This is a genomic window from Gammaproteobacteria bacterium, assembly GCA_017999615.1.
Classification (GTDB): domain Bacteria; phylum Pseudomonadota; class Gammaproteobacteria; order JAABTG01; family JAABTG01; genus JAGNLM01.
On record JAGNLM010000015.1, the window covers coordinates 1 to 42,103 of the forward strand.

Below are 42,103 nucleotides of genomic sequence, written 5' to 3' on the forward strand. Positions count from 1 at the left end.
CGCGAACAAGTGTCCGTTGCGGACAGTCGCCGAATTGGTTATTTTTTGACCAGCGGCCCGCTCGGGTCGCGTTCCCCCCCCCTCGCTGTTCCCGGCCGGGCGCCCCCCGCCCGGCCGGCCCATTGCGCGCGCGGTCACAGGGCCTCCGTCGTGCTCGCGCGCATGCTCTCGGCGGCGAACCGCTCAAGCTCCGTCAGGGGGTAGCGGACGGCTCCGCCTAGCTTCGCGAACCGCGGCCCCCGGCCTTCCTGCCGCCAGCGTTGGAGCGTGCGCGGGGACACGCTCAACACTTCGGCCGCGGCGTGCGTGTCCAGGTTTGCGGTGAGGGTCGAGCGGGCGATCGTTACCGCGGGCGATCGATTACGGGTCGTATTGCTCACTGGGACTTGCCTCTGTCGCTGAATGAGTCGACTGAGGCAAGTTGTAGCGCAGAAAAGTCGGGGTAGCTACCCCTAAAGCATTGAATTAAATAGGGAAAACCGGTTGCCCCTATTTTCTCGGGCGTCCGCGGCCCCGGCGCAGGGCCGGCGGCTCGATCGGCCGGAGCCAGTCGGCGACGGTCGCGAGCGGCGGAAGGATCGGTTGCAGCCGCAGGTTGCGCCGGAGCCCGAAGCGCTCGGGGGCGGCGCGCATGAACGGCTCCAGCAAGCGCGCGAAGTCCGGCGCGGGCAGGTGCGGCACGTCGCCTGCCAGGTGGGTGAGGTAGAGCCGGCGGGCAAGCTCCCGGGCGTTCGCGTACCCGTGCCGTCGGCCGAGCTCGCCTTGCCGCTCGCGCTCCCGATCCGCGGCGCCGAACACCTCCTCATTGAGTCGCCCGAGCTCCTCGCGCATGGCGCGCTCGCGCGGGTCCTGGAGCCCCCCGGCCCGCCGCTGGGCCTCACGGGCGACCGCCAGGGCGGCGCCGGCCAGCATGCAGAGGGCCCGCTGACGCGCGGTGAGGGCCTCGTACTCGGCCAGCGGCACAAGCCACTCCGCGTGTGCGCTCCAGAGCTCGGGCTCGAAGCACAAGCCAAAGCAGGCGGCGACCCGCGGCGACACCCCGCCGGCCCGGAGCTCCCGAAGCGCGCGCCGGGCGAGCCCGGCCTCGAACCATACGCGCGCCATGTCAGCGACGCCCGGGGCGCAGATCGGCGGCCGCTTCGGCGAGGGCTGGCGGTGCCGCCAGCCGGCGCACGGCCTCGCGCTTCGCATCGGGTCGCAAGTGGGCGTACACGAGGGTTTGTGCGAAGTCGCCGTGCCCCAGGAGCTCGCGCACGACTTCGAGCCCTACGCCCGACTGCACGAGCTTCGAGGCGAACGAGTGCCTCAAATCATGCCAGCGAAACGCCCGGAGCTTCGCCCGCTGGCGGAGCCGTTCCCAGGCCGTGTCATGGTTCGTGAGCGGCTCGCCTTCCTTGCCCGGGAACACGAGCCCCGCACTCGCCCCGGTCGCCCGTTGCCACTCCTTCAGGACCGCGACCGCTTCGGGGTTCAACGGTATGTCGCGGGGCTTCTCGCCCTTCGCGGCGGCGGCCCGGACATGCAAGCTCGGGGTCCGCCCCCCGAGCTCCAGGTCGGTCCACTCCAGGGCGTAGAGCTCGCCGCGCCGGAGCCCGCTGTTCAACGTCAGGAGCACCATAGTCCGCAGCGGATCGGGGACCTCCGCCGGCTTACCTTCCCGGCCCCGCTCCGCTCGCCAGCGGTTCGCACTCGCGCGCCGGGCGGCCTTCTCCGCGGCCCGATCAGTCAGGGCGGCGCGCAGGGCCGTTTCCTCGGCCTCGCTCAAGTAGCGCACACGGTGCCCGCCGGTCTCCTTCACCTTCTTCACGCCCGCCAACGGGTGAGCCTTCAGCACGCCCCACTCGACGGCTTTCGCGAGGGCGGCCCGCAGCGGCGCCAAGTCGCGGTTCACCGTCTCGGCGGCGACGGGGCGGCCGGTGCGCGCCGACGGCTTGCGCATGCGCTCGCTCCGCCACTTCTCGGCAAGCCAGGGCGTCCACACGTCGAGGGGCTTGTCGAGGTACGCGCCGAAGACGGCCCGCAGATCGCTCGCCGTCTTCGCCCCGCTCTTGCGGTGAGTCGAGAGCCACTCCCCGTAGGCGAGCCCGGCCTTGCCTCCGGGGAGCTTGTAGTCGCCTTCGAGGAACTCGCGCAGGGTCGAGGCGGCGACCTCGGCCCGCTTCTCCTTCTTCGCGGCTTGCGGGTCTTCCCCGAGCCGCACGCGGGCAAGCTCGACCTCCGCGGCCTTGCGGGCGCGGTCGACCGTGATCGCCCCGAGCTTGCCGAGGGTCAGCCGCTTCCTGTGTCCGGCCGGATCGCGGTAGACGACGGCAAAGGTCCGGGTCCCCTCCGGGGTGACTCGGCACACGAACCCCGAGAGCTCGGAGTCCCACGCGTCGTAGCGCGTCGCCCCCGGTGCCAGTGCCTTGACCGACTCGATCGTGAGCTTCGCCCGCATGTCTGCCCCTCCGCTGACAGGCTCGGCTCCTGAAACGGGAGCCGAACCGAACTGCTGACCGTCTCCCCTGCCCTTCCCCCTACCGCTCCGGGGATCCACCGGGGATCCACTACCAAGGGTAGAACAGGGCAAAGGTGACGTCTAGTGAGTAGGCGAGACAGTAGCCTAAGCTACTGAACAGGCGACTGTTTCACGCTGGATCCCCGGCGCGGCGCGGGTTCGGGCAAAACCCGTTCTGGGGCGCTCCTAAGGGGAAGGTCACAGGTTCGACTCCTGTCCGGGGCGCCAACACCAGGCCTCATCGCTGCGCGAAAAGTGGAGTCCCACCTCATGCACGCGCACGTCCTCCAGCACGTCCCCTTCGAAGGCCTCGGCAGCATCTCCCGGTGGCTCTCGCAGCGAAACGCGGGGGTCACCTACACGCGATTCTTCGAATCACCGGAGCTGCCCACCCCCGGCGCCAGTGACCTGGTGATCGCCCTCGGGGGCCCGATGAGCGTCAACGACGAGGAGGTGCTCCCGTGGCTCGCCCCGGAGAAGGCCTTCCTGCGGGAGTCCATACGGCAGGGAGCGGCCGTCCTGGGGATCTGCCTCGGCGCCCAGCTCATCGCCAGTGCGCTCGGCGCCCGGGTCTACCGGGCACCCCAGAAGGAAATCGGGTGGTTCCCCATCGAGTCCACTTCAAGCTCGCCGGACACGTTCGTCTTCCCGCGCTCGGCCACGGTCTTCCACTGGCACGGAGAGACCTTCGACATCCCCGAGGGCGCGGTGCGCCTTGCCCGCAGCGCCGGCTGCGACAACCAGGCCTTCCAGCTCGGGCCACGCGTCATCGGGCTGCAATTCCACATGGAGACGACTCCGGCGGCCGCGGAGTCGATCGTGCTCCACAGCCGTGACGAGCTGGTCGACGGAGCGTTCGTCCAGACCGAGGCGGAGATCCTTGCCACGGAACCTTCCGCCTACGCGGCGGTCAACGCGCTCATGGAGGACGTCCTCACACACCTGGCCCGCGGCTGTTGACGCTGGCGTTCCAGGGGACACAAACTGCAGACTGCCCTCGAACGACAGGAGGAATTTTGCGATGCACCGATTCTTCAAGGCAGCCGTCCTGGCCGTCGGTATCCCGCTGGTGACCACGGGGTGTCCCGCTGGTCTCGGGAGCGGTGATTACTCCAGGACCCAGGCCCGCCAGGTGATGGACGTGCAGATGGGCAAGGTCGAGAGCGTGCGCCAGGTCCAGCTCGAGGGGACCAAGAGCGTCGTGGGCGCCGGCACGGGCGCGGTGATCGGCGGCGTCGCGGGGAGCAGCATCGGTGGGGGCAAAGGCAGTGTGATTGCCGCGACGGCCGGTGCCGTCATCGGTGGCCTGCTCGGTGCCGCGGCCGAAGAGGGCGTGATGCGCAAGAAGGGAGTGGAGATCACCGTGCGCATGGACAACGGCCAGACCATTGCCGTCACCCAGGAAGACACGGGTGAAGTGTTCCCCGTCGGTGAGCGCGTGCGCGTCCTGAGCGGCGGAGGCGCCACTCGGGTCACGCCGTAACAGTTCGATCGGGTGGGGAGCTCGGTGCCGTCAGGACGGCGAGCTCCCTGCCCTCTCCCTTTGCACCACCTTCGCGGCGCGCTCCAGCAAGACCGCCGGGGCCTCGGGACGTTTCGATCCCAGTAGCCCGAGCGCCACGTCCACGCAGGCCTGGTACGGGCCGTCCGGATTCGAGCTCAAAGGGGTCCCCGCGGCCTCCAGTGCCTTACCGACACTGGCGGCCAGGCGCAGGTGCAGGCGGTCGAGTCCGATCTGCGGCTCGCGCTCCGCGGTCTCCGCCGCACGACCCACGGCAGTCGCGAGCCGGCGAACGCAGGCCAACGTGCCCGCCGCGTCCAGCGCGCCCAGGGGGTCCTCTTCGCCGCCGGCCTCCTGGCGGAGCTTGCGCCCCACGAGGCCCCAGCCGAGGCCGTCGAGGGCCTCCAGCGCGCCCACCAGTGCGCGGCCCGCCGAGGCGGCGTCGAGCAACCGGTCGGCCACCTCCCGCGAGCGCGTGCCCCGGGCCACCCCCCGGTCCGCCAGGTAGGCGTTGCAGGCGCTTGCCACGGCCACCAGGAACCCCTCCACACGGGGCCGCGGAAGCCCTGCGACCCCGGGCACGGACTCGAGCTCCGAACGCAATCGTGCAAGCGCGTCCTTCGTCAGTTCGGGTGCCCGACTGGGGGCGTCGTCCATCTCCGGGGTCCCTTTCAGACTGCCCAGACTGCGGTCGCGCAGCCGGGAGCTGCGCACAAAAGAAACGGGCGGCACGCTTCCCGTTGGAGAACCGTGCCGCCCGCCTGGACTGCGGCGGGGAGGGCCCGCAGGCCCTCCCCCATCAGGAAACTACTTCTTCTCGGCGGGCGCAGCCGGGGCAACCGGCGCCGCGACCACGGGCGGGGCATAGTACGGAACGCCATAGCCCGGATAGCCGTACGGGCCGTAGTAGCCGCCGTAGTACGGATAGCCGTAGCCGGAGCCACGACCCCAGCCGCGGGACGAGAAGTTGGCGTCGACGTCGCCAAACATGTCACCAAGGCCGCTCCAGGGGCCACCGCCGTAGCCGCTGTTGCCCCAAGGGCCCCAGCCGCCCCACGGTCCACCCCAAGCCTGAGACTGCAGGGGCAGCGCTGCCGCGCCGACCACCGCCGCAATCGCAGCAGCCATCGCAAGCTTCTTCATAGCGATTTCCTCCCGATTGAAGGTGACGGTCAAGGTACCAGCCCCTGTCCTATGGACAGGTGCCGGGCCGATATTGTGAGACCCGGACGGCCCGTGCCCATCTAGTAAAAGATCCCCGACGAAAAAAGTCAAACCACCCCATCCGCCGGGGATCCCGCCGGCCCGCCCCCCTGCGGGGTGGCCGTGCTCCGGTATAATCCGCCGCCGATGCGCGCCCGCGGTGGGGCGGCTCTGCACCCTCCCCGCGCGCCGCATGCGCGCTCCCGCCAGAGGAACCCGTCGATGCAGACGCCGAGCTGGAAAGATCGCCTGGCGGTTGCCACGCAATACCTCCTGCCCCAGCACGGCCTGACCCGGCTGATGCACGGCTTCGCGCGGGTGCGCGCCCGCCCGGTCAAGGACCTGCAGATCCATTGGTTCCTGCGCCGCTACGGCATCGACCTCAGCGAGGCGCTGGAGACGGACCCCAGGGCCTATCCCGATCTCAACGCCTTCTTCACCCGGGCGCTACGCCCGGGGGCACGTCCCGCCAGCGGCGATGAGACGGACATCCTGGCCCCGGCGGACGGCCTCGTGAGCGCTGCCGGCATGGTGCTGGACGGCACCCTGGTCCAGGCCAAGGGGCATCGTTTCACCGCCGGCGAGCTGCTGGGGGACCTGGGCCTCGGCCCGCGCTACCGGGACGGGAGCTACCTGACCGTCTACCTCTCGCCCCGCGACTACCACCGGGTTCACATGCCCGTCACGGGCCAACTCGTGGAGATGCGCCACGTCCCGGGGAGTCTCTTCAGCGTCAACGAGCGCACCAGCCGGGTGGTGCCAGGCCTCTTCACCCGCAACGAGAGGGTCGTGGCCCGGTTCGACACGAGCGTCGGGGAGATGGCCCTCGTCCTCGTGGGCGCCCTGATTGTCGGCGGCATCGAGACCGTCTGGTCGGGGCCGGTGAGCTCCGGGCCGGGCCGGGCACCCGTGCGCACCTATCCGAGCGCGGGCCCCGGGGCCGTTCGCCTGGAGCGGGCCCAGGAGATGGGCCGCTTCAACCTCGGTTCCACCGTGATCGTCCTCTTCCCGCGGGGGCGGGTGCAGTGGGACCCCGGCATCGGGCCGGGCAGCGCGGTGCGCGTGGGCGCGCGGGTCGGGCGCCCGCTTCAGGCCCCGACGGCGGCCGCGCAGAGCGACATCAGCGCCCCCGGGTAGAGGCCGAGGCCGAGCACCAGCAGGGAATTGGCGGTCAGCGTGACCGCCATGGGCCGTCCCGCCGCCACCGGCGCCTTCTCGCGCGGCTCCTCGAAGTACACGTACCAGACCACCCGCAGGTAATAGAAGGCCCCGACGACGGCGAAGAGCACGGCGGCCAGCGCGAGCCACACGTCGCCCACGGCCACCACCTGGGCCAGCACGGACCACTTGGCCCAGAAGCCCACGAAGGGCGGAACCCCGGCCATCGAGAGCATCAGGACGAGCGCGAGGAAGGCAAACCACGGGCTGCGCTCGGCGAGGCCCTTGAAGTCCTCCAGTTGGTCGCCCTCGAAACCGGCCCGCCCGAGGAGCACCACCAGGCCGAAAGCCCCCGTGGCGGTCACGGCGTAGACGATGGCGTAGAACATCGCCGCCGAGTAGCCGGCTGGCGTCGCCGCGACGAACCCGAGCAACTGGAAGCCGGCGTGGGCGATGGTCGAATAGGCGAGCATGCGCTTGAAGTTCGTCTGGGCGATCGCGACGACGTTTCCCACGCCCATCGACAGGACTGCGAGCACCGTCAGCAGCTGCCGCCAGTCCGCCGAAAGCTCCGGCAATGCCCCCACCAGGAGCCGATAGGTCATCGCGAAGGCGGCCACCTTCGGGGCACTGCCGATGAAGAGGGTCACGGCAGTGGGTGCGCCCTGGTAGACGTCCGGGATCCACATGTGGAAGGGAACGGCGCCGAGCTTGAAGGCCACCCCCACCACCACGAAGACGAGCCCGAAGAGCAGGACTACGCGGGGTGTGGTGGGTTGCGAGGCCGCAGACGAGATGCCCGGCAGGTCGAGCGTGCCGGTCGCCCCGTAGAGCATCGACATTCCGTAGAGCAGCATCCCCGAGGCGAGCGCCCCGAGCACGAAGTACTTGACGGCCGCCTCGGCCGCCTCCTGAGAGTCCCGTTGCAGGGCCACCATCGCGTAGAGCGAGAACGCCAGGAGCTCGAGCCCCAGATAGACGGTCAGCAGGCTGCCGGCCGACACCAGCACCATCATCCCCAGGATGGCGAAGAGGCCGAGCACGAAGAACTCGCCGCGCGCAGTGGAGCGCCGGTCGAAATACTCCCGGGCGTACACGAAGACGAAGACGCCCACACCGAGCAGGACGAGCTTGAGCACACCGGCCAGGGGGTCCGTCACGTACATCCCCGAGAATGCCCGCACCTCCGCGCCCGGGAAGCCCACCGCCACGCTCAAGGCCGTCGCGGTGAGCGAGGCCTGAGCGAGGACGTAGCCGAGGCCGCGCTGTCCCGGGGCCGCGAAGGCCTCCGCCAGCAGCACGACGCAGGCCGCCGCGAGCAGGATGATCTCCGGAAGGGCGGTCACGAGGTCGGGCATGCGCTCGCTCCTAGAGCTTGGACTGCAGGACCTGCTGGACGAGGTGCTCCACGCTCGGGTGCATCACCTCGAGCAGCGGGTTCGGCCAGACCCCGAAGAGCAGCACGAGCACGGCGAGCGAGGCGAGGATCCCGAGCTCCCGCCGGTCGAGGTCCTGCAGACCGGCAACGCCTTCGTTCGCCACTCGACCGTAGATCACGCGCTTGTACATCCAGAGGTTGTAGGCGGCCCCGAGCAGAAGGACCGTGGCCGCGAGGAACGCGTACCAGAAATTCGCCTGGAAGCTCGCCAGCACCACCAGGAATTCGCCGACGAAGCCCGAGGTGCCCGGCAGGCCCGAATTGGCCATGACGAAGAGCATCATCAGAGCGGCGAACGTGGGCATGGTGTTCACCACGCCCCCGTAGGCGGCGATCTCCCGCGTGTGGAGGCGGTCATAGAGCACGCCGACCGAGAGGAACAGGGCCCCCGAGATGAAACCGTGGGAGATCATCTGGACCATCCCCCCCTCGATCCCGAGGGCGGCCCCCCCAGTGCTCCCCGTCCTCGCGACGACCTCGAACAACAGGAAGAAGCCGAGGGTGACGAAGCCCATGTGCGAGATGCTCGAGTAGGCGATGAGCTTCTTCAAATCCGTCTGAATGATCGCCACGAAGCCGACGTAGACGATGGCGACGAGCGAGAGCCCGATCACCAGCCAGTCGAGCTCCCGACTCGCGTCGGGGGTGATGGGCAGGCTGAAGCGCAGGAAGCCGTAGCCCCCCATCTTCAGCATGATCGCCGCGAGGATGACGGAGCCCCCCGTCGGCGCCTCCACGTGCGCGTCCGGCAGCCAGGTGTGGAACGGCCACATGGGCACCTTCACGCCGAAGGCCACCAGGAAGGCGAGGAAGACCAGGGTCTGCGCCGTCAGGTCCAGGGGCAGGGCGTGGAGGTCTGCAATGGCGAAGCTGCCGCCGCGTGAGTACAGGTAGAGCAGCGCGACCAGCATCAGGACCGACCCGAGGAACGTGCAGAGGAAGAACTTCACCGTCGCGTAGACCCGGCGCGCGCCCCCCCAGACCCCGATGATGAGGAACATCGGGACGAGCATCGCCTCCCACAACACGTAGAAGAGGACGGCGTCGAGCGCCGAGAAGACCCCGACCATCAGCCCTTCCATGACCAGGAAGGACGCCAGGTACTGGGCAACGCGGTGCTGGATCACCCTCCATGCCGACAGCAGCACGAGCACCGTGCTGAACGTCGTGAGGAGAATGAGCGGCATCGAGATGCCGTCCACCCCCAGGTGGTAATCGATGCCGAACCGCTCGATCCAGGGGGCCCGCTCCACGAACTGCATGGCGTGGGTGCCCGTGTCGAAACCGGTGTAGAGCGGGATCGAGAGCAGCAGGGTGACGACTGCCACGGCCAGGGCCAGGGCGCGCGCCCGGGCCGGGTGCTCACCCCGCCCCGCCGCGACCACCCCCAGTCCGCCCAGGATCGGGGTCCAGAGGAGCAGACTGAGCAGCGGCAGCGATTCCAGGACCATGGGTGAGCCCCCTGCGAGCCTAGGCGCGTACGAGCCAGCCGAGCAGCGCCACCAGCCCCGCGATCATCGCGAACGCGTACTGGTAGAGGTAGCCGGTCTGAATCCGGCGCACGAGGCCCGCGAGCAGGCCTGCCGTTCGCGCCGAGCCGTTGACGAGCCAGCCGTCGATCACCCGCTGATCCCCCAGGCGCCAGAGCAAGCCCCCCAGGGCCCGGGCCCCGCCGGCCACGACCCAGCGGTAGAACGCGTCGAATCCGTAGCCCTTCGCCAGCAGGGCGTGCAGCGGACGAAGCGCACCACGAAGACGCTCTGGGAGCTCGGGGCGCGCGAGATAGAGGTACCAGGCCGTCGCGACGCCGGCCACGGCGAGCCACACGGGCGGCGCGCTCAGCCCGTGCGCCACGAAACCGAGGACTCCCGAGTAGTGGCGTCCCCATTCGGCCAGGACGTCGTTCCCGGGCAGGACCCGGATGGCGTCGTGGAAGTAATCCCCGAAGAGCATCGGTCCCACGAGGGCCGCGCCTGCGAGCACCGAAGGGATCGCCAGCCCGATGAGCGGAACCGTGATCACCGCCGGGCTCTCGTGCAGATGCTCGAGGGCGTGCGCGTCCATGCGGGGGCGGCCGTGGAACACCAGGAAGAACATGCGGAAGGTGTAGAGCGCGGTGACGTAGACGCCCACCAAGAGCGCCAGGTAGGCGAAGCCCGCCCCCGGCCGCTGGGAGTGGTGCACGGCCTCGAGGATGGCGTCCTTGGAGAAGAAACCGGAGAACCCGGGGAAACCGATGAGCGCGAGCGACCCCACGAGCGAGGTCCAGTACGTCACGGGCATGTGGCGCCGGATGCCTCCCATCCTGCGGATGTCCTGCTCGTGGTGCATCGCGATGATGACCGAGCCCGCGGCGAGGAAGAGCAGCGCCTTGAAGAAGGCGTGCGTCACCAAGTGAAAGACCGCGGCGGCGTAGGCCGAGGCTCCGAGCGCGACCGTCATGTAGCCGAGCTGCGAGAGCGTGGAGTATGCGACCACCCGCTTGATGTCGTTCTGCACGAGGCCGACGAGCCCCATGAGGAACGCGGTAACGGCCCCGATCACCAGCACGAACGAGAGCGCCGTATCGGAGAGCTCGTAGATGGGCGACATGCGGGCGACCATGAAGATGCCCGCCGTGACCATGGTCGCCGCGTGGATCAGGGCGGAGATCGGCGTGGGGCCCTCCATGGAATCCGGCAGCCAGACGTGCAAGGGCACCTGCGCCGATTTCCCCATGGCGCCCACGAAGAGCAGGATGCCGACGAGGGTCATCAGCGACCATTCCACACCGGGCAGGACCTGCACCGTCACGTCCTTCAGCTGCGGCGCCGCCGCGAAGACCTCGCCGTAGTCGAGGCTGCCGAAGTACGCCAGCACGGCGGCGATCCCCAACAGAAAGCCGAAATCACCCGCCCGGTTCACCAGGAAGGCCTTCAGGTTGGCGGCGACGGCGGTCTCGCGCTCGTACCAGAAACCGATCAGCAGGTAGGATGCCAGCCCAACCGCCTCCCAGCCGAAGAACAGCTGCAGGAAGTTGTTCGACATCACCAGCATCAGCATCGCGAAGGTGAAGAACGAGATGTAGCTGAAGAAACGCTGGTAGCCGGGGTCCTCCCGCATGTAGCCGATGGTGTAGACGTGCACCATCAGGGAAACGAAGCTGACCACCAGCATCATCGAGGCCGAGAGGGAATCCACGAGGAATCCGACCTCGAAACGCAGCCCTCCGCTGAGCGCCCAGGTGTAGACGCTGCCGTTGAACGGCTCCGCACCGAGCACCACGGTGTGCCAGAACACGACGCCCGAGAGCACGGTCGCGAGGGCGACGCCCACGATCGCGGCCCACTGGGCCCCCGCCCGCCCCACCGCCCTGCGGAACAGGCCCGAGACGATCGAGCCCACGAGCGGTGCCAGCGGGATGGCCAGGTACAGGCTGAGCATGGGATTCGCCAAGGCCTACCCCTTCAGACGGTCCAGGCGCTGCACGTCGATCGTGTGCCGGGCGCGGAAGAGCACCACCAGGATGGCGAGCCCGATCGCCGACTCGGCCGCGGCGACGGTCAGGACGAAGAACACGAACACCTGCCCGGCCGTGTCGCCGAGGAAGTGGGAGAAGGCGACGAAGTTCGTGTTCACGGCGAGCAGCATCAACTCGATCGACATCAGCACGATCAACACGTTCTTCCGGTTCAGGAAGATGCCAGCCAGCCCGAGCACGAAGAGCACCGCGCCGAGAACCAGATAGTGGGTCAGGGGAACCACGCCTCGCCCCCTCCCTACTCGCCCTTTTCCGCCGGCATCGCCACCAGCCGCACCCGGTCCTCGCGCCTCACCCGCACCTGGTCCCCGGTCCGCTGGGAGCGCGCGTCGCCGCGCCGGCGCAGAGAGAGGGCGATCGCGGCCACGATGGCGACCAGCAGGATCACGGCGGCGATCTCGAAGGGGTACACGTACTTCGTGTACAGCACCGCCCCGATCTCCTGGGTGTTGCTGTAGGCCGCCCCGGCCCCCTGCGGCGGGGGGAAGGCCTGCGTTCCGAAGAGCCGATCGGACCCCACCACCAGAAAGAGCTCCAGGGCGGCGACCCCCGCCACCAGCGCCCCCACGGGCAGGTAACGCACGAAGCCCTCGCGCAGCGGGGCACCCTGGACGTCCAGCATCATGACCACGAAGAGGAACAGCACCATGACCGCCCCCACGTACACGAGCACCAGGGCGAGGGACAGGAACTCCGCCTCGAGCAGCATCCAGAGGGCGGCGCTGCTGAAGAAGGCCAACACCAGGAAGAGCGCCGCGTACACCGGATTGCGCACGGTCACCACCATCAGCCCCGCGAAGACGAGGATGCCGGCGAAGAGGGAGAAGAGCGCGAGGGAGGTCATGGGCGGCTCACCGATAACGTGCGTCGGCCGCACGGTCCGCGGCGATCTGGGCCTCCATCCGCTCCCCCACCGCCAGCAGCTTTTCCTTGGTCATCACGAGGTCCCCGTGGCGGTCCCCGAAGTACTCGAAGACGCGCGTCTGCACGATGGAATCCACCGGACAGGACTCCTCGCAGAATCCGCAGAAGATGCACTTGGTCAGGTCGATCTCGTAGTGGGTGGTACGGCGCGTGCCGTCGGCCCGCACACCCGACTCGATGGTGATGGCGAGCGCCGGGCAGACGGCCTCGCAGAGCCTGCAGGCGATGCAGCGCTCCTCCCCGTTGGGGTAGCGGCGCAGGGCGTGCAGGCCGCGAAAGCGCGGCGACTGAGGGGTCTTCTCCTCCGGGTACTGGAGCGTGTCCTTGCGCCGGAACAGATAGCGGCCGGTGAGCTGCAGCCCGCCGAGGAGCTCCCAGAGCAGGAAGCTCTTGAAGAAATGCTGCAGGGCACGCACTCCTCGAGCCTCCCGTCAGTCGAGCCAGGGGGCCGCGCGAGTCGTGATCGCGAGGCCCAGAACCACGATCCAGAGGAGGCTGACCGGGATGAAGACCTTCCAGCCGAGCCGCATGATCTGGTCGTAACGGTAGCGCGGGAAGGTCGCCCGCAGCCACAGGAAGAGGAGCAGAAAGAGCGAGGTCTTCGCCGCGAGCCAGTGCAGGCCCGGACCGAGCAAGGTCCCGAGGACGGGGACTCGCAGCACCTCGGCGGGCAACCCCTCGAACGGCGACAGCCAGCCGCCGAGGAACATCACCGCCGTCAGGGCCGCGATCAGCACCATGTTCGCGTACTCCGCGAGGAAGAACACGGCGAAACCCATCCCGGAGTACTCGACGTGAAAGCCCGCGACGAGCTCCGACTCACCCTCCGCCACGTCGAAGGGGGCCCGGTTGGTCTCGGCCACCCCCGCCACGAAGTACACCACGAAGAGCGGCGCCAGCGGCAGCCAGAACCAGCTCAGCACCCCGCCCTGCTGGGCCAGCACGATCTTCTCCAGATTCAGGCTGCCCGCGGCCATCAACACCCCGACGAGCGCGAAACCCATCGCGATCTCGTAGGAGATCATCTGCGCCGCCGAGCGCATGGCGCCGAGGAACGCGTAGCGCGAGTTCGCCGCCCAGCCCGCCAGGATCACCCCGTAGACCCCGACCGAGCTCATCGCGAGCACGTAGAGAATCCCCGCATCCACGCTGGCCAGCACCATCCCGTCGTCGAAGGGGACGACCGCCCAGGCCGCGAGCGCCGGCGCGATCGCGAGCGTCGGGGCCAGCAGGAAGAGAAAGCGGTTGGACGCCCTCGGCAGGATGATCTCCTTGGTCAGGAGCTTCAGCGCGTCGGCGATGGGCTGCAGCCAGCCGCGGGGACCCACCCGGTTCGGGCCGATGCGGACCTGCATGTAGCCGATGATCTTGCGCTCGGCGAAGGTCAGGTAGGCCACCACGCCCAGGAGCGGCAGCGTGATCGCGAAGACCTTGGCCAGGATGACCAGGACCTCCGGCAGACCCTCCAGCATCCCCTGTGCTCCCACGCTCGTGCCTCTCCCCCGCCCGCCCGCCGGTCCTCAGGCCCTGACCACCCGCACGGGCCCGAACAACGGCCCCAGCCCCACCGTCACCCCGACCCCGGAGGGGACCACCGCACAGCCGGCGGCCACGCGCTCGTCCACGACGACCTGCACGGTCGCCTCCCCGGCGCCCTGGGAGACTCGCGCGAAGGCCCCCGTCGCCAGGCCCTCGCGGGAGGCGACGTCCGGGGCGAGGCGCACCACCGGGGCGGCGTCCCGGGTCTGTTGCAGGGCCACCGCTCGGCGCACCAGTGGGTCCACGGCGTAGATGGGCAACTCCCCGACCCGCACGACACCGCCCTCCTCCGCGGGCACGGGCGGCGCCTCCCAGCGCCCGCCCCCCTCGGGGGCCCACCCCTCGGCGAGGGTGGCACGGACCGCCTCCCGCACCTCGCCCGGACTCTCGTAGTCGAAGCCGGGCAGCCCCAGGAGATTGGCGAGCACCCGGAGGACCTTCCACGCCGGGCGGGCGTCCCCGGGCGGAGCCACGGCCGCCTCCGCGCTCTGCCAGCGACCCTCCGCGTTCACGAGAGTCCCGGCGCTCTCCACGAAGACACCCACCGGGAGCATCACGTCTGCCAACTCCTCCCACTCGGGGCTCGCAAACGCCGTGAGGGCCACAGTGAGGGGCGCCGCCCCCAGCGCCTGCCGGGCGCGATGGCCGTCCCAGCAGTCGAGGCCCGGCTCGAAGCCGAGGCAGAGGAAGGCGTCCAGCCCCTGGTCGAACATCTGGCCGGCCGACAAGCCAGGGCGTGCCAGCGCCACGCCCCCCGCCCGGCGGTGCGGCACCGCACCGGCCAACCACGCCCCGGCGGCGTTCGAGCCCGCCGGCAGCGTCCCGAGCACGGCCCCGGAGGCCCGGGCGATGGCCTGAGCGAGCGCCCGCAGGAGCGAGGCCTGGGGGTGCGCCAGGGCGAGGTCGCCGAGGAGGACGACCGACGGCGAACCCTCCGCGAGGGAACGGGCGATCGAGCGCAAACCGTCGTCCACGGACGCCCGCGCGACGAGCCCGCTCACCGGCCCCTCGGCCTCGGCGCCCAGCGCCTTGGCCAAGCCCGCGAGGGCCTCCAGCATCCCCACCGGCCCTGTCACCACCCGTCCCGCGAGAGGGAAGGTGAAAGGGTAGTCCACCGGCCCCACCGCCGACACGCGGGCCCCGGCGAGCGCCGCCTTGCGCAGGCGGTGGCCGAGAAGCGGTTGGTCCTTGCGCAGATTCGAGCCCACCAGCAGAGCGGCGCCCACACGCTCGAGCCCGGCGATGGGCATGCCAAGCCCGGGGGCGAGGGGCGCCAACGCCTGATCGCTCGTGTCCCTCTCCCGCAGGCGGTGGTCCACGTGGTCGCCGCCGAGCCCCCGCACGAGCCCCTGGAGCAGGAACGCCTCCTCCAGGGTCGCACCCGGGGATGCGAGCGCCCCCACCCGCCCGGCCCCCCCTGCGGCGAGGATCGACTCGAGGCCCCGCGCGACGGTCGCGAGCGCGCTCTCCCAATCCACCACCTCCCAGCGCCCGGCGCGCCGGACCCTGGGAGCGGTGAGCCGGTCGGCCGCCGAGAGACCCAGGTAGCCGAAGCGGTCCCGGTCCGAGATCCAGGTCTCGTTGACCTCCTCGTTCTCCCGCGCGACGACGCGCATCACCGTCCCCCGGCGCACGTGCACGGAGAGGTTCGAGCCCACCGCGTCGTGGGGCGAGACGGCCGCGTGCGCCGTCATCTCCCAGGACCGGGCCGTGAAGCGGAACGGCTTCGAGGTGAGCGCCCCCACGGGGCAGAGGTCGATGGCGTTGCCGGAGAGCTCGGAGTCGAGGGTCCGCCCGAGGAAGGCGCTGATCTTGGAGCGCTCCCCCCGTCCGATGGCACCGAGCTCCCGCACACCCGCGACCTCTTCGCCGAAACGCACGCAGCGCGTGCACAGGATGCAGCGCGTCAGGTCGGTCGCCACCAGGGCGCCGATGTCCTCGTCCTGGACGACCCGCTTGCCCTCCCGGTACCGCGAGGCGTCCCGGCCGAAGCCCACGGCCACGTCCTGCAGCTCGCACTCCCCGCCCTGGTCACAGATGGGGCAGTCGAGCGGGTGGTTCACGAGCAGGAACTCCATCACCGCCCGCTGCGCCTCGCGCACAAAGGGCGTGCGGGTGTGCACCTTCATCCCCTCGGCGACGGGGGTGGCACAGGCCGGCACGGGCTTCCCGACCTTCTCGACCTGCACCAGGCACATCCGGCAGCTCGCCGCGACGGAGAGCTTCTTGTGGTAGCAGAAACGCGGGATGTGGATCCCGTTCGCGTCGGCCACCTCGATGATGGTGCTGCCGCGGCGCGCCTCCAGGGCGCGGCCGTCGATCTCGATGTGGAGCAGGTCCTCGCTCATCCCGTCAGGCCACCCGCTCCGGCGCCCCCGCGACGGGGCTGCGGCCGTAGCGCACGTAGTGCTCGAACTCCCCCCGGAAGTGCTTGAGGAAGCTCATCACCGGCATCGAGGCCGCGTCACCGAGGGCGCAGATGGTGTGTCCCATCACCCGGGAGGCAACCTGCTCGAGCCGGTCCAGGTCTTCGAGCTGCCCCTGCCCCGCGAGGACCCGGGTCAGGATGCGGTGCATCCAGCCAGTGCCCTCGCGGCAGGGTGTGCACTGACCGCACGACTCCGCACAGTAGAACCGCGAGATGCGGTGCAGGACCTTCACCATGTCCGTCGTCTCGTCCATGACGATGACCGCGCCGGAGCCCAGCATGGACCCCGCGCGCGAAATGGACTCGTGGTCCATGCGCAGGTCCAGCATCACCTCGCCGGGCACCACTGGCACGGAAGATCCGCCCGGAATCACCGCCTTCAGGCGCCGCCCCCCCAGCACACCGCCCGCCACCGCGAGCAGCTCCCGGAAGGGGATGCCGAGCGGGACCTCGAAGTTCCCCGGACGCTCCACGTGTCCGGAGATCGAGAAGACCTTCTCGCCACCGGCGCTCGCCGTTCCGAGGGACGCGAACCACTCGCCCCCCTTGCGCAGGATCACCGGGACCGAGGCGAGCGACTCGGTGTTGTTGATGGTCGTCGGCCGGCCGTAGAGACCCACGTTCGCGGGGAACGGCGGCTTGAAGCGCGGCTGGCCCTTCTTCCCCTCCAGGGACTCGAGCAGCGCCGTCTCCTCGCCGCAGACGTACGCGCCCGCACCGAGCGTGGCGTAGAGGTCGAAGTCCACCGCCGTGCCCAGGATCCCCTTGCCCAGGTAGCCCGCCGCGTAGGCCTCCTGCACGGCCCCCTCGAAGCGCCGGAAGGGCTCGTCGAGGAATTCCCCGCGCAGGTAGTTGTAACCCACCGTGGCACCGATGGCATAGGCGGCGATCGCCATACCCTCGACCACCGCGTGCGGGTTGAAGCGCAGGATGTCCCGGTCCTTGCAGGTGCCGGGCTCGGACTCATCGGAGTTGCAGACGAGGTACTTCTGGCCCGGGGACTGACGAGGCATGAAGCTCCACTTCAGCCCCGTCGGGAAGCCCGCGCCACCCCGCCCCCGCAGGCCCGACTTCTTGACCTCTTCGATGATCAATTCCGGGGGCAGGCGCCCCTTCAGCACCTGCTCCCAGGCCTGGTACCCGCCCAGGCTGCGGTAGGTGTCGATCGACCAGGGCCGCTCGTGGCCCAGGGTGAGGAAGCAGACCTGATTCGCCATGCGCCCCTCACTCGATGCCGTCGAGGATCTCGTCCACCTTCTCGGGGGTGAGATGCTCGTAGTAGACGTGGTCGACCTGCATCATCGGCGCGCCGCAACACGCGGCCAGGCACTCCTCCTCGCGCTTCAGGTGGAACTTGCCGTCCGGGGTGCTCTCCCCGAGCCGGATCCCGAGACGCCTTTCGATGTGCGCAAGGATGGCGTCGGCGCCGCGCAGCATGCAGGAGACGTTGGTGCACACGGAGATGCTGTGGCGGCCAACCGGCTTCAACTCGAACATGGAGTAGAACGTGGCGACCTCGTAGACCTCGATCGGCGCGAGACCGAGATAATCGGCCACGGCCTCGATCAGGTCCGTCGTGAGGTGCCCACCGTTACCGTGCTGCACCTCGCGCAGCGCGGCGAGGACCCCCGACTGGCGCCGATCGGCCGGGTACTTGGCGAGCCAGTGGTCGATCAGCGCCCGCGCGTGCGCCGGCAGCAACTCGCTCTTCCTCGCCGGCACCGGGCTCATCAGCGGTCGATCTCCCCGAATACGATGTCGAGCGTTCCGATGATCGCGACCACATCGGCCAGCATGTGGCCCCGGACCATCTCGTCGAGGGCCGCCAGGTGCGCGAACCCCGGCGCCCGCACCTTCACCCGGTAGGGCTTGTTGGCCCCGTCCGAGACCAGGTAGACCCCGAACTCGCCCTTCGGGGCCTCGACCGCGGCGTAGACCTCGCCGGCGGGCACGCCGTAGCCTTCGGAAAAGAGCTTGAAGTGGTGGATGAGTGCCTCCATCTCGCCCTTCATGCGCTCACGCTGCGGGGGCACCACCTTTCCGTCGCCCGCCATCACGGGCCCGGGATTCTCCCGCAGCCAGTCGACGCACTGGCGGATGATCCGGTTCGACTGGCGCATCTCCTCCACGCGCACGAGGTAGCGGTCGTAGCAGTCCCCGTTCACCCCGACCGGTATGTCGAAGTCCAGGCGGTCGTAGACCTCGTAGGACTGCTTCTTGCGGAGGTCCCAGGCGATTCCCGAGCCCCGGATCATCGGCCCCGAGAATCCCAGCTGCAGGGCCCGCTCCGGCGGGACCACGCCGATCCCGACGGTCCGCTGCTTCCAGATGCGGTTGTCGGTCAGGAGCGTCTCGTACTCGTCGACCAGACCGGGAAAGCGCTCGGTGAATGCCGCGACGAAGTCGAGGAGGCTCCCCTGACGGTCCTCGTTGAGCCGGCGCAGCTCCTTCTCGCTGCGCCGCCCCGAGGCCTGGTGCTGGGGCATGCTGTCCGGCAGGTCGCGGTACACCCCTCCGGGCCGGTAGTAGGTCGCGTGCATGCGCGTGCCCGAGACCGCCTCGTAGCAGTCCATCAGGTCCTCGCGCTCCCGGAACGCGTAGAGGAACACGCTCATCGCGCCGATGTCGAGCGCGTGCGCGCCGAGCCACATCAGGTGATTCAGGATCCGCGTGATCTCGTCGAACATCACCCGGATGTACTGCGCCCGCAGCGGCGCCTCGATCCCCAGCAGCCTCTCGATGGCGAGGACGTAGCCGTGCTCGTTGCACATCATGGACACGTAGTCGAGACGGTCCATGTAGCCGATGCTCTGGTTGTAGGGCTTCGACTCGGCCAGCTTCTCCGTGCCCCGGTGCAGCAGCCCGATGTGCGGATCGGCGCGCTCGACGACCTCGCCGTCCAGCTCCAGCACGAGCCGCAGCACACCGTGCGCCGCCGGGTGCTGGGGGCCGAAGTTCAGGGAGTAGTTGCGGATCTCAGCCACTGCCACCCGGCTCCCCGTCACCGCCCCGCGCCTGCGCACCCGGACCGCGAACGACCCGGGGCACCAGGACCCGCGGCTCGACCGTCACCGGCTCGTAGACCACACGGCCCCGCTCGGGGTCGTAGCGCATCTCCACGTGGCCGCCGAGGGGGAAGTCCTTGCGCAGCGGGTGGCCGACGAAGCCGTAGTCCGTGAGGATCCGGCGCAGATCGGGGTGCCCCTCGAACAGGATCCCGAACAGATCGAAGGCCTCGCGCTCGAACCAGTTTGCGGAGCTCCACACCGGGACGAGCGAGTCCACCTGTGGCGGTTCTCCCGGCGCATACACGCGCAGGCGCAGGCGCCGGTTCCAGCGCTGGGAGAGCAGGTGGGAGACCACCGCGAACCGGCGCTCCGGAGGACACGCGGGCTCGGCGGACGCGGGGCGCAGAGCCGCGCGCGAGAAGCCGGTGCGCGTCGCCCGCTCGCTCGTGCTCCACTCACCGACACCGTAGGTCAGGTAGTCCACGCCACAGAGATCGACGAGTTGCTCGAAGGCGAGGTCCGCCTCGTCGCGCAGCGTCCGCGCCACCGCGAGCAGCGTTCCTGGGGGAACCTCGAGCGTCACCTGGCCGCAGCAGACCGAGACCCCTCCCCCGAGCGCACCGAAACGCTCCCCGAGGAGGAGCGCCAAGGCCTGGGAGCGGGACGGTGGTGACTCGCTCATCGGCGGGCGATGGTGCTCGTGCGCCGGATCTTGTTCTGCAACTGCAGGATGCCGTAGATCAGCGCCTCCGCGGTCGGCGGGCAGCCGGGCACGTAGATGTCCACGGGCACGATGCGGTCACAGCCCCGTACCACCGAATAGGAATAGTGGTAGTAACCGCCGCCGTTGGCGCAGGACCCCATGGAGATCACCCAGCGAGGCTCCGCCATCTGGTCGTAGACCTTGCGTAGCGCGGGAGCCATCTTGTTCACCAGAGTCCCGGCCACGATCATCACATCGGACTGCCGCGGGCTCGGTCGAAACAGGATCCCGAAACGGTCCAGGTCATAGCGCGACGCGCCCGCGTGCATCATCTCCACGGCACAACAGGCCAGGCCGAACGTCATCGGCCAGAGCGAGCCCGTGCGCGCCCAGTTGATGAGCTGGTCGGCGGTGGTGGTGAAAACCCCTTCGCGCAGAACGCCCTCTATTCCCACTCGAGCGCTCCCTTCTTCCACTCGTACACGAATCCCACGACCAGGATGCCGAGGAACAGCATCATCGCGACGAAGCCCGCGAGGCCGATCTGGTCCAGGACCACCGCCCAGGGGAAGAGGAAGGCGATCTCCAGATCGAAGAGGATGAACAGGATGGCGACCAGGTAGTAGCGCACGTCGAAGGGCGCGCGCGCGTCCCCGAAGGGCTCGAAGCCGCACTCGTAGGGGGAGATCTTCTCGTCGTAGGGGCGCCGCGGGCCGATCACGAATCCCGCGACGAGGGGGCCGACTCCGAACACGATGCCGACGAGGATGAACACGAGGACCGGGAGGTAGTTCTCCAGCATGTCAGCGTCCGGCCTCCCCCTGCCCCTGCCCCTGGCGCCTGCTCAGTTCCTGCCGGGTCACGAGCCCGCTGCGGACCGTACGCCGCTGCCGGCGCGTTAGCCCGAGCGGCGCGGTATCCGAAGCGAGATGCCTGTATGGTGCCGACGGTCGGACTCGAACCGACACGGCTTGCGCCACTGCCCCCTCAAGACAGCGTGTCTACCAATTCCACCACGTCGGCGTGGCTTGCAGCTGTGAGACTGATCGAGCGGCCGCCTCCTGTCAACCGGCCTTCGTCAACCTCCGCTCAGCGGGACCTGGGGTACGTCCGCCGGTTGCGCGGGCTCTGCCGGCGCCGGGGCCGGCAGAGCCGGCTCGACGGCCCCCGCCGGGGCCGGTGCGCCCACCCGCTCGACTACGCTCGCAGGCTCCACCGTGTGGCTCGCGAGGTAGGCGAGCAACATGCTGTTCAGGAAGAAGGCAAGGGCCAGCCCCGCCGTCGCCCGCGACAGGAAGGACGCAGAGCCCCGGGCGCCGAAGAGGGTACCCGACGCCCCCGCGCCGAAGGCCGCCCCCACGTCCGCCCCCTTGCCGTGCTGAAGCAAGATGAGGCCCGTCACGGCGAGGCCGAAGAGAAGTTGCAGGACCAGCAACGCCGCGTACATGGCGCTCAGCCCGCGGCCCGGCAGATCGCCAGGAATTCATCGGCGATGAGGGACGCCCCCCCGATCAGGCCACCGTCGATATCGGCCATTGCGAACAACCCTCCGGCGTTGCTGCCTTTGACGCTCCCGCCGTAGAGGATCCGCAGCCCCGCGGCCACCTCGGCGCCGCGGGACGCCACCCGCCCGCGGATGAATGCGTGCACCTGCTGCGCCTGCTCCGGCGTGGCGGTGCGCCCCGTACCGATCGCCCACACCGGCTCGTAGGCGATCACTCCCCTCCCGAGCTCGGTCACCCCGACCCGCTCGATGACAGCGTCGAGCTGCCGCGCGACCACCGCCTCCGTGCGTCCTGCGTCACGCTCCTCGAGCGACTCGCCCACGCAGAGGATCGGCACCAGCCTCTCACGGAGCACGCGCGCGAACTTGTCCGCGACCATCGCGTCGCTCTCCGCGTAGAGGGCCCGGCGCTCCGAATGCCCGACGATCACGTACCTGCAGTCGAGCTCCCGAAGCATGGGCGCCGCGACCTCGCCCGTGAAGGCACCCGGGTCCTCACGCGAGACGTTCTGCGCGCCCAGCGCGACCGGCGAGCCCCTCAGGAGCTCGCGGACCCGCGGCAGGTAGACGAACGGCGGGCAGATGGCCACCTCGCCGGTGAGGCCCTTCACGCCCGCGACGACCGCACCGACGAGCGCGTCCGCCCCCGTCAGGCTGCCGTTCATCTTCCAGTTGCCCGCAACCAACCGCCGGCGCGTCACCCCGATATGCCTCCCAGGCCCCGCGAGGGATGAGGAGATTACCGGGCGCGGGCAGCGAAATCAATTCGGGCGGGCGAGCTCGACTGGGTGGCCACGGGCGCGTGGACTCGTTCGGGCGCTCGTTCGGGCGGACTCCGCAGCCCCCAGCGGCTATACTGCGCTGACAATCCGCAAGAGTCCCGCCCCCGGGCATGGGACCAGTCTCGATGGAGAGAGTCCGATGGCCCAGATCACCGAAATCCTGCCCTACCTGCTTGCCGGGGTCCTCCTCGCCTTCGTCGTGATGCACGTCGGCATCTGGCTCACCACCCGGCAGATGATCGGACACTCGGCGCCCGAGGTCGCAGATCTCCTCGGCGACCGGCTGCTCCCGGACGGGAAGACGGTGCTCTATTTCTACAACACCGACTGTTCGGCCTGCCTCCTGATGACGCCCCGGGTGGACCGCCTGGCCAAGCAGCACCCGGGCGTCGTCAAGGTCAACACCCGTGAGGAGCGTGAGCTCTCCAAGCGCCTGGGGGTCACCGCGACGCCCACGACCATCGTCCTGCAGAACGGCAAGATCGTCGCCGCCCTGGTGGGCGCCCAGTCGGAGCGCCGGCTGCGCAAGCTGTTCCGTTAGTCCGGGTTCTTGCCCCCGGGCTGCCCCGTCAGCCCGAATCCATCACTGCACTCACGACGGCCAGCGCCTCGACGGTGGCCCGCACGTCGTGGGTGCGCACCACGCGGGCCCCGCGCATCACCGCCACCACGGCCGCGGCTAGCCCACCGTAGAGCCTGCGGTGCACCGGCGCGTCGAGGAGCGCCCCGATCATGGACTTGCGGGACATCCCCACCAGCACCGGCAGGCCCACGGCGGCGAGCCGGTCCAGCCGGGCGAGCAGTCGAAGGTTGTGCTCGAGGGCCTTGCCGAACCCGAAACCGGGGTCGAGCAGGATCCGCGAGCGTGGGATCCCCTGAGCCTCGCAGGCGGCCACCCGCTCCTCGAGGAAGCGCACGACCTCGCCGACCACGTCGTCGTATCGGGGGCTCGCCTGCATCGTGCCCGGCTCCCCCTGCATGTGCATCAGGCAGACGGACACACCGGCGGCGGCTGCCGCCTCCAGGGCCCCGGGGACCCGCAGCGCCCGCACGTCGTTGACGAGCCCCGCGCCGGCCGCGCCCGCCGCGCGGATGACCTCGGGCGTGCCGGTGTCGACGGAGATGGGCACCGGCAGCTCGGCAGCGAGGGCCTCGACGACGGGCAGCACCCGGCGCAGCTCCTCCTCGACGCCCACGGGCGGGGCCCCGGGCCGCGTGGACTCCCCGCCCACGTCGATCACCGCCGCCCCCTCGGCAACCATCTCCCGGGCGCGCTCCAGCGCGAGCGGGAGGCGCGCGTAGCGCCCCCCGTCCGAGAAGGAGTCGGGCGTGACGTTCAGCACCCCCATGACCCGGGGGGCCGAGAGGTCGAGCAGCTTGCCGGCGCAGTCCAGCCGGGGCCCCACCGGAGGCACCCTCCCCGGCAAGCCGCCGTCAGTGGGAACTGGCCGGGCCGCCGATGGTACCGCCCTCGTTCACCGGGCCGCCGGCCGGCGCCTCGGAGGACTTTCCCGCGCCCCGCGTGGGGCCCGAGTCCGTCCACTCCGCCGGCGGGCGCGGCTCGCGCCCTGCCATGATGTCCTGGATCTGCTCGGAATCGATGGTCTCGTAGTGCATCAGCGCCGCCGCCATCGCGTCGAGCGTCGCCCGGTGCTCGGTCAGGATGCGCTTCGAGCGCTGGTAGTTGCGGTCGATGATCGACCGGATCTCCTCGTCAATGATGTGGGCGGTCTCGTCCGAGACGGTCTTGTGCTGCGTCACGCTGTGCCCGAGGAAGACCTCGGCCTGTTCCTCCCCGTAGGAGAGCGGGCCGAGACGGTCCGACAGCCCCCACTTGGTGACCATGTTGCGCGCGAGCTCCGTCGCCCGCTGGATGTCGTTGGAGGCGCCAGTGGTGACCCGCTCCGGCCCGAAGACCAACTCCTCCGCGATCCGGCCGCCGAACAGGCTCGAGATCTGGCTCTCCAGCCGCTCCTTGCTGTAGCTGTAGCGGTCCGCCTCCGGCAGGAACATGGTGACGCCGAGGGCCCGCCCGCGGGGAATGATGCTCACCTTGTAGACAGGGTCGTGCGAGGGCACCGAGAGGCCGATCACGGCGTGTCCCGCCTCGTGGTAGGCGGTGAGCTGCTTCTCCTCCTCGCTCATCACCATGCTCTTGCGCTCGACCCCCATCATGATCTTGTCCTTCGCGCGCTCCATCTCCTCCATGCCCACCAGCTTCTTGTTCGCGCGCGCGGCGAAGAGCGCGGCCTCGTTCACCAGATTGGCGAGGTCCGCCCCCGAGAATCCGGGCGTGCCGCGGGCAATCAGGGAGGCATTCACGCCTTCGGCCACCGGCACCTTGCGCAGGTGGACCTTGAGGATCTGCTCGCGTCCCCGGATGTCGGGGAGCGGCACCACCACCTGGCGATCGAAACGGCCCGGGCGCAGCAGCGCCGGGTCGAGGACGTCGGGGCGGTTGGTCGCCGCGATGACGATGACGCCCTCGTTGCCCTCGAACCCGTCCATCTCCACCAGCAACTGGTTCAGGGTCTGCTCGCGCTCGTCGTGGCCACCGCCGAGGCCCGCGCCCCGGTGACGACCGACCGCGTCGATCTCGTCGATGAAGACGATGCAGGGCGCGTGCTTCTTCGCCTGGTCGAACATGTCGCGCACGCGCGAGGCGCCGACGCCCACGAACATCTCCACGAAGTCCGACCCGGAGATGGTGAAGAACGGCACCTTCGCCTCGCCGGCGATGGCCTTCGCCAGCAACGTCTTGCCGGTGCCCGGCGGGCCGACCATCAGCACACCGCGGGGGATCTTCCCGCCCAGGCGCTGGAACTTGCCGGGATCGCGCAGGAAGTCCACGAGCTCGGCGACTTCGGTCTTCGCCTCCTCCACGCCCGCCACGTCGGCGAAGGTCACCTTCACCTGGTCTTCCCCGAGCAGCCGCGCACGGCTCTTGCCGAAGGACAGCGCGCCGCGGCCGCCGCCCGCACCCTGCATCTGGCGCATGAAGAAGACCCAGACTCCGATGAGCAGCAGCATCGGGAACCAAGAGATGAAGATCTGCATCAGCAGGGACTGCTGCTCCGGAGGCTTGGCGTCGATGGCCACTCCGTGCTCCAGCAGCTCCCCGACGAGCGAGCGATTGTCCGTCTCGGGGCTGTAGACGGTGAAGCGCTCTCCGCTCTGGCCCGTGACCTGCAGCGATTTGCCTTCGATGACGACCTTCTGCACCCGCCCCTGCTTGACGTCCTGCAGGAACTGCGAGTACTCGACCTGCTGCGTGGCCACCCTGCGCGGTCCGAAGTTGTTGAAAACCGACATCAGGACCAGGGCGATCACCACCCACAGGACCAGATTTTTCGCCATGTCGTTCAAATCGCTATCTCCTGAGGACGAGACCCAGCGTGACAGGCCTCCCCCCTTCTGCCCACGTCGATTCGACTATACACCAGCGTAACCCCGGGCGAGCACGTAGAGCTCCCGGGACCGCGCCCGGGACGCCTCGGGCTTGCGCCGCTCCAGGGCCGCGAAATCCGTGCGGATCGAGCGCAACAACTCCTCCAGCCCCTCGCCCTGGAACACCTTCGCGAGGAACGCCCCGCCGGGGGTCAGCGTGGCCCGTGCGAGCTCCAGGGCGAGCTCCACCAGCTCGATGGAACGGGCCTGGTCGACCGCCCGGATCCCGCTCAGGTTCGGGGCCATGTCCGAGAGCACCAGGTCCGCGGCGACCCCGCCGAGTGCCTCCCGCACGGCCTCCCGGACCGACTCCTCGCGGAAGTCTCCCTGGATGAAGCTCACGCCCGCCACGGCGCTCATGGGCAAGATATCCACCGCCACCACGCGCCCCCTCGGGCCCACGCGCTGCGCTGCCCACTGCGACCACCCTCCGGGCGCCGCCCCCAGGTCCACCACCCTGGAACCGGCCCGGAGGAGCCCGTACCGGCGGTCCAGGTCCATGAGTTTGAAGGCGGCGCGGGAACGCAGCCCTTCAGCCCTGGCCTTTTGGACAAAGGGGTCGGCGTGGTGTTCCTGGAGCCAGCGGCGGCTGCTGGGCGTTCTAGGCATGCCGCGGGGGTGACGGCCTCGTCACGGTCTTCCTAGACGTACAGCACCCCCGCGATCTCGTAGTCGCGCCGCCCGCTCGGGGTCTGCACGGACACGACGTCGCCCTCGATCTTGCCGATGAGGGCGCGCGCGAGGGGCGAGGTGTTGGAGATGAGACCCACTTTGATGTCCGCCTCATCCTCGCCCACGATCTGATAGCGGACCTCCTCCTCCGTCTCCACGTTCAGGAGCTCGACCGTCGCGCCGAACACCACGCGCCCGCCGGCGTTCACCTGGGTCACGTCGATGACCTGGGCGTTGCCGAGCTTCCCCTCGATCTCGGCGATCCGACCCTCGATGAAGCCCTGCTCCTCCCGTGCGGCGTGGTACTCGGCGTTCTCGCGCAGGTCCCCGTGGGCCCGCGCCTCCGCGATGGCCTGGATGACCTTCGGGCGGCGCACGGACTTCAGGTGCTGCAGTTCCCCCTTCAGCCGCTCGGCCCCGCGCACGGTCATGGGTGAGCGGCTCACGAGAAGAGCCCCCGGTGCAGATCCTGCAGGCGGTGGACCTCCCCGCTCCCCGGACCCCGCAGGGCCATGACCACAGCGCGCGCGCCGGCCAGCGTGGTCGTGTAGGCGACCTTGTTCTTGAGCGCGGTCCGCCGAATGGCGTAGGAGTCCGCGATGGCCTGCTCGCCCTCGGTGGTGTTCACGATCAGGGAAACCTCGCCGTTCTTCAGCATGTCCACGATATGGGGCCGCCCTTCTTTCACCTTGTTCACCCGGCGGCAGGGCACGCCTGCGGCGCTGATGACCTCGGCCGTGCCCCGGGTCGCCACCACCTCGAAGCCGAGCTCCACCAGGTCGCGCGCGACCCTCACCACCCGCGCCTTGTCCGCGTCGCGCACGCTGAGGAAAGCCACCCCCCCGGCCGGGAGCACCATACCCGCGCCCAGCTGCGATTTCCCGAAGGCCTCGCCGAAGCTGCGGCCCACCCCCATCACCTCGCCGGTCGACTTCATCTCCGGCCCGAGCAGGGGGTCGACCCCCTGGAACTTCACGAAGGGGAAGACCGACTCCTTCACCGAATAGTAGCGCGGGACCCGTTCCTCGGTGACCCCTTGCCGGTGCAGGCTCTGCCCCACCATGCACCGGGCCGCGACGCGTGCGAGCGAGACGCCCGTCGCCTTGGAGACGAACGGCACCGTGCGCGAGGCGCGCGGATTGACCTCCAGAACGTAGACCACCCCGCCCTGGACGGCGTACTGCACGTTCATCAGCCCCACCACGCCGAGCGCCTTCGCCATGCGCTCGGTCTGGGAGCGCAGCTCGTCCTGCAACGCCGAGCTGAGGCCGTACGGGGGCAGCGAGCACGCCGAGTCTCCGGAGTGCACGCCGGCCTGCTCGATGTGCTCCATGATCCCGCCGATCAGCACGCTCTCCCCGTCGCAAATGGCGTCCACGTCCACCTCGATCGCGTCGTCGAGGAACCGGTCGAGCAGCACCGGGGAGTCGTTGGACACCGCCACCGCGGCGCGCATGTACCGGCGCAGCTCGCCCTCATTGTGGACGATCTCCATCGCCCGCCCACCGAGCACGTAGGAGGGGCGCACGACGAGCGGATAACCCACCTGCGCCGCGCCCAGAAGCGCCTCGTCCAGCGCCCGCGCCGTGCGGTTGGGGGGCTGGTGCAGACCGAGCCCCTCGATGAGCCCCTGGAAGCGCTCGCGGTCCTCGGCGAGGTCGATCGAGTCCGGTGTGGTGCCGATGATCGGGGCCCCGGCGGCGGCCAGCGCCCGGGCGAGCTTCAGGGGCGTCTGCCCCCCGTACTGCACGATGACCCCGTAGGGCCGCTCGAGGGCGATGATCTCGAGCACGTCCTCGAGCGTCACCGGCTCGAAGTAGAGCCGGTCGGAGGTGTCGTAGTCGGTCGAGACCGTCTCCGGGTTGCAGTTGACCATGATGGTCTCGAACCCGTCCTCGCGCAGCGCGAGCGCGGCCTGCACGCAGCAGTAGTCGAACTCGATGCCCTGGCCGATGCGGTTCGGCCCCCCGCCGAGCACCATGACCTTGCGCCGGTCGCTCGGCGCGGCCTCGCACTCCTCCTCGTAGGTGGAGTACAGGTAGGCGGTCGTGCTCGCGAACTCCGCCGCACAGGTGTCCACCCGGCGGTAGACCGGCCGGACCCCGTGCCGATGCCGGAGCTCGCGTACCGCCTGCTCCTCTGCGCCCAGGAGGGCCGCGAGGCGGCGGTCCGAGAAGCCCTTGCGCTTCAGGGCGAACAGCCGGGCGGCGGAGAGTCCTTCGAGGCCAAGGCCCCGCAGGGCGCCCTCCTCGGCGATCAGGTCCTCGATCTGGGCGAGGAACCAGGGGTCGATCCGGGAGAGCGCGTGCACCTCCGGCACCGAGTAGCCCATGCGGAAGGCGTCCCCCACGTACCAGATCCGCTCCGGGCCCGGCTGACGGAGCTCGCGCTCGAGACGCACGCGCGAGTCCTCCGCGCCCGGGTCCAGGCGCTCGTTGAAGCCGTCCGCGCCCGTCTCGAGCCCGCGAAGGGCCTTCTGCAGCGACTCCTGGAAGGTGCGGCCGATCGCCATCACCTCGCCCACCGACTTCATCTGGGTGGTCAGGCGCGGGTCAGCCTGCGGGAACTTCTCGAACGTGAAGCGCGGAACCTTGGTCACCACGTAGTCGAGGGTCGGCTCGAAGGAGGCCGGAGTCGCCCCGCCGGTGATCTCGTTCGCCAGCTCGTCCAGCGTGTAGCCCACCGCCAGCTTGGCTGCGACCCGCGCGATGGGGAAACCGGTCGCCTTGGAGGCCAGTGCGGAGGACCTGGAGACCCGCGGGTTCATCTCGATGACCACCATCCGCCCGTCGGCCGGGTTGATGGCGAACTGGACGTTCGAGCCGCCCGTCTCGACCCCGATCTCGCGCAGCACCGCGATCGAGGCGTCGCGCAGGATCTGGTACTCCTTGTCCGTGAGGGTGAGCGCCGGCGCGACGGTGATCGAGTCGCCCGTGTGCACCCCCATGGGGTCCAGATTCTCGATCGAGCAGATGATGATGCAGTTGTCCTTGCGGTCCCGCACCACCTCCATCTCGAATTCCTTCCAACCGAGGACCGACTCCTCGATCAGGAGCTCGTGGGTCGGCGAGAGCTCGAGTCCGCGCTCGCAGATCTCGATGAGCTCCTCCCGGTTGTAGGCGATCCCCCCGCCGCTGCCGCCCAGCGTGAACGAAGGGCGGATGACGGTGGGGAAGCCGATGGCGGCCTGAACCTGCTGCGCCTCCTCCAGGCTGTGGGCGGGCGCCGCGCGCGGGGTCGCGAGCCCGATGGAGCGCATCGCCTCGCGAAACCGCTCCCGGTCCTCCGCCTTGTCGATGGCGTCGCGGCTCGCCCCGATGAGCTCCACCCCGAAGCGATCGAGCACGCCCTCGCGCGCGAGGTCGAGGGCCGTGTTGAGCGCCGTCTGCCCGCCCATGGTGGGCAGCAGCGCGTCCGGGCGCTCCTTCTCGATGATGCGGGCCACCACCTCCCAGTGCACCGGCTCGATGTAGGTCGCATCGGCCATCCCCGGGTCGGTCATGATCGTGGCGGGGTTCGAGTTGACCAGGATGACCCGGTAGCCCTCCTCCTTCAGCGCCTTGCAGGCCTGCGCCCCCGAATAGTCGAACTCGCACGCCTGGCCGATGACGATCGGTCCGGCCCCGATGATGAGGATGCTGCGCAGGTCAGTTCTCTTGCCCATGGAACGAGTGCCCTCCGCGCGGCCCCCTCAGACGCCCTGCCGCGACCGGGCGCGCTCCTCGATGAGCTCGAGGAAGTGGTCGAAGAGCGCGCCGGCGTCGTGAGGGCCGGGGCTCGCCTCCGGGTGGCCCTGGAAACTGAAGGCGGGCCGGTCGGTGCGGTGGATCCCCTGGAGCGAGCCGTCGAAGAGCGAGCGGTGCGTCGCCCGCACGCTCGCCGGGAGCGTCGATTCGTCGACGGCGAAGCCGTGGTTCTGGCTGGTGATCATCACCCGGCCGCTCTCCAGATCCTGAACCGGGTGGTTCGCCCCATGGTGCCCGAATTTCATCTTCACCGTGCGCGCCCCGCTCGCCAGTCCGAGGAGCTGGTGCCCGAGGCAGATCCCGAAGAGCGGGATGCCGGTCTCGAGCAGCTCGCGGATGGCCTCGATGGCGTAGCCGCAGGGCTCCGGGTCCCCCGGCCCGTTGGAGAGGAAGACCCCGTCCGGGCTCCGGGCCAGCACGTCGCGCGCCGGGGTCTCGGCCGGGACCACGGTCACGCGGCACCCGCGGCGCACGAGATTGCGCAGGATGTTCCGCTTGACGCCGTAGTCGTAGGCCACCACGTGCCAGCGCGCCCCCCGCCCCTCGCCGACCGCGTGACCCCGCCCGAGCGACCAGGTGCCGTCCTCCCAGGCATAGGGCGAGGGGGTGGTGACCACCCGGGCCAGGTCCATGCCCTTCAGCCCCGGGAACTCCCGCGCCGCCGCGAGCGCCCGCGCCTCGTCGATGCGGGGTCCGGCGACGATACAGCCGTTCTGCGCGCCTTTCTCGCGCAGCGTGCGCGTCAGTCGCCGCGTGTCCACCCCGGCGATGGCGACCACCCGGTGCCGGCGCAGATACGCGTCGAGCCCCTCTTCGGCGCGCCAGTTGCTCACCGCAACCGGCAGATCCCGGATGACGAGCCCCGCGCCGTAGACCCGCGGGGACTCCTCGTCCTCGCGGTTCGTCCCCACGTTTCCGATGTGCGGGAAGGTGAGGGTGACGATCTGCCGCTCGTAGGACGGGTCGGTCAGGACCTCCTGGTAGCCCGTGATGGCGGTGTTGAAGACGACCTCGCCCACGGTCTCGCCCGCCGCGCCGATGGACTCGCCGCGGAAGAGGCTACCGTCTGCGAGCGCCAGCAGTGCCGGGTCGCGCATCGTTGCACCTCGCGTCGCAGGCACCCGGTCTCAGCCCCTCAGCCCGAGCACGTCCTGCATGTCATAGAGCCCTGGCCCACGACCTGCCACCCAGTGCGCCGCGCGCACCGCCCCGCGCGCGAAGGTCGCACGGCTCGAGGCCCGGTGGCTCACCTCGACCCGCTCCCCCTCGCCCGCGAACAGCACGGTGTGCTCGCCGACGATGTCACCCGCACGCACGGTCGCGAAACCGATGGTGCTGGGGGAGCGCTGGCCGATCCGGCCTTCGCGCCCGTACACCGCGCACTCCTTCAGGTCGCGGCCGAGCGCGGCGGCCACCACCTCTCCCATGCGCAGGGCGGTGCCCGAGGGCGCGTCGACCTTGTGCCGGTGGTGCGCCTCGACGATCTCCACGTCGAAGTCCTCCCCGAGAACGCGGGCCGCGGTCTCGATGAGCTTGAAGCAGAGGTTCACCCCGACGCTCATGTTGGGCGAGAAGACCACCCCCACCTCCCGCGCGACGGTCTCCAGCGCCACGCGCTGGTCCGGCGACAGGCCGGTCGTTCCCACCACCATGCGCCGGCCGGCCGAGCGGCACCACGCGGCATGCTCCAGCGTCGCCTCGGGCTGGGTGAAGTCCACCAGCACGTCGAAGGGCTCCCCGATGTCCTCGAGGCTCCCCACGACGGGCACCCCGAGCCGCCCGAGGCCCGCCAGCTCACCCGCGTCCGCGCCCGTCTGGGGGCTGCCGGAGCGTTCCAGCGCACCGACCAGGGCCCCCTCCGGGTCCCGCGCGACCGCCTCCACCAGCATCCGGCCCATGCGCCCCGCGGCGCCTGCCACCACGATTCGCGTCACCGCCCCTCCTCTACAGCTTCATGCCCTCGAAGAATTTCTTGGCCCGCTCGAGCCAGGACTGCTCCCGCGGCCGATGGGCCTCGCAGTCCTCCCCGAGCGTGCACTCGAGCTCGCGCAGGAGCTCCTTCTGCTTCGCCGTCAGGTTGACCGGGGTCTCCACCACCACGTGGCAGAGCAGGTCTCCCACGTCACCCCCGCGCACCGGCCGCACCCCTTTCCCGCGCAGGCGGAACACCCGCCCGGTCTGGGTCTCCGGAAGCACCTTCAGCGTGGTGCGCCCATTGAGCGTCGGGACGTCGAGCTCGCCACCGAGCGCCGCCATCACGAAGCTGATCGGGACCTCGCAGTGCAGGTCGTCGTCCTCGCGCACGAAGATCTCGTGCTGCTTCACGGCCACCTGGACGTAGAGGTCTCCCGGCGGGCCACCGTTCTCCCCCGCCTCACCCTCGCCGCCGAGGCGAATGCGGTCGCCCGTATCCACCCCGGGTGGGACCTTCACCGACAGCGTCTTGTGGCGTTGCACGCGCCCCGCGCCGTGGCACTCGTCGCAGGGGTCGCGGACCACGCGGCCCGTGCCCCGGCAATGGGGACAGGTCTGCTGGATGGCGAAGAATCCCTGCTGCATCCGCACCTGCCCCGTGCCGCCGCAGGTGGAACAGTTCGTGGGCGAGGTCCCGGGACGTGCCCCGCTGCCCCCGCAGCGCGAACAGGCGACGAGGCTCGGGACCTGGATCTTGCGGGTGATGCCGAAGACCGCTTCTTCCAGGCTCAGCTCGAGGTCGTGGCGCAGGTCGCCGCCACGGTAGGCGCGGGTGCGCCCGCCCCGCCCGCCCGCCCCGAAGATATCCCCGAACATGTCCTCGAAGATGTCCCGGAAGCTGCCGCCGGCCCCGAACCCGGCCCCCATGCCAGCCTGCCCCTCGAGCCCGGCGTGCCCGAACTGGTCGTACGCCGAGCGCTTGCGGGCGTCCGAGAGGACCTCGTAGGCCTCCTTGCACTCCTTGAAGCGGTCCTCGGACTCCGCCCGGCCTTCAGCCGGGTTGCGGTCGGGGTGATATTTCATGGCCAACCGCCGGAAGGCCTTCTTCAGGTCGGCCTCGCTGACGGTGCGGCTGACACCCAGAACCTCGTAGTAATCGCGCTTGGTCATCCTTCCCGCGCTCAAGACACCGGGCGCGCGGCCTCCCGACCGCGCGCCCGGCGTGCAGTGCTCCTACCGGCCGATCGCCGGAGGCCCCTTACTTCTTGTCGTCCCGGACCTCTTCGAACTCGGCGTCCACCACGTCGTCCCCACCCGGCTGGCGCCTCTGGGCGGAGTCGGGCTCCGGCCCGCCCTGGGGGCCCGCGCCCCCAGCACCGCCCTGCTCCCGGTAGACGCGCTCGGCCAACTTCCCCGAAACGTCCGCCAGGCGCTGCGTCTTGACCTCGATGCGACCCTTGTCGTCGCTCTTGAGCACGTCCTCGAGGTCCTTGATCGCGGACTCGATCTCGCCCCGCTCCTGGCTCGACACCTTCTCTCCCAGGTCCTTCAGCGTCTTGCGGGTCGCGTGGACCAGGTTGTCGGCCTGATTGCGCACGTTCACCAGTTCGTGGAACTTGCGGTCGTCCGCCGCGTGCGCCTCCGCGTCCTTGACCATGCGCTTGATCTCGTCCTCGCCGAGGCCGCTCGAGGCGCGGATCACGATGGACTGCGCCTTGCCGGTGGCCTTGTCGCGCGCCGAGACGTTCAGGATCCCGTTGGCGTCGATGTCGAACGTGACCTCGATCTGGGGGACGCCGCGCGGCGCCGGCGGGATGTCCGCTAGGTCGAAGCGCCCGAGCGACTTGTTCGCCGAGGCGATCTCCCGCTCGCCCTGCAGCACGTGGATCGTCACCGCGGTCTGGCTGTCGTCGGCCGTCGAGAAGGTCTGGGTCGCCTTGGTCGGGACCGTCGTGTTCTTCTCGATGATCTTCGTCATCACCCCGCCGAGCGTCTCGATCCCGAGCGAGAGCGGCGTGACGTCGAGGAGCAGCACGTCCTTGACCGTGCCCGAGAGCACGCCGCCCTGGATCGCAGCGCCCACCGCCACCGCCTCGTCGGGGTTGACGTCCCTGCGCGGCTCCTTGCCGAAGAACTCCCGCACCACCTCCTGCACCTTCGGCATGCGGGTCTGGCCGCCGACGAGGATCACCTCGTCGATGTCCTTCGTGGTCATGCCGGCGTCCTTCAGCGCCGTGCGGCAGGGCCCGATGGTGCGCTGCACCAGGTCCTCCACCAGCGACTCGAGCTTGGCCCGGGTCAGCTTCGTGTTCAGGTGCTTCGGGCCGCTCGCGTCCGCCGTGACGTAGGGCAGGTTGATCTCGGTCTGCTGGGAGGAGGAGAGCTCGATCTTGCCCTTCTCCGCCGCCTCCTTCAGGCGCTGCATCGCGAGCGGGTCGCCGCGCAGGTCGATCCCCGAGCTCTTCTCGAACTCGTTCGCGAGGTAGTCGATGATTCGCTTGTCGAAGTCCTCGCCGCCGAGGAAGGTGTCCCCGTTCGTCGAGTGCACCTCGAACTGGTGCTCGCCGTCGACCTCCGCCACCTCGATGATGGAGATGTCGAAGGTGCCGCCGCCGAGGTCGTAGACCGCGATCTTCTGGTCGCCGCGCTTCTTGTCGAGCCCGTAGGCAAGCGCCGCCGCGGTCGGCTCGTTGATGATGCGCTTCACCTCGAGGCCGGCGATGCGACCCGCGTCCTTCGTCGCCTGGCGCTGGGAGTCGTTGAAGTAGGCCGGCACCGTGATGACGGCCTCGGTCACGGGCTCACCGAGGTAGTCCTCGGCGGTCTTCTTCATCTTCTGCAGGACCCGGGCGGAGATCTCGGGGGGCGCCATCTTCTTGCCCCCGGCCTCGACCCACGCGTCCCCGTTCGGCGCCTCCACGATCTTGTAGGGCACCATGTCGATGTCGCGCTGCACCACGTCGTCGCGGAAACGCCGGCCGATGAGGCGCTTGATCGCGAACAGGGTGTTGGTCGGATTGGTCACGGCCTGGCGCTTGGCCGACTGGCCGACCAGCACCTCACCGTCACCCGTGAACGCCACGATGGACGGGGTGGTCCGGTCGCCCTCGCTGTTCTCGATGACCCGCGGCTTGTCCCCCTCCATCACGGCGACGCAGGAGTTGGTCGTGCCGAGGTCGATTCCAATGATCTTTCCCATTCTCTTCGCTCTCCTGGACTCTCAGGCCGCCGGACCCGACGGCTTTCCCCGGATCTGGGGGCCCGGGGTCGTTTTTTCAACCGGCCCGCGCCGACTCAGCGCGCCACCACCACCATCGCCGGACGCACCAGGCGCTGGTTCAGCACGTACCCCTTCTGGAAGACCTGGGTGACGGTGCCAGCCTCGGCCCCCGTCCCGTCCTGCACGGTCATCGCGTGGTGGCGCTCCGGGTCGAACCGCGCCCCCTGCGGGCTGACCTCCTCGACACCAAACTTTTCAAATACATTGGACAACATCTTGAGAGTCAGCTCGAGGCCTTCACGCATCTTCTCGGAGTCCTTGGCGCTGGTGACGGCCGCTGCGAGGGCGAGCTCCAGGCTGTCCTTGACCGGCAGGAGCTCCCCCACGAACCGCTCGATGCCGTACTTGTGGGCGTTCTCCACGTCCCGGGCGGCTCGCCGGCGCAGGTTCTCCATCTCGGCCCGGGCCCGCAGCAGGGCGTCCCAGTTCTCATTCGCCTTGCCCCGCGCCTCCTCCAGCAGCAGCGCGAGCTCCTCGGGGGACCCCTGCTCCGAGGCGGCGGCGCCTGCCTGCCCCTCGGCCTGCGGCTTCCCCTGGCTCTCCGTTTCCGTCGCCATAGCGCGTCGATGCCCTCCGCTTTGATCCGCACTAACCCCCGGGGATCGGGCACCGCCCGCCCGGACCGGGTCCGTCTTGATTGCCGATATGGGGACTAACCGGCCTCGTTCAAGGCCGAGCCGAGCAACCGGGCGGTCAGGTCGACCACGGGGATGATCCGCTCGTAGGCCATGCGGGTCGGCCCGATGACGCCCAGGACCCCGACCACCTGCCCGTTCACCGTGTACGGGGCGGTCACCACGCTCAACTCCCCGAGGACCTCGTACCCGGACTCCTCGCCGATGAAGATCTGCATGCCGTCGGCGCGCAGGGCCTTGTCCAGCAGGTGCAGGATGCGCCGCTTCTCGTAGAAGGCCTCGAAGAGCTGGCGCATCTTCTCCAGGTCGCGGAGCTCCGCGAACTCCATGAGGTTCGTCTGGCCGGCGAGGATGTAGTCGTCGCCCCGCTCCTTGGCCGCGAACGCCTGATCGGCCACCTCGATGGCCGCGAGCATCATGCGGTTCACGCCCTCGCGCGCCGCCTGCATCTCCCTCAGCAGCGTCTCGCGCGCCTCCGGGAGGTCTTTTCCCGCGAACACCACGTTCAGGTAGTTCGCGGCCTGCTGCAGCTCCTGCTCGGAGTACTGGCGGCCGGTCTGGATCACCCGGTTCTGGACTTCCCGGTCGTTCACCACCAGGACGACGAGCACCCGCTGCGCGGACAGCGGGAGGAACTCCACGTGCCGCAGCCTGAGGTGCTCGCGCCGGGGCAGCGTGACCAGCCCGGCGAGGTGGGTGATGTCCGAGAGCAGGCTCGAAGTGCTCTGCACCAGCTCGGGGACGGCCCGGTCGGGCTGCAGCTGCTGGCGCAGCCGGTCGGCCGCCCCGGCCTCGATGGGCTCGGTGCGCAGCAGCGAGTCGACGAAGAACCGGAACCCGCTCACCGTGGGCACCCGCCCGGCCGAGGTGTGCGGGGAGCGCACCAGGCCCAGGTCCTCGAGGTCGGCCATGACGTTGCGGATGGTCGCCGGGCTCAGGTCCAGACCCGAGTCACGGGAGAGCGTGCGGGAGCCGACCGGCTGGCCCTCGCGGATGTAACGTTTCACCAGCACCTTCAGGAGGTGCTGGGCGCGCTCGTCGATCACCGGCTCGTGGGCACCCCTGACCATCGGATTCGGACACCACCCTTCCGCCCTCCCCGTCCGCCGGGGAGGTGGGTTGAGAAGGATCGGCGAAACCCGCACCCAACACAACCCGGGAGGTCCGGCCCGCTCGGGAGGTCCGGAGCCGGGCGGTTGGCGCCGGGCGGTTGGAGCCGGGCGGTTGGCGACCCCGGCCCTCCGTGCTAACGTCCGGCTCCTCGCCGGGGAGCGGCAGGGATGTTCGAGACCGTAGGAATCGTCGCCAAGCAGGACGACCCCCGCGTCGTCGAGACGTGCCGCTCGCTCTGCGCGTACCTGCGCTCCCGGGGCATCCGCTATCTCCTGGACCGCGTCTGCGCCGCCGCAGTTCCCGGCGGACCGGGCCCGGTCGCCCGCTGTGAAGTGCTCGGTGAGGGATGCGACCTCGTCGTGGTCGTGGGCGGGGACGGCACGCTCCTGCAGACGGCCCGGCGGCTCGTCGACTACGACGTGCGGCTGCTCGGCATCAACCTGGGGCGGGTGGGGTTCCTCACCGACGTGTCGCAACAGGAGATGACGGCGCGCCTCGACGAGATCTTCGACGGCCGGTTCCAGGAGGAGCGCCGCTTCCTGCTCCAGGCCGAGGTCGTGCGGGAGACGGCCCCTGCGACGCGCCACGACGCGCTGAACGACGTGGTCGTGCAGAAGGGCAACGTCGCGCGCCTGATCCGCATCGACACCTACATCGACGGCAACTTCGTCAGCAGCCAGCGATCGGACGGCCTGATCGTGGCGACCCCGACCGGGTCCACGGCCTACGCCCTCTCCGGCGGGGGTCCCCTTCTGCACCCGGCGCTGAACGCGATCGTCCTGGTGCCCATCTGCCCGCACACGCTCAGCAACCGCCCCATCGTGGTGGAGGCCGACAGCGTCGTGGAGATCGTGCTGAGCGACGGGCAGACCAGCCCCGCCGCGCTCACCTGTGACGGCGAGACGGTGAGCGAGCTGCAGGTGGGCGACCGGGTGCGGGTGCGCAAGCGGACCCCGCCAGTGCGCCTCATCCATCCTCCCGGACACGACTACTTCGCCACCCTGCGCACGAAGCTGCACTGGGCCAAGGAGCTGTAGTGCTGACCCAGCTCGAGGTCCGCGACCTGGCCATCGTCGAGCGGGTGTCCCTCGAGATCGGCCCGGGGATGACCGTGCTCACGGGGGAGACCGGCGCCGGGAAGTCGATCCTGCTCGACGCCCTCGGTCTCGTCCTGGGGGACCGGGCGAGCGCGGGCATCGTGCGCCCCGGCTCGGAGCGCGCCGAGGTCTCCGCCGTCTTCGAGACCGGCGGGCTGCCCGCGGTCGAGGCGCGGCTCGCCGAGCTCGAGCTCTCCGACCCCGAGGGGACCTGCGTGCTGCGCCGGACCATCGGCAGCGACGGACGCTCGCGGGGTTTCGTCAACGGGCGGCCGGTCCCTGTGCAGGGCCTGCGCGACATCGGCGAGCTCCTCGTGGAGATCCACGGCCAGCACGCCCACCAGGCGCTGCTGCGCCGTGACGCCCAGCGCGAGGTCCTGGACCACTTCGCAGGCGCAGGGCCGCGTCTCGCGGAGCTTCGCGCCACCTGGCAGGCCTGGCAGGCCGCGCGGGCGGCCGCGGCCCGGCTCGGGGGCAGCGCCGCCGAGCGTGCGGGCGAGCGCGACCTCCTGCGCTACCAGGTGGAAGAGCTCCGCCGTCTGGCGCTGCAGGCCGGCGAGCTCGAGGCCGTCGGCGCCGAGCACCGGAGACTGAGCCACGCCGGGGCGCTCATCGCGAGCGCGCGGCGCGCCGCCCACGCGCTGGAGGAGGCCGAGGACGGCGCGGTCGTCCCGCGGCTCGACGCGCTCGCTCGGGAGCTCTCGGAAGACGCCCGCATCGACGAGCGGCTCGCGGCGCTCGCCGAGCTGCTCGACGCCGCCTCCATCCAGGCCCGGGACGCGGCGGCAGGGCTGCGCCGCTACGCCGACGCGGACGAGCTCGACCCCGAGCGGCTGCAGTGGCTCGAGGAGCGCATCGGGGCCATCGAGGCCCTGGCCCGCAAACACCGTGTCCTGGCGGCCGACCTGCCCTCCCACCTCGAGAGGCTCGAGGATCGGCTCGCCGAGCTCGACCGGGGAGAAGAACGCCTCACAGCGCTCGAGGCGGACATCGAGGCCCACCGCCGGCGCTACGAGGCACTCGCCGCGGACCTGCACGAGGCCCGCATCGCGGCCGCGCCGCACCTCTCCCGCGCCGTGGCGGCCCACGTGCGGGAACTGGGCATGACCGGCGCGCGCATCGCCGTCGAGGTGCAGCCGCTTGCCCCGGGCGAGTCCGGCCCCAGCGGACGGGACCGAGTGGAATTCCTGGTCAGCGCGAACCCCGGCCTGCCCCTCGCCCCCCTCTCCCAGGTCGCCTCCGGTGGCGAGCTCTCCCGCGTCAGCCTGGCCATCCAGCTCGTGGGGGCCGCGGGCCGGCGCGTGCCCACGCAGGTCTTCGACGAGGTGGACAGCGGGGTCGGGGGGCGGGTGGCCGAGACCGTGGGCAGCGCCCTGCGCCGGCTGGCGGGAGACTGTCAGGTCCTCTGCGTCACCCACCTGCCCCAGGTCGCCGCCCGGGGACACCAGCACGTGGAGGTCAGCAAGGGGGTCCGCGACGGGACGACCTTCGCCCGCGCCGCGAAGCTCGCCGGTGAGGCCCGGGTAGAAGAGATCGCCCGCATGCTGGGCGGCACCGAACTGACCGACCGCGCCCTCGCCCACGCCCGCGAGATGCTGGAGCGCGCCACCCGGCCCTGAGCCGGAGCCGTGCCCGATGGTCTTTGCCTCGGCCCCTCGGGTATCATCCGCCGGTCATCACCGGTCCGGCGTCACCATGCGAAAGGCTTTCATCATCGGCCTCCTTGCCGCAGCCCAACTCGGCGCAGGATGCTCGAGCGAGCAGGTACCCTTCGTCTACCGGATCGACATCCCCCAGGGGAACGTCGTCACCCAGGAGATGCTGAATCGCCTGGAACCGGGGATGAGCAAGCAGCAGGTCTCCCTGGTGATGGGCACACCGCTCGTGGTCGACCCGTTCCACCCGGACCAGTGGGTCTACCTCTACCGGCTGAAGAAGGGTGGCGAGGCGGTCGAGGAGCGGCAGATCGAGCTCCACTTCCAGGGCGACCGGCTGCAGCGGGTCACCGGCGACGTCAAGCCGGCCGCGGGCCTCCAAGCCCCCGCTCGGGCGCCTGCCGGCGCGGTGGTGGTGCCCCTCGAGCCCCCTCGGGAACCGGGGCTCTGGGAGCGCATCAAGCGCAGCGTCGGGCTCGGCGAGGAGTAGTCCCCGGCCCGGGACCGGACGCGAGCGGGCCCGGTCAGTCCTCCGCGCCCGCGCCACGCTTCATCTTCTTGCCCTCCGCGGCGCGCAGCTTCCGGATCTCCTTCGGGTCCCCGATGAGCGCCCGGTAGATCTCGACCCGGTCGCCGCTCTTCACCACCGTATCCAGCGGGACGACCTTCCCGTAGACCCCCACCTTGCTCTTCTCCAGGTCGATCTCGGGAAAGCGGGCGAGCACGCGCGAGGCCTCGATCGCCTCGCGCACGGTCGCCCCCTCGGGCACCTGGACCTCGGCGAGCACCTGCTGGTCGGCGCGCGCGTAGGCGACCTCAAGCTTCAGTTGCCGTGTAGCCTGTTCCATAGATCTGTACCGCCCTCGTGCGAAAGGCATCGATCATCTGCCGGGTCACCTCATTAAACAGGGGACCGAGCGTCAGGGACATGACCCGCGTCGAGAAATCGAACTCCAGGTCCAGCGTGACCCGGCAGCCCCCGTCGCCGGCGGGCTCGAAGAGCCAGACCCCGTAGAGGTGGCGGAAGGGCCCGCTGGCGAGCCGCATCTCGATGGTGCGGTCCTGCACCAGGCGGTTCTCCGTCGTGAAGGCCTGGCGCAGCGGCCCGCGGGAGACCTCGACGGTCGCGCGCACCCGCTCACCTTCCCGCAGGTGTACCTCGACCCACCGGCACCAGGGCAGAAACTCGGGGTACGACTCCACGTCCGCCACGAGCGCGTACATCTCGCTCGCGCGGTAGGGAACGACGGTGGACCGCTGCACGTGATACACCCCTCGATTTTCCGGGAACCCGCCCCGGGGCTCAACCGGCAGTTCGCAGGGGGGCTGGTATACTCCGAGGTCAACCCGCCGGCGGTGGCCCGGCGCAGGGAGCGCGGAGCGCATGGGCGCAGCCAAACGACAGGACACCCCCAGCAGCACCATCGTGCTGAACCGCTTCGCGCGCCACGAATTCCACCTGGAGGACCGCTTCGAGGCGGGCATCGCACTCGAGGGCTGGGAGGTGAAAAGCCTGCGCGCGGGCCGGATCCAGATCAAGGACAGTTACGTGCTCCTGAAGGACGGCGAGGCCTCCCTCCTCGGCGCCTTGATCACCCCCCTGCCGACGGCTTCCACCCACATCCACCCCCAGCCCGACCGGACCCGCAAGCTCCTGTTGCACCGCTCCGAGCTCGACAAGCTCGTCGGCGCCGTCGAGCGCAAGGGGTACACCCTCGTGCCCACGGCGATGTACTGGAAGCAGGGCCGCGCCAAGATCGAGATCGCGCTTGCCCGCGGCAAGAAGGAGCACGACAAGCGCGCCACCGAAAAGGAGCGCGACTGGCAGCGAGAGAAGGCCGGGCTGATGAAGAAACCCCGCTAGGTGGGGGAAGGGTCCCTTCAGGCGGATGGGCTCCGCGCGTTCCCCTCCCCCACGCTTTCCCCGGAACCTGTGGGCGGATACACTGTCAGAGTCGATGTAACCCAGGGGGCGACCTGGTTTCGACGTGGGTTTCAAAGCCCCAGGTGCATGCCGAGGGAGCAGTCTTCCTCGTTAATCCGGCTGCAAACTTTAGCTGCCAACGACGACAGCTACGCCCTGGCCGCCTAAGGCTGGGCCTCTGACCGGAGCCGCGCCTGTGCGTCCGGAGACCGCTTCGGCGGTCGCTCAGGGGTAACCGCTCGCAGGATCGCGGCGAAGCCCGCCCGGGGCCGAGCCGTTAAAACCCTTACGGGCTCGCCGTCGTGCCGCCCTGCCCGTCGGGTGGTCGCCGGTCAAAGCTAATGACTGGGCTAAGCATGTAGAGCCGAAGGTAGAGAGCTTGCGGACGTGGGTTCGATTCCCACCGCCTCCACCA

The 42,103-nt window shown here is 70.0% G+C and carries 42 protein-coding genes, 1 tRNA gene and 1 other RNA gene; 9 read left to right on the forward strand and 35 right to left on the reverse strand.

Annotation, left to right across the window (positions count from 1 at the left end):
• Positions 1–134 precede the first annotated feature (134 nt).
• The 3 genes from KA217_10515 to KA217_10525 form a co-directional block, all read right to left on the reverse strand.
• Positions 135–314, reverse strand: coding sequence for a helix-turn-helix domain-containing protein (locus KA217_10515; GenBank protein ID MBP7712874.1), 180 nt, complete (start codon positions 312–314; stop codon positions 135–137).
• Positions 315–489: 175 nt separating this feature from the next.
• Positions 490–1,104 carry a hypothetical protein gene (locus tag KA217_10520; protein ID MBP7712875.1) on the reverse strand — a complete coding sequence of 205 codons (615 nt, stop codon included), beginning with the start codon at positions 1,102–1,104 and terminating at the stop codon, positions 490–492.
• A gap of 1 nt (position 1,105) precedes the next feature.
• Positions 1,106–2,437: a site-specific integrase gene (locus KA217_10525; GenBank protein MBP7712876.1), complete on the reverse strand. Its 1,332-nt coding sequence runs from the start codon at positions 2,435–2,437 to the stop codon at positions 1,106–1,108.
• A 330-nt stretch (positions 2,438–2,767) separates the two neighbouring features.
• On the opposite strand from KA217_10525, the gene KA217_10530 reads away from it, so the two are divergent.
• Complete coding sequence (locus KA217_10530; protein ID MBP7712877.1) at positions 2,768–3,457, forward strand: type 1 glutamine amidotransferase; 690 nt, start codon at positions 2,768–2,770, stop codon at positions 3,455–3,457.
• 61 nt (positions 3,458–3,518) lie between these two features.
• Positions 3,519–3,980, forward strand: coding sequence for a glycine zipper 2TM domain-containing protein (locus tag KA217_10535; protein ID MBP7712878.1), 462 nt, complete (start codon positions 3,519–3,521; stop codon positions 3,978–3,980).
• Positions 3,981–4,010: 30 nt separating this feature from the next.
• Here KA217_10535 and KA217_10540 read toward each other — a convergent pair whose 3' ends face one another.
• Together KA217_10540 and KA217_10545 are read right to left on the reverse strand one after the other, a co-directional pair.
• Positions 4,011–4,655 carry a hypothetical protein gene (locus KA217_10540; GenBank protein MBP7712879.1) on the reverse strand — a complete coding sequence of 215 codons (645 nt, stop codon included), beginning with the start codon at positions 4,653–4,655 and terminating at the stop codon, positions 4,011–4,013.
• 150 nt (positions 4,656–4,805) lie between these two features.
• Complete coding sequence (locus KA217_10545) at positions 4,806–5,141, reverse strand: sulfur globule protein (GenBank protein ID MBP7712880.1); 336 nt, start codon at positions 5,139–5,141, stop codon at positions 4,806–4,808.
• A gap of 282 nt (positions 5,142–5,423) precedes the next feature.
• Here KA217_10545 and psd point away from each other — a divergent pair, with 282 nt between their 5' ends.
• On the forward strand, positions 5,424–6,338 hold the full coding sequence (gene psd, locus KA217_10550; protein ID MBP7712881.1) for a phosphatidylserine decarboxylase: 915 nt from the start codon (positions 5,424–5,426) through the stop codon (positions 6,336–6,338).
• Here psd and nuoN read toward each other — a convergent pair.
• The 17 genes from nuoN to KA217_10635 form a co-directional block, all read right to left on the reverse strand.
• The gene (gene nuoN, locus KA217_10555) at positions 6,290–7,717 is read right to left on the reverse strand and encodes an NADH-quinone oxidoreductase subunit NuoN (GenBank protein MBP7712882.1); all 1,428 of its coding nucleotides are present in this window, start codon (positions 7,715–7,717) and stop codon (positions 6,290–6,292) included. The genes psd and nuoN overlap by 49 nt on opposite strands.
• Before the next feature lie 10 nt (positions 7,718–7,727).
• On the reverse strand, positions 7,728–9,248 hold the full coding sequence (locus tag KA217_10560; protein MBP7712883.1) for an NADH-quinone oxidoreductase subunit M: 1,521 nt from the start codon (positions 9,246–9,248) through the stop codon (positions 7,728–7,730).
• Positions 9,249–9,267: 19 nt separating this feature from the next.
• Positions 9,268–11,220 (reverse strand): NADH-quinone oxidoreductase subunit L, encoded by a 1,953-nt coding sequence (nuoL, locus tag KA217_10565; protein MBP7712884.1) that lies wholly within the window; start codon positions 11,218–11,220, stop codon positions 9,268–9,270.
• Between the two features lie 15 nt (positions 11,221–11,235).
• The gene (nuoK, locus tag KA217_10570; protein ID MBP7712885.1) at positions 11,236–11,541 is read right to left on the reverse strand and encodes an NADH-quinone oxidoreductase subunit NuoK; all 306 of its coding nucleotides are present in this window, start codon (positions 11,539–11,541) and stop codon (positions 11,236–11,238) included.
• Between the two features lie 14 nt (positions 11,542–11,555).
• A complete protein-coding gene (locus KA217_10575; GenBank protein MBP7712886.1) occupies positions 11,556–12,161 on the reverse strand; it encodes an NADH-quinone oxidoreductase subunit J in 606 nt (201 codons plus the stop codon).
• 7 nt (positions 12,162–12,168) lie between these two features.
• A complete protein-coding gene (gene nuoI / locus KA217_10580; protein ID MBP7712887.1) occupies positions 12,169–12,657 on the reverse strand; it encodes an NADH-quinone oxidoreductase subunit NuoI in 489 nt (162 codons plus the stop codon).
• 15 nt (positions 12,658–12,672) lie between these two features.
• Positions 12,673–13,713: an NADH-quinone oxidoreductase subunit NuoH gene (gene nuoH, locus KA217_10585; GenBank protein MBP7712888.1), complete on the reverse strand. Its 1,041-nt coding sequence runs from the start codon at positions 13,711–13,713 to the stop codon at positions 12,673–12,675.
• Positions 13,714–13,761: 48 nt separating this feature from the next.
• Positions 13,762–16,128, reverse strand: a complete 2,367-nt coding sequence (locus tag KA217_10590) for an NADH-quinone oxidoreductase subunit G (GenBank protein ID MBP7712889.1) — start codon at positions 16,126–16,128, stop codon at positions 13,762–13,764.
• Positions 16,129–16,132: 4 nt separating this feature from the next.
• The gene (gene nuoF, locus KA217_10595; protein ID MBP7712890.1) at positions 16,133–17,425 is read right to left on the reverse strand and encodes an NADH-quinone oxidoreductase subunit NuoF; all 1,293 of its coding nucleotides are present in this window, start codon (positions 17,423–17,425) and stop codon (positions 16,133–16,135) included.
• 7 nt (positions 17,426–17,432) lie between these two features.
• Positions 17,433–17,939, reverse strand: a complete 507-nt coding sequence (locus tag KA217_10600; protein MBP7712891.1) for an NAD(P)H-dependent oxidoreductase subunit E — start codon at positions 17,937–17,939, stop codon at positions 17,433–17,435.
• Complete coding sequence (locus KA217_10605; GenBank protein ID MBP7712892.1) at positions 17,939–19,192, reverse strand: NADH-quinone oxidoreductase subunit D; 1,254 nt, start codon at positions 19,190–19,192, stop codon at positions 17,939–17,941. The genes KA217_10600 and KA217_10605 overlap by 1 nt, the downstream gene beginning before the upstream one ends.
• Positions 19,185–19,898 carry an NADH-quinone oxidoreductase subunit C gene (locus KA217_10610; protein ID MBP7712893.1) on the reverse strand — a complete coding sequence of 238 codons (714 nt, stop codon included), beginning with the start codon at positions 19,896–19,898 and terminating at the stop codon, positions 19,185–19,187. Before KA217_10610 ends, KA217_10605 begins: the two co-directional genes overlap by 8 nt.
• Positions 19,895–20,374 (reverse strand): NADH-quinone oxidoreductase subunit B, encoded by a 480-nt coding sequence (locus KA217_10615; GenBank protein MBP7712894.1) that lies wholly within the window; start codon positions 20,372–20,374, stop codon positions 19,895–19,897. Before KA217_10615 ends, KA217_10610 begins: the two co-directional genes overlap by 4 nt.
• Positions 20,365–20,721 (reverse strand): NADH-quinone oxidoreductase subunit A, encoded by a 357-nt coding sequence (locus tag KA217_10620; GenBank protein ID MBP7712895.1) that lies wholly within the window; start codon positions 20,719–20,721, stop codon positions 20,365–20,367. Before KA217_10620 ends, KA217_10615 begins: the two co-directional genes overlap by 10 nt.
• Before the next feature lie 136 nt (positions 20,722–20,857).
• Positions 20,858–20,942: transfer RNA gene (locus KA217_10625), tRNA-Leu, on the reverse strand.
• A 55-nt stretch (positions 20,943–20,997) separates the two neighbouring features.
• A complete protein-coding gene (gene secG / locus KA217_10630; protein MBP7712896.1) occupies positions 20,998–21,366 on the reverse strand; it encodes a preprotein translocase subunit SecG in 369 nt (122 codons plus the stop codon).
• Between the two features lie 5 nt (positions 21,367–21,371).
• Complete coding sequence (locus KA217_10635) at positions 21,372–22,088, reverse strand: triose-phosphate isomerase (GenBank protein ID MBP7712897.1); 717 nt, start codon at positions 22,086–22,088, stop codon at positions 21,372–21,374.
• Positions 22,089–22,344: 256 nt separating this feature from the next.
• Between KA217_10635 and KA217_10640 the strand changes: the two genes are divergently transcribed.
• The gene (locus tag KA217_10640; protein MBP7712898.1) at positions 22,345–22,746 is read left to right on the forward strand and encodes a thioredoxin family protein; all 402 of its coding nucleotides are present in this window, start codon (positions 22,345–22,347) and stop codon (positions 22,744–22,746) included.
• Between the two features lie 28 nt (positions 22,747–22,774).
• Here KA217_10640 and folP read toward each other — a convergent pair whose 3' ends face one another.
• The 11 genes from folP to hrcA all read right to left on the reverse strand — a co-directional run bounded on the left by folP (position 22,775) and on the right by hrcA (position 36,969).
• Positions 22,775–23,554, reverse strand: coding sequence for a dihydropteroate synthase (gene folP, locus KA217_10645; GenBank protein MBP7712899.1), 780 nt, complete (start codon positions 23,552–23,554; stop codon positions 22,775–22,777).
• A gap of 85 nt (positions 23,555–23,639) precedes the next feature.
• The gene (ftsH, locus tag KA217_10650) at positions 23,640–25,562 is read right to left on the reverse strand and encodes an ATP-dependent zinc metalloprotease FtsH (protein MBP7712900.1); all 1,923 of its coding nucleotides are present in this window, start codon (positions 25,560–25,562) and stop codon (positions 23,640–23,642) included.
• Between the two features lie 75 nt (positions 25,563–25,637).
• Entirely contained in the window at positions 25,638–26,261 is a 624-nt protein-coding gene (gene rlmE, locus KA217_10655) for a 23S rRNA (uridine(2552)-2'-O)-methyltransferase RlmE (protein MBP7712901.1), read from the reverse strand.
• 32 nt (positions 26,262–26,293) lie between these two features.
• On the reverse strand, positions 26,294–26,770 hold the full coding sequence (gene greA / locus KA217_10660) for a transcription elongation factor GreA (protein ID MBP7712902.1): 477 nt from the start codon (positions 26,768–26,770) through the stop codon (positions 26,294–26,296).
• Complete coding sequence (carB, locus tag KA217_10665; protein MBP7712903.1) at positions 26,767–29,988, reverse strand: carbamoyl-phosphate synthase large subunit; 3,222 nt, start codon at positions 29,986–29,988, stop codon at positions 26,767–26,769. The genes greA and carB overlap by 4 nt, the downstream gene beginning before the upstream one ends.
• Before the next feature lie 27 nt (positions 29,989–30,015).
• The gene (gene carA, locus KA217_10670) at positions 30,016–31,167 is read right to left on the reverse strand and encodes a glutamine-hydrolyzing carbamoyl-phosphate synthase small subunit (GenBank protein ID MBP7712904.1); all 1,152 of its coding nucleotides are present in this window, start codon (positions 31,165–31,167) and stop codon (positions 30,016–30,018) included.
• Between the two features lie 30 nt (positions 31,168–31,197).
• Positions 31,198–32,004 carry a 4-hydroxy-tetrahydrodipicolinate reductase gene (gene dapB, locus KA217_10675; GenBank protein ID MBP7712905.1) on the reverse strand — a complete coding sequence of 269 codons (807 nt, stop codon included), beginning with the start codon at positions 32,002–32,004 and terminating at the stop codon, positions 31,198–31,200.
• 10 nt (positions 32,005–32,014) lie between these two features.
• Positions 32,015–33,154, reverse strand: a complete 1,140-nt coding sequence (gene dnaJ / locus KA217_10680) for a molecular chaperone DnaJ (protein MBP7712906.1) — start codon at positions 33,152–33,154, stop codon at positions 32,015–32,017.
• A gap of 88 nt (positions 33,155–33,242) precedes the next feature.
• Positions 33,243–35,183, reverse strand: a complete 1,941-nt coding sequence (dnaK, locus tag KA217_10685; protein ID MBP7712907.1) for a molecular chaperone DnaK — start codon at positions 35,181–35,183, stop codon at positions 33,243–33,245.
• 95 nt (positions 35,184–35,278) lie between these two features.
• Positions 35,279–35,821 (reverse strand): nucleotide exchange factor GrpE, encoded by a 543-nt coding sequence (grpE, locus tag KA217_10690; protein MBP7712908.1) that lies wholly within the window; start codon positions 35,819–35,821, stop codon positions 35,279–35,281.
• Positions 35,822–35,916: 95 nt separating this feature from the next.
• The gene (gene hrcA / locus KA217_10695) at positions 35,917–36,969 is read right to left on the reverse strand and encodes a heat-inducible transcriptional repressor HrcA (protein MBP7712909.1); all 1,053 of its coding nucleotides are present in this window, start codon (positions 36,967–36,969) and stop codon (positions 35,917–35,919) included.
• Positions 36,970–37,179: 210 nt separating this feature from the next.
• Between hrcA and KA217_10700 the strand changes: the two genes are divergently transcribed.
• The 3 genes from KA217_10700 to KA217_10710 are packed head-to-tail and all read left to right on the forward strand — an operon-like array spanning position 37,180 to position 40,254.
• On the forward strand, positions 37,180–38,049 hold the full coding sequence (locus KA217_10700; GenBank protein ID MBP7712910.1) for an NAD(+) kinase: 870 nt from the start codon (positions 37,180–37,182) through the stop codon (positions 38,047–38,049).
• Positions 38,049–39,728 carry a DNA repair protein RecN gene (recN, locus tag KA217_10705; protein MBP7712911.1) on the forward strand — a complete coding sequence of 560 codons (1,680 nt, stop codon included), beginning with the start codon at positions 38,049–38,051 and terminating at the stop codon, positions 39,726–39,728. The genes KA217_10700 and recN overlap by 1 nt, the downstream gene beginning before the upstream one ends.
• A gap of 16 nt (positions 39,729–39,744) precedes the next feature.
• On the forward strand, positions 39,745–40,254 hold the full coding sequence (locus KA217_10710) for an outer membrane protein assembly factor BamE (GenBank protein ID MBP7712912.1): 510 nt from the start codon (positions 39,745–39,747) through the stop codon (positions 40,252–40,254).
• Positions 40,255–40,288: 34 nt separating this feature from the next.
• On the opposite strand, the gene KA217_10715 is transcribed toward KA217_10710, so the two are convergent.
• Both KA217_10715 and KA217_10720 read right to left on the reverse strand, forming a co-directional pair.
• Positions 40,289–40,612, reverse strand: coding sequence for an RnfH family protein (locus KA217_10715; protein MBP7712913.1), 324 nt, complete (start codon positions 40,610–40,612; stop codon positions 40,289–40,291).
• On the reverse strand, positions 40,581–41,036 hold the full coding sequence (locus tag KA217_10720; GenBank protein MBP7712914.1) for a type II toxin-antitoxin system RatA family toxin: 456 nt from the start codon (positions 41,034–41,036) through the stop codon (positions 40,581–40,583). Before KA217_10720 ends, KA217_10715 begins: the two co-directional genes overlap by 32 nt.
• A 112-nt stretch (positions 41,037–41,148) precedes the next feature.
• Here KA217_10720 and smpB point away from each other — a divergent pair, with 112 nt between their 5' ends.
• A complete protein-coding gene (gene smpB / locus KA217_10725) occupies positions 41,149–41,628 on the forward strand; it encodes an SsrA-binding protein SmpB (protein ID MBP7712915.1) in 480 nt (159 codons plus the stop codon).
• A 104-nt stretch (positions 41,629–41,732) separates the two neighbouring features.
• Positions 41,733–42,103: a transfer-messenger RNA gene (gene ssrA, locus KA217_10730) on the forward strand.

Coding starts and splice junctions, on each gene's coding strand:
- KA217_10520 (MBP7712875.1), bottom strand. CDS start 1,104: ATGGCGCGCGTATGGTTCGAGGCCGGGCTCGCCCGGCGCGCGCTTCGG.
- KA217_10525 (MBP7712876.1), bottom strand. CDS start 2,437: ATGCGGGCGAAGCTCACGATCGAGTCGGTCAAGGCACTGGCACCGGGG.
- KA217_10530 (MBP7712877.1), top strand. CDS start 2,768: ATGCACGCGCACGTCCTCCAGCACGTCCCCTTCGAAGGCCTCGGCAGC.
- KA217_10535 (MBP7712878.1), top strand. CDS start 3,519: ATGCACCGATTCTTCAAGGCAGCCGTCCTGGCCGTCGGTATCCCGCTG.
- KA217_10540 (MBP7712879.1), bottom strand. CDS start 4,655: ATGGACGACGCCCCCAGTCGGGCACCCGAACTGACGAAGGACGCGCTT.
- KA217_10545 (MBP7712880.1), bottom strand. CDS start 5,141: ATGAAGAAGCTTGCGATGGCTGCTGCGATTGCGGCGGTGGTCGGCGCG.
- psd (MBP7712881.1), top strand. CDS start 5,424: ATGCAGACGCCGAGCTGGAAAGATCGCCTGGCGGTTGCCACGCAATAC.
- nuoN (MBP7712882.1), bottom strand. CDS start 7,717: ATGCCCGACCTCGTGACCGCCCTTCCGGAGATCATCCTGCTCGCGGCG.
- KA217_10560 (MBP7712883.1), bottom strand. CDS start 9,248: ATGGTCCTGGAATCGCTGCCGCTGCTCAGTCTGCTCCTCTGGACCCCG.
- nuoL (MBP7712884.1), bottom strand. CDS start 11,220: ATGCTCAGCCTGTACCTGGCCATCCCGCTGGCACCGCTCGTGGGCTCG.
- KA217_10575 (MBP7712886.1), bottom strand. CDS start 12,161: ATGACCTCCCTCGCGCTCTTCTCCCTCTTCGCCGGCATCCTCGTCTTC.
- nuoH (MBP7712888.1), bottom strand. CDS start 13,713: ATGCTGGAGGGTCTGCCGGAGGTCCTGGTCATCCTGGCCAAGGTCTTC.
- KA217_10590 (MBP7712889.1), bottom strand. CDS start 16,128: ATGAGCGAGGACCTGCTCCACATCGAGATCGACGGCCGCGCCCTGGAG.
- nuoF (MBP7712890.1), bottom strand. CDS start 17,425: ATGGCGAATCAGGTCTGCTTCCTCACCCTGGGCCACGAGCGGCCCTGG.
- KA217_10600 (MBP7712891.1), bottom strand. CDS start 17,939: ATGAGCCCGGTGCCGGCGAGGAAGAGCGAGTTGCTGCCGGCGCACGCG.
- KA217_10610 (MBP7712893.1), bottom strand. CDS start 19,898: ATGAGCGAGTCACCACCGTCCCGCTCCCAGGCCTTGGCGCTCCTCCTC.
- KA217_10620 (MBP7712895.1), bottom strand. CDS start 20,721: ATGCTGGAGAACTACCTCCCGGTCCTCGTGTTCATCCTCGTCGGCATC.
- secG (MBP7712896.1), bottom strand. CDS start 21,366: ATGTACGCGGCGTTGCTGGTCCTGCAACTTCTCTTCGGCCTCGCCGTG.
- KA217_10635 (MBP7712897.1), bottom strand. CDS start 22,088: ATGAACGGCAGCCTGACGGGGGCGGACGCGCTCGTCGGTGCGGTCGTC.
- KA217_10640 (MBP7712898.1), top strand. CDS start 22,345: ATGGCCCAGATCACCGAAATCCTGCCCTACCTGCTTGCCGGGGTCCTC.
- folP (MBP7712899.1), bottom strand. CDS start 23,554: ATGGGGGTGCTGAACGTCACGCCCGACTCCTTCTCGGACGGGGGGCGC.
- ftsH (MBP7712900.1), bottom strand. CDS start 25,562: ATGGCGAAAAATCTGGTCCTGTGGGTGGTGATCGCCCTGGTCCTGATG.
- rlmE (MBP7712901.1), bottom strand. CDS start 26,261: ATGCCTAGAACGCCCAGCAGCCGCCGCTGGCTCCAGGAACACCACGCC.
- carB (MBP7712903.1), bottom strand. CDS start 29,988: ATGGGCAAGAGAACTGACCTGCGCAGCATCCTCATCATCGGGGCCGGA.
- carA (MBP7712904.1), bottom strand. CDS start 31,167: ATGCGCGACCCGGCACTGCTGGCGCTCGCAGACGGTAGCCTCTTCCGC.
- dnaJ (MBP7712906.1), bottom strand. CDS start 33,154: ATGACCAAGCGCGATTACTACGAGGTTCTGGGTGTCAGCCGCACCGTC.
- dnaK (MBP7712907.1), bottom strand. CDS start 35,183: ATGGGAAAGATCATTGGAATCGACCTCGGCACGACCAACTCCTGCGTC.
- grpE (MBP7712908.1), bottom strand. CDS start 35,821: ATGGCGACGGAAACGGAGAGCCAGGGGAAGCCGCAGGCCGAGGGGCAG.
- hrcA (MBP7712909.1), bottom strand. CDS start 36,969: ATGGTCAGGGGTGCCCACGAGCCGGTGATCGACGAGCGCGCCCAGCAC.
- KA217_10700 (MBP7712910.1), top strand. CDS start 37,180: ATGTTCGAGACCGTAGGAATCGTCGCCAAGCAGGACGACCCCCGCGTC.
- KA217_10710 (MBP7712912.1), top strand. CDS start 39,745: ATGGTCTTTGCCTCGGCCCCTCGGGTATCATCCGCCGGTCATCACCGG.
- KA217_10715 (MBP7712913.1), bottom strand. CDS start 40,612: ATGGAACAGGCTACACGGCAACTGAAGCTTGAGGTCGCCTACGCGCGC.
- smpB (MBP7712915.1), top strand. CDS start 41,149: ATGGGCGCAGCCAAACGACAGGACACCCCCAGCAGCACCATCGTGCTG.